This is a genomic window from Pseudoxanthomonas sp. F11, assembly GCF_037046485.1.
GTDB lineage: Bacteria > Pseudomonadota > Gammaproteobacteria > Xanthomonadales > Xanthomonadaceae > Pseudoxanthomonas_A.
The window spans coordinates 115343-173013 of record NZ_JBANLZ010000005.1 but is presented as its reverse complement, the minus strand read 5'-3'; the positions used below and the strand labels follow the sequence as shown (position 1 = coordinate 173013).

The window sequence follows — 57671 nt, the reverse complement described above, 5'->3', positions numbered from 1 at the left end:
CAGCACCGGGCGCAGGCGGATGGCCGCCGCCTCCTCGATGGCCTCGCGCTTGGACAGGCCACGCTCGACCTGCAGCTTGTTGGCGAACTCCACGATCAGGATGCCGTGCTTGGAGATCACGCCCACCAGCGTCACCAGGCCTACCTGGGTATAGATGTTGATGCTCATGCCCGGGAACGCTTCGATCTGCATGAATCCCAGGATGCCGCTGAGCAGTGCCAGCACGTTGAGCGTCAGCAGTGCGCCGCAGATGGCCATGGGGACCGTCAGCAGCATGATCAACGCATCGCGGAAGCTCTCGAACTGCGCCGACAGCACCAGGAAGATGACGATCAGCGCCAATGCCAGCGTCACCAGCATCGCCGCGCCCTCCTGCTTGAACTGGCGCGACTCGCCGGCGTAGTCCACCGAGTAACCCTGCGGCAATACCTCCTTCGCCGCCTGGTCGAGGATGGCGAGCGCCTCGCCCTTGCTCACGCCGGGGCGCGGCGCGAAGGTGATCGACACCGCGTTCAGCTGCTGGAAGCGCTTGAGCGATTGCGGCTGCGCGCTCTCCTTCAGGGTCACGATGGTGGACAGCGGAATCAGCTCGCCGTCGCGGGTCCGGGTGTAGTAGTTCTCCAGGTCGCTGGCATTGAGGCGGTCGCTGCGCTGCACCTGCGGGATCACCAGGTACGAGCGGTTCTGCATCGCGAAGCGGTTGGTGTAGCCGCCGGACAGCATGGCCGCCATGTCGGCCGCCAGCGTGCGCATGTCGATGCCCAGGCTGGCCGCCTTGTCGCGGTCGATGTTGACCTCGATGCGCGGCTTGTCGATCTTCAGGTCCTTGTCCAGGAAGATGAAGCGTTTGCTCTCCATCGCCTTCATCAGGATCTGGTCGGCCAGTTCGGCCAGCTGGCTCAGCTCGCCCACGCCGCCGATGACGAACTCGCCGCCACCGCCGTCGCCGCCGGCGCTCGGCAGCGAGGGGGGCACCAGCGCGAAGATGTTCAGGCCGCTGACCTGGCTCATCTTCGGCTGCAGCTCCTGCTGGAGCACCGCGTTCGTCGAACGGTCGCGCTCGCTCCACGGCTTCAGCACGAAGCCGGCCATCGCCATCGGGCTGGCGCCACCGCCGCTGCCGCCGAAGCCGCCGTTGAACAGGAAATAGTCCTGCACCTCGGGCACGCCCTTGGCGATCTGGGTGACCTCCTCGGTGTAGCGCTCCACATAGTCCAGGGTGGAGTAGGGGTCCGCGCTGGCGACCGAGAAGATGAAGCCTTCATCCTCCAGCGGCGCCGGCTCCTTGGGCGCGGTGATGTACAGGAACACGCACGACACCAGCACCAGCAGGCCGAACACGCCGACCACCGACTTCGTTTCCAGGGTGCCGTGCAGGCGCCGCTGGTAGCCGGCGTTGAGCTTGTCGAAACGCGTGTCCAGCCATTTCTCCAGCTTGCCCTTGCCGCCCTCGCTGTGGGGCTTGAGCATCTTGGCGCACATCATCGGGCTGAGCGTCAGCGCGATCACGCCGGACAGCAGCACCGAGCCCGCAAGGGTGAAGGCGAACTCGGTGAACAACACCCCGGTCAGGCCGCCCTGGAAGCCGATCGGCAGATAGACGGCCACCAGCGTGGTGGTCATCGCCACGACCGGCCAGGCCAGTTCCCGTGCGCCCTTGATCGCCGCATCGTAGGGCGACATGCCCTCCTCGATGTGGCGGTGGATGTTCTCCAGCACGATGATGGCATCGTCCACCACGATGCCGATCGCCAGCACCATCGCCAGCAGGGTCAGCAGGTTGATGGTGAAGCCCATCAGCAGCATCAGGAACAGCGAGCCGACCAGCGACAGCGGCACGGTCACCGCCGGGATCAGCACGCTGCGCAGCGATCCCAGGAACAGGAAGATCACCACGATCACGATGACCACCGCTTCCACGATGGTGCTGACCACCTCGTCGATGGCGTCCTGGATCTGTTCGGTGCTGTCGTACGGGATGGTGGCCTTGATGCCCTCCGGCAGCTGCGGGACGATCTCGTTGTCCCACAGCGTGCGCACGTTCTTGATGACGTCCAGCGAGTTCGCGTCCGGCGACACGAAGATGCCCATGAACGTGGCGGCCTCGCCGTTGATGCGCACCGAGGTGCCGTAGCTTTCCGAACCCAGCTGCACGTCCGCCACGTCGCCGAGCCGCACGATGGCGCCGTTCTGTTCGCGGATGATCAGCTGGCGGAACTCGTCGGCGTTGCGCAGGTCGGTACGGGCCGTCATGTCGATGGCGACCATCTGGCCTTTCGTGGAACCCACCGCTGCCAGCACGTTGTTTGACGACAGGGCGTTGGACACATCGCTGGCCGTCACCTGCAGGGCGGTCATGCGGTCGGGCTTCAGCCAGACGCGCATGGCGAACGTGCCGGCGCCGAGGATGTCGGCGCGCTGCACGCCCGACACCGTGACCAGTTTGGGCTGGACCACGCGGGTCAGGTAGTCGGTGATCTGGTTGTTGTCCAGCGTCTCGCTGGCGAAGGACACGTACATGGCCGCGATCTGCTGACCCTGCTGCAGGTCGATCACCGGGTCTTCCGACTCCGGTGGCAGCTGGCCGCGCATCTTGTTGACCTTGGCGGCGATCTGGGTGAGCGCCTCGTTCGGGTCCTGGTCCAGGCGGATGTAGGCCTGGATCTGGCTGACGCCGGCGGAGCTGGTCGAGCTGAGGTACTCGATGCCCTCGGCGCTCGCGACTTCCCGCTCCAGCGGCGTCGTGATGAAACCCTGGATCAGGTCCGCGTCGGCGCCGTAGTACACGGTGCTGATGTTGACCACCGCGTTGCGCAGTTCGGGGTACTGGCGCACGTTCAATTCGGTGAACGAGCGCAGGCCGAACAGCAGGATGAAGAGGCTGACGACGATCGCCAGCACCGGCTTGTTGATGAAGATGTCGGTGAATTTCATGCCGGGCTCCGTCAGCGGTTCTCGGGCTTCGGCTGTGCCTCGCTGACCGGCTGCACCTTGTTGTTGACGACCACCTCGGCATCATTGCGCAGCTTCAGCAGGCCGCTGGTGGCGACGCGTTCCCCCGGCTTGAGGCCTTCGGTGACGGCGATCAGGTCGCCCCGCGTGGCGCCGGTCTTCACGAAGCGCTGGCGCACCACCAGCTTCTTGCCGGTCAGGGGCTTGCCCTGCATATCCTTCTCGCCTTCGGCGCGCTGCACTTCCTGGATCACGTAGACGGCGTTGCCGTAGGGGTTGAAGCTGATGGCGGTCTGCGGCACCACCACCACCTTGCGGCTGTCGCCAGTATCGAAACCGACGTGCGCGAACGCGCCGGGGCGCAGGTTGTACTCGGGGTTGTCGAGCGTGGCCTGGACCTTGAAGTTGCGCGTGGCCGGGTCGACCTGCGGTTCGACCGCGGTCACCTTGCCTTCGAATACCTGGCCGGGCAGGGCGTCCACGGTTGCCCGGACGACCGTGCCGGGCAGCACCTGGCCGGCCTGGCGCTCAGGCAGGGTGAAATCCAGGTAGATCGGATCCAGCGCCTGCAGGCTGACGATGGCGTCCCCCGGGTTGATGAACTGGCCCAGGTTCACTTTGCGGATGCCGAGCACGCCGTCGAACGGCGCGCGGATGGTCTTCTGCGCGATCAGCGCGCGCTGAGCCTCCACCTGGGCCAGCGAAGTCGCCGCCACCGTGGCGCGCTCTTCGGCTTCGGCCTGGGAGACCAGCTTGTCGCGTGCGAGCGCCTGCCAGCGGTCACGCTGGACCGCCGCCAGCTTGGCCGAGGCTTCCAGCGATTTCAGCACGGCCAGTTCATTGGCGGTGTTGAGCTGGGCCAGCACGGTGCCGGCCTTGACCGGCTTGCCCACATCAATGGACAGGCTGCGCACCACACCACCGGCTTCGGTGGTGACGTCGGTGCCGTTGATGGCCACGAACGTGCCCACGGCCTGCTGCGCATCGACCCATTCCTCTTCCTTCGCCGTCCAGTCGGTCACCGTGGCGGCGGGTTGTGGCATGTTGTCGAAGAAGTCGTTCATGCCTTTGCCCATGATGTACTTGACGGCGAACACGCCGCCAATGATCACCGCCACCCCCACGAGCATCAGGATCATGCGCTTGGTCGTGGAGGGCGTTTTCCGTGCGTTGGGGTCTTTCCGTGTCATCGGGGGAGGTCTTCGGCAGTCAGGGGAGGTCGTCGGGGCGACGAACGGGCGGGGGCCGGTTCGACAGCGTGAAGCGCCGGATTATCACGATTTGAGACGCCGGCTAGAAGTGCGGATGGTTTACCCGGCCCGCGCCGCCTTCAGTTCATGTGAGGCGAGGGCGCCCCGCCCGACACGCGGACAGCGGGTCATTGCGGTCAAACGTCAGGCGAGGCGGTCCTGGATGCAAAAAAAGCCCCGGCAGCGCCGGGGCTCTCTCGGGGGCCGGGGACGGCATCAGCGGGAAGCCGGCTTGCCCTGTTCCTCCAGGTATTCCTTCGACGGCTCGTCCATCCGGTCGCCCAGCATCCGCCGGACCGATACGAAGAAGACCGGGATCAGCAGCAGGCCGAGGAACGTGGCGAAGAACATGCCGCCGATGACACCGGTGCCGATGGCATGGCGGGCATTGGCGCCCGCACCGGTCGAGATGGCCATCGGCAGCACGCCCATGATGAAGGCGAACGAGGTCATCAGGATGGGACGGAAGCGCAGGTGCGACGCCGAGATCACCGCCTCGCGCAGCGTCTTGCCCTGCTTGCGCTCCATGACCGCGAACTCCACGATCAGGATGGCGTTTTTCGCCGCCAGGCCGATGATGGTGATCAGGCCGATCTTGAAGAACAGGTCGTTCGACAGGCCACGCAGCATGGTGAACAGCACCGCGCCCAACGCGCCCAGCGGCACCACCAGCAATACGGCCACCGGGATGGACCAGCTCTCGTACAGCGCCGCCAGGCACAGGAACACCACCACGATCGAAAGCACCATCAGCAGGGTGGCGCTGTTGCCGGCCAGGATCTCCTGGTACGACATGCCGCTCCAGTCGTAGCCGAAGCCCTGCGGCAGCTGGTCGGTCACGATGTTCTCCATCGTCGTCATCGCCTGGCCGGACGAACTGCCCGGTGCCGCCGAACCATTGATGTTCACCGCGGAGTAGCCGTTGTAGCGGGACAGCGAGGGCGGCACCGACGCCCACGACGACTGCACCACGTTGGACAACGGGATCATGGCGCGACCGCCGCTGGCATCGGTCTGCTGGTTGCTGGGCGAATAGATTCTCGCCAGGGATTCCGCACCGGTGCGGTACGGCGCATCGGCACGCATGTTCACCCGCTTGATGCGCCCTTCATAGAAGAAGTCGTTCACGTATACCGGCGCCAGCATCAGCTGGATGCCGTTGTAGATGTCGCTCAACGACATGCCCATCGCCTGCGCCTGCACGCGGTCCACGTGCAGCTGCAGCTGCGGTGCGTTCTCCAGCGTGTTCGGTCGGACCGCCATCAGGCTCTTGTCCTGCGAGGCGGCCCCCAGCAACTGGTTGCGCGCGGACATCAGGGCGTCCTGGCCCAGGCCTGCGCGGTCCTGCAGCCACATGTCGAAGCCGCCGAACTGGCCCAGGCCCTGGATCGTCGGCAGGTTCACCACGAAGATCTGCGCACCTTTGATGCCGTAGAAGCGCTGGTTGGCCTGCTGGATGAACTCCGGCACGGTGATGTCGCGCTCGTCCCAGGGCTTGAGCCGGATGAACGCCATGCCCACGTTCTCGCCGCGGCCGAGGAAGCTGAAGCCGGCCACTTCCATCACGCCGTCGAAGCCGTCCATCTGCTGCAGCGTGCCGCGGACCTGGTTGAACACCTGCTTGGTCTTCTGCAGCGAGTTGCCGGGCGGCAACTGCACGATCGCCAGCGCGTACCCCTGGTCTTCTTCCGGCACGAAGCTGCTGGGCAGACGGGTGAACAGGAAGCCCGCCAGCACCGTCAACAGCGCGAACACCAGCATCCAGCGCGGCGCATGCTTGATGGCCGAGCCGATGTGGCCCACGTAGGTTTTCTCGATCTTGCCGTAGTACTTCTCGAAGGTACGGAAGACGATGTTCTTCTTCTCGTGGCTGTCGTGTTCGTGCTGCTTGAGGAAGGTCGCGCACAGCGCCGGGGTGAAGCCCAGCGCCAGGAACGCTGAGAACGCCATCGAAATGGCGATGGTCAGCGCGAACTGCTTGTAGATCTCGCCCGAGGCGCCGCCCTGCAGCGCGGACGGGATGAACACCGCCGCCAGCACCACCGTGATCGCGATCACCGCGCCGGTGATCTGGCCCATCGCCTTGATGGTCGCTTCGCGCGGCGGCAGCTTCTCTTCCGCCATGATGCGCTCGACGTTCTCGATCACCACGATCGCGTCGTCCACCACGATGCCGATGGCCAGCACCAGCGCGAACATCGTCAGCTGGTTGATGGTGAAGCCGATGACGCTCAGGCCCCAGAACGTGCCCAGCAGGGCGACCGGGATCACGAGGGTGGGGATGATGGTGGCGCGGAAGTTCTGCAGGAACACCAGCATCACCAGGAACACCAGGATCACCGCCTCGATCAGGGTCTTGACCACTTCCTCGATCGATATCTTCACGAAGGTGGTGGTGTCGTACGGCGAGAACCAGGTGACGCCCGGAGGGAAGCTGGGTTGCAGCTCGTCCATCTTGGCGCGCACGGCCTCGGCCACGTTCAGCGCGTTGGCGCCCGGCAGCAACTGGATGGCGAACGCGCCGACGGGCTTGCCGTTGAACTGGGTATCGAAGCCGAAGTTCTGCGCGCCGAACTCGACTCGTGCCACATCCTTCAGGCGGACGGTCGAGCCGTCGTTGTTGGCGCGCAGGATGATCTGCTCGAACTGCTCAGGGGAGGTGAAGCGGCCTTCGGCCGACACCGTCGCCGTGAATGCCTGGCCTTCGGGCGCAGGATCGGAACCGATCGAACCGGCGGCGAACTGCACGTTCTGCGCGCGCACGGCGGTCAGCACGTCCGTGGCCGACAGGTTGAAGCCCTGCAGCTTGCCCGGGTCCAGCCAAAGGTTCATGGCGTACTCGGACCCGAAGTGCTGGGTGCTGCCGACGCCCGGCACGCGTGCGATCTGGTCCAGCACGCGCGAGGCGACGATGTCGTTTAGGCGGTTGCGGTCGATGCTGGCGTTCTCGGACTGCAGGCCCACCACCATCAGGAAGCCCGCGTTGGCCTTGGCCACCACCACGCCCTGGGCGGTGACTTCGCTGGGAAGGCGCGGGGTCGCAAGCGACACCTTGTTCTGCACCTGCACCTGGGCGATATCCGCGTCGGTTCCGGTCTGGAAGGTCAGGGTGATCGAGGCCTGGCCCGACGAACTAGAGCTGGAACTGAAGTACAGCAGGTTGTCGATGCCGGTGAGCTGCTGCTCGATGACCTGGGTGACCGATCGCTCGGTGGTTTCGGCGCTGGCGCCAGGATAGGTCGCGCTGACCGTGACCTGCGGCGGCGCGATCGAGGGATAGGATTCGACGCCCAGGTTGAGGATCGAGATCACGCCGGCCAGCGAGATCAGGATCGACACGACCCAGGCGAAGATCGGATGGTTGATGAAGAACTTGGGCATGGGGGAGGGTCCTTCTTACTCGGCCTTGCCTTGCGCGGGCGCAGGTTTGGCCTGTGCCGCCTTGGCGGCCGCGGCCTGCTCGGCGGTCACGCCTTTGGCCGGCGCGCCTTCCTTGACCTTCTGCAGGCCCTCGACGATGACCTGGTCGCCGGCCGCAAGGCCTTCGGTGACCAGCCAGTCGGCCCCGACCGCCTGCTGCGTGACGACGTTCTTGCGCACCACGTTGCCGTCCTTGCCGACCACCATCGCGTAGGCGCTGACGGTATCGCGCTGGATCGCGCCCTGCGGGATCAGGAACGCGCCCTTCTGCTCGCCCAGCGTGGCGCGCAGGGTGACGAACGTCCCTGGCAGCAGGGTACGGTCGGCGTTCGGCACGGTGGCCCGCAACGAGACGCTGCCGGTCGCAGGGTCGACGACGGTGTCGGAGAAGTCGAGTGTGCCGGTCCGGTCCAGCGCCCGCCCGTTCGGCAGCACGATCTGTACCGTGCGCTGGCCCGCGCTGGCCAGTTCGACCTTGCCTTCGCCCTGGGCCTGCTGGATGGCCTGCAGCTCGCTGGCGCTCATCGAGAAGTTGGCGTACAGCGGATCGATCTGGTCGATCGTGGTCAGCAGCGTGGCGTCGCCCTGGCCGACCAGCGCGCCTTCGGTGACCTGCTGCTTGCCCGCGCGGCCGGCGATCGGCGCGGTGACGCTGGCATAGCCTAGGTTGATGCGGGCGGTCTCCACGTTGGCACGGGCCTGCTGCACGGCGGCCGCGGCGCTGCGTTCGGCGGCCTCGGCGTTGTCCAGGTCGGACCGGGAGACGAACTTCTGCGGCGCGAGCTGGCGGGCACGGTCCGCGGCAACCTTGGCGTTGGCATAGGTGGCCTGCGCCGAGGCCAGGTTCGCCTGTGCCGCGCTGAGCGACGCCTGCAGTGGCGCGGGGTCGATCAGGAACAGCACCTGGCCTTCCTTCACGTCGCTGCCTTCCTGGTATACGCGCTTCTGCACCACGCCGGCCACCCGGGCGCGCACGTCGGAACTGCGGTAGGGCGACAGGCGGCCTACCAGGTCACGCTGTAGCGGCACATCCTTTGGCGTGGCGGTCACCACCACCACCTCCGGCGGCGGCATCTGCGGCTGTTCGGGCTTGCTGCAGGCGGCGAGGACCGCCAGCAGGGCGCTGGCCAGGACGAGGGAACGGATGGGGGACGTCATGGGGAAGCTCCGTTTCTTGTTCTTGAAGACGTGGGAAGAGGGCGCACGGTGCGGATGCGACGACCAGGGGCCTGGTCGGATGAAGCCGGTGCGCCGTCGGGGGAGGGCGCGAACGCGCGCAGGAAGGTGTCTACGGCGAACGTGGACCACCGCTGGCGCGCCTGGCGGCCGGCACGGTGGGGCACGCCGAAGCGCTGCCGTTCGAAATCCGTTCCCACGATCATGCTGAGCAGCAGCTCCGCGGCGTAGTGAGGATCGTCCTGCCTGAGCCGGCCCTGGTCCATCGCGTGCTGCAGCCAGGTGGCCAGGCGCCGCAGGAGAGTATCGCAGGCGTCGCGGTACAGGTCGCGCGCTTCCTGCGGAAATTGGTGCGCTTCGGCGGCCAGCAGCTGGCTGGCGGCGACGACCGTGGGATCGGACAGGTGGCGCAGGTGCTCTTCCGCGAAGGCCAGCAAGGCTTCGCGCGGCGTCTCGGGCGTGGGGGACAACTGTGCGGTGGCCAGTTCCTGGTGCTCGGCGATCACGCTGCGCAGCAGTTCCTGCTTGCTACCGAAATGCGCATACAGGGTCTGCTTGGAGCAACCGGCGCGCGCCGCGACCGCCTCCATGCTGATCCGGAAGCCCTGTTCTGCCATGAGTTCGCGCACGGCCTGGTGGACACGGCTGCGACGTCGATCGTGCGTGGATGGGGTGGGTGGGGCATGCATGCGAATTGGACTATACCGTCCAGTTCAGAAATTTGACAGACTTGATTCCACGCCGTTTCCGTGCACAAGCACCGCCCTTCATCTTGCCGGAGCGACTGGGCCGGGGTGGTCTGACGCCATGCGCCACCGCATGGTCTGCGAACGCGCGAGTGTCCTGCGCAGTGTGTGCGCCGCAAACAAATCCACGGGATCTTTGCAAGCCGGCCTTATGTGGCCGCGCAACAAGTCTTGTCATGGCAGCGGGGGCTACAATGACCATTCGACTACCACTCGTTGAGCCACTCTCTGCATGAACGCTGTACGCAGCCCGAAGAAAGCCTCGAAAAAGACGTCCAAACCGGAAGCCTCCAAGGCCACCCAGACGGTGACCCCGAAGGCGACGCCCACCAAGAAGGTGGCCGCCCGACCGGTGCAGGCGGCGAAGGCCGCGAAGGGCAAGGCAGGGGTGGCCGCGACGGCCGAGGCGTTCACGCTGTCCCCCATCCTGGACGCGATCCGCAAGCGCATTTCCGGCGCCAGCGCCCAAGCGGAGGCGAGGACCTTCGCCGAAGCCTTCTACAAGCGCATGGAGGAGGACGAATACCCCCATCATGGCGCAGAGGGCTGGGCCGCCATCGCCACCGACATGCTGGCGTTCGCGCGCGTCCGCAAGCCGGGTACGGCGAACGTCCGGGTGTTCAACGCGTCCCAGAAATCACATGGCTGGGACTCGCCGCACACGGTGTTGCAGATCGTCAACGACGACATGCCCTTCCTGGTCGACTCGGTGAGCATGGCGCTGGCCGAGATGGGCGTGGGCGTGCACGTGCTGGGCCATCCCCTGGTGCGTTTCAGCCGCGACCGCGCCGGCAAGGTCACCGCCGTGGGCGAGGGCAAGCACGAGTCGCTGATGCTGCTGGAGATCGACCGCCTGCCGCCGGAGGAGATGGCGCAGGTCGAGAAGCGCATCCGCAGCGTGCTGGACGAAGTCCGTGCCATCGTGCGCGACTGGTCGGCCATGCGCGAAAAGATGCTGGCCCTGGCCGACGACATGGCCACCCGCCGCATGCCGGTGGACGACGATGGCCGCCGCGAGGCGCAGGAGTTCCTGCGCTGGGCCGCTGCGGACCACTTCACGTTCTTCGGCTACCGCGAGTACCGCGTGGAGAAGGGCACGGGCATCCTGGCGGCCGTCGAGGACAGCGGTCTGGGCCTGCTGCGCGAGGGCGACACCACGCCGCCGCGCAACATCAAGACGCTGGCCGCGCACTACCTGCCGCAGGGCGGCTCGGTGGACGCGCTGATCCTCACCAAGACCAACCGCCGTTCCACCGTGCACCGCCCGGGCAACATGGACTACATCGGCGTGCTCGAGTTCGACGCCAAGGGCAACCCGATCGCCGAGCAGCGTTTCATCGGCCTGTACACGTCCAGTGCCTACAACCGCCGTCCGTGGGAGATCCCGCTGGTGCGCGAGCGCCATGAGTATGTGATGCAGAAGTCCGGGCTGTCGCCCAGCGGCCACAGCGGCAAGGCGCTGCGCCACATTCTGGAGACCCTCCCGCGCGAGGAGCTGTTCCAGTCCAGCGACGAGGAGCTCTACCGCACGGCGATGGGCATCCTGGGCCTGCAGGAGCGCGTGCGCAGCAAGCTGTTCCTGCGCCGCGACCGTTACGGCCGCTTCTACTCGGCGTTGGTGTACATCCCGCGCGAGCGCTTCAATACCGATGTGCGCCTGCGCATCGAATCGCTGCTGAAGGATGCCATGCGCGGCGAGTACGTCGACAGCAGCGTGCTGTTGGGCGAATCGCCGCTGGCGCAGCTGCACATCACCATCCGTCCGAAGGCGGGCGAGCAGGTCGAGGTGGACACCTCGGCGCTGGAGGGCGACATCGCCCACCTGCTGCGCAACTGGCAGGACGACCTGCGCGAAACCCTGATCGCCCGCCACGGTGAATCCAAGGGCCTGCTGCTGGCCGGCGGCTACGGCCGTGCGTTGCCCGCGGGCTACATCGAAGTGGTGTCCCCGGAAGGCGCCGCGCGCGATGTCGAGCACCTGGCGGCGCTGACGGGCAAGGACGACCTGCGCCTGAGCCTGCACGAATCGCGCCGCAAGCGTCCGGGCCAGGGCCGCCTTCGCCTGAACCTGTACCGGCAGGAAACCGACATCCCCCTGTCCGACGCGTTGCCGCTGATGGAGAACATGGGCCTGCGCGTGATCTCGGAGCATCCGTTCCGGCTGGAGACCGCACAGGGTGCGCGCTACATTCAGGAGTTCGAGGTCGAGCCGGTCAACGGCGCATTCGACGTCGAGCGCCTGGCGCCTGCGTTCGAGGAGGCCTTCGCGCGCATCTGGCGCGGGGATGCGGAGAACGATGGCTTCAACAAGCTGGTGCTGGGCGCCGGGCTGGCCTGGCGCCAGGTCGCGCTGCTGCGCGGCTACTGCAAGTACCTGCTGCAGACCGGCGTGCCGTTCTCGCAGAGCTATGTGGAAGAAACGCTCAACCGCTATCCGCTGCTGGCCCGCCTGCTGGTGGAGCTGTTCGAGGCCCGCTTCGATCCGGCGACCGGCAGCGAGAGCAAGGCCCAGATCAAGGAGGGCCAGGACCGCTTCGCCGCGCAGCTGAAGGCGCTGGCCGGCGACGACGAGGCGGCCGCCAAGACGCTGGCGGCGCTGGTCGAGGCCCGGGGCGGCAAGCGCGAGCAGCAGATCGAAGCCGCGCACCGCGCATTGCTCAAGTTGATGGACCGCGTGTCCAGCCTGGACGACGACCGCATCCTGCGCGGGTTCATGGGCGCGATCGAAGCCACGCTGCGCACCAGCTTCTACCAGCGCGGCAAGGACGGCCAGCCGGCCCACACGATCAGTTTCAAGTTCGATTCGGCCAAGGTCCCCGACCTGCCCAAGCCGCGCCCGTACCGCGAGATCTTCGTGTACGGCCCGCGCGTGGAAGGCGTCCACCTGCGCTTCGGCCCGGTGGCCCGTGGCGGCCTGCGCTGGTCCGATCGCCGCGAGGATTTCCGCACCGAGGTGCTGGGCCTGGTGAAGGCCCAGATGGTGAAGAACACCGTCATCGTGCCGGTCGGCGCGAAGGGTGGCTTCTTCGTCAAGCGTCCGCCGGTGGGCGGCGACCGCGACGCCGTGCTGGCCGAAGGCATCGCCTGCTACAAGCTGTTCATCCAGGGCCTGCTGGACATCACCGACAACATCGTCGGCAACAAGATCGTGCCGCCCGTGGACGTGGTGCGCCACGACCAGGACGACCCGTACCTGGTGGTCGCGGCCGACAAGGGCACGGCCACGTTCTCCGACATCGCCAACGGCCTGGCCCTTGCGCACGGCTTCTGGATGGGCGACGCCTTCGCGTCCGGCGGGTCGGTGGGCTACGACCACAAGGGCATGGGCATCACCGCCCGCGGTGCCTGGGAATCGGTCAAGCGCCACTTCCGCGCGCTCGGCCGCGATTCGCAGACGCAGGACTTCACCTGCGTGGGGATCGGCGACATGTCCGGCGACGTGTTCGGCAACGGCATGCTGCTGTCGGAGCACATCCGCCTGGTCGCCGCGTTCGATCACCGCCACATCTTCCTGGATCCGAATCCGGATGCGGCCAAGTCGTTCAAGGAACGCGCGCGCATGTTCAAGGTGCCGCGCTCCAGCTGGGCCGACTACGACGCCAAGCTGATCTCCAAGGGCGGCGGCATCCATCCGCGCAGCGCGAAGTCCATCGACATCACGCCGGAAGTGCGCGCCGCGCTCGGCATCGCCGACGGTGTGAAGTCGATGACGCCCAACGAGCTGATGAGCGCCATCCTGAAGGCGCCCGTGGACCTGTTGTGGAACGGCGGCATCGGCACCTACGTCAAGGCCGCAAGCGAGACCCACGCCGACGTGGGCGACCGCGCCAATAATGGCCTGCGCGTGGACGGTCGCGACCTGCGCTGCAAGGTGGTGGGCGAGGGCGGCAACCTGGGCCTGACCCAGCTGGGTCGCATCGAAGCCGCGCAGCACGGCGTGCTGCTCAATACCGACTTCATCGACAACTCCGCCGGCGTGGACACCTCCGACCACGAGGTGAACATCAAGATCCTGCTCAACGGCGTGGTGCAGGCGAAGAAGCTGTCGATGGACGCGCGCAACAAGCTGCTGGCCGACATGACCGGTGAGGTCGCCGAGCTGGTGCTGTGGGACAACTACCGCCAGAACCAGGCCATCAGCCTGATGGAGCGCATGAGCGTGTCGCGCCTGGGGTCCAAGCAGCACTTCATCCAGACCCTGGAGTCGCAGGGCCTGCTGGATCGCCAGATCGAGTTCCTGCCGTCCGACGCCGAACTGGCCGAGCGCAAGGCGCGCGGACAGGGACTGACGCGGCCGGAGCTGTCGGTGCTGCTGTCGTACTCCAAGCTGGTCGCATTCCAGCAGTTGCTGGAATCGGACATCCCCGAGGACCCCTACCTGTCCAAGGAACTGCAGCGCTACTTCCCGCAGCCCTTGCAGAAGAAGTACGCCTCGGAAATGGAGAAGCACCGCCTGAAGCGCGAGATCATCGCCACGGCGGTCACCAACACCACCATCAACCGCATGGGCGCCACGTTCCTGCTGCGCATGCAGGAAGACACCGGCCGCTCGCCGGCGGAGGTCGCCAAGGCGTTCACCATCACCCGCGAGACGCTGGATGCGCGGGCGCTGTGGAACCAGATCGACGCGCTGGACGGGAAGGTGACGGAGTCGGTGCAGATCGACGCCCTGCAGGTCATCTGGCAGGTGCAGCGCAACTTCACCCGCTGGCTGCTGACCCGCCAGGGCCCCATCCCCGCCATCGCCACGGCGGTGGAGCGCTACCACGACGGTTTCAACGAGATCCGTGCGGCCGATGGCGTGCTGCCCGATTCGTTGCGTCCGGCGTACAACGCCAGCCTGCAGGACTGGAAGGACAAAGGCCTGCCGCCCGCGCTGGCTGGCCAGATCGCGGCGCTGCCTTACCTGGAGCCGTCCTGCGACATCATCGAACTGGCGCGCGCGCGCAAGCTCAAGCCGGTCGAGGTGTCGAAGGTCCACTACCGCCTGGGCGAGGCCCTGCATCTGCCTTGGCTGCAGGACCAGATCGAGGCCCTGAAGGTGGATGGCCGCTGGCATGCGGTGGCGCGTGGCGTGCTGCGAGACGAACTGGCCGCGCATCAGCGCACGCTGACCAACCAGGTGCTGTCGCTGCCCGGCGGCAACGCCGACGCCAGGGTCAGGGCCTGGCTGGGCCGCGACGATGCCGGCCTGCGCTTCACGCTGAACATGCTCAACGAGCTGGCGGCGCAGAAGACGCTGGACTATCCGACCGCGTCGGTGGCGGTGCAGCGCCTGGGGCAACTGGCCTCGCAGGGCTGAGCATCGCCTGCATGAGTCGACAAGGCGGCCTTCGGGCCGCCTTTTTTTTGTGGCCGCCCTTCATTTCAGCCACCCGGTGGGCCCTGGCGACGCGTCGTCAGAAAGCGCTCCCGGCGTTTTTTTATGTACGCTGTGCAGGCCCGACGATGGAGCCACGGATGACCACACCCCGCATCGCCTTCCTCGCCAGCCCCACGCCGGAGGCGCAGCAGGCGTTGGCCGTGCTGCAGGCCGTGCACGGCGCGCATGCGCCCGACCAGGCCGATGTCCTGTGCGCGCTCGGGGGCGACGGTTTCATGCTACAGACGCTGCACCGGCATGGCGCGCTGGGCAAGCCGGTGTTCGGGATGAAGCTGGGCACCGTCGGTTTCCTGATGAACCAGTACCGCCCTGACGGGCTGATCGAGCGCATCGCCGCGGCGGAACCAGCCAAGTTGCGCCCGCTGGAAATGACGGCGATGACCGAATCCGGTACATCGATCTCGTCGCTCGCGTACAACGAGGTGTCGCTGCTGCGCCAGACCCGCCAGGCTGCGCACATCCGAATCGACCTCAACGGTGAGACGCGGCTGGACGAACTGATCTGCGATGGTGTGCTGACCGCCACGCCGGCCGGCAGCACGGCATACAACTTCTCCGCCCATGGACCGATCCTTCCACTCGGGTCGAACACCATCGCGCTGACGCCGATCGCGCCGTTCCGCCCGCGCCGCTGGCGGGGCGCCATCCTCAAGGCCGACACCGAAGTCCGCTTCCGTGTGCTCGACCCGTACAAGCGACCGGTCAGTGCCACCGCCGATTCGCACGAGGTGCGCGATGTGGTGGAAGTGACCATCCGCGAATCGCGCGACCGACTGGTCACTCTGCTGTTCGATCGCGAACACAATCTCGAGGAGCGCATCCTCAGCGAGCAGTTCATGACCTGAGTCGCAATGTCTCCGGGACAGCGCGATTCCGCCGCACTGCGGCTTGCCGCCCTTTGCCGGCGCGTGTTATCCAGCGCCGCGTAGCGGTTCGGTTCGCATCCACCCGGGGAGGGGTTCCGATGCAGTTGACATGCACCTTGGCGATCTTCGCCTCTCTTTTTGCGGCCGATGCAGCCGCCTGCAACCTGTCTACCGGCACCGCGCCGTTCGCCATCGCCGCCGCTCCGTCGGCGGAGGCGGGCGTTGCCTTGCGCGCGCCGGCGCTGGAGATGGTCAGCCTGACACGCGGCATCAATGGCCGGGCATCCTGTGACGCCAGCGGTCTGCTGACATTGAGCGTGGAGTGGCCGCGGGGCACGGACTACAAACTGCGTGAGCTGGGCTTCGAGTTCCGCGTGGTAGGGGGCGAGGACAGGCTGTCCATCTTCCCGAAGGCCCCGGTGACCGGCCGCGTGGACGGGCGGCGAAGCGAGTTCGTCTTCCTCTGGCAGGACGGGCCACCGGCGCAGCAGCAGCCGATTGACCTGGTGGTGGAAGTGCGTGCGGTCACGCCGGACAACCGGCGCGGACCGCCGGCCCAGTTGCGCATCGCGGCGCCGCCGGGGAGCTAGCGTCTCACGCGGTGCGCGCGGATGACGGATACTGTGCGCATGGCCGACAACACTCCCCGCCTGCTTACCGTCGCCGTCACCTCGCGTGCGCTGTTCGACCTGGAAGAGAGCCACGCCCTGTACGAGCGCGAGGGCGTGCAGGCCTACAGCGACTACCAGCGCACGCACGAGGACGACGTGCTGGCGCCCGGCATCGCCTTCCCGGTGGTACGCAAACTGCTGGCACTGAACGCCGGCGCGCCGCCCGATACGCCGCGGGTGGAGGTGATCCTGCTGTCGCGCAACTCGGCCGATACCGGGCTGCGCATCTTCAATTCCATCCAGCACTACGGCCTGGGCATCGTGCGCGCCACGTTCACGGCCGGTGAACCCACCTGGCCTTACGTAAAACCGTTCGGCACCGACCTGTTCCTGTCGGCGAACCCGGAATCGGTGCGTCGCTCACTGGAACACGGCATCGCGGCGGCGACGATCCTGCCGGCCAGTGCGCCCCAGCAGCAACGCCACGAGCACCAGCTGCGCATCGCCTTCGACGGCGACGCGGTGATCTTCGGCGACGAGAGCGAACGCATCTCGCGCGAGCAGGGCGTGGAGGCGTTCGGCAAGCACGAACAGGCGCGCGCGCGCGAGCCGTTGTCCGGTGGTCCCTTCCGCAACTTCCTGTCGGCGCTGCACCAGTTGCAGCAGGTGTTCCCGGCCGATGAACGTTCGCCGATCCGTACCGCGCTGGTCACTGCGCGTTCCGCGCCGGCGCACGAGCGCGTGATCCGCACGCTGCGCGAGTGGGGCGTGCGGCTGGATGAAGCATTGTTCCTCGGCGGCCGCCACAAGGGGCCGTTTCTGGAAGCCTTCGGTGCGGACATCTTCTTCGACGACTCGCAGCACAACATCGAGAGCGCGCGCCGGCACGTCGCCGCGGGCCACGTACCGCACGGCATCGCCAATCCGTGACGACCGTCCCGGTGGGCCTGTCCGGGCGCCGCTGGACACCCCGATACGCATAGGCAGGAGCCGCTCCGCATCCGCGCGGAGTCCCGGGGGGGGGCGCCATGAGCCTGGAAGAACGCGAAGGTGGCCTGTGTCTGGTGTATCGCCGAAGGGAGTGCGGCGGCCAGCGGATCCTGGAGGAGAAGGTGTACGACCTGGGCCTGCCGGCAGCCGGCAGCCAGGTACTCGAACAGGGAGGTGAGGGACCCGATTTCTGGGCGTACGTGGGCCATGGGCGACGACTGTATTACGTCAGCTACTGGCTGCCCAACAAGATCCGGGTGATGCGCGTGCCACGAGAGGCGCGCGATGGGCTGGAGGTGCTGGCGCCCCATTACGCGCGCATCGGAGCGCGGCTGTACTGCAGGGGTGCCTGGGTGCCGGATGCCGCGGCGGACCGGCTTGAGGTGATTCCCGAAACCCGCTTTGCCCATGATGGCGAGCGCGTCTATGCCTTCACCGTCACCGAAGGGCTGGACGTGCTTGAGACCGCCTCGCCACCGTTCTACTTCCTGCCGCGTTGCGAATACTTCGCCGACCGCCGCTACTTCTACTGGCAGAGCACCTGGACGGGGAGGATCGAGCGCGTCAGTGGCCTTACGCGTGTGGAGGCATGCGAAACGAAAGCGGTCCTGCAGACCCTGCTCTGGCACCACACCGCCGCCCACGATGCACGCGAGCACGCCGCGCGCGCGCACGTGCTGGATCGCGTCCGCACGGTCGCCGAACTGTTTCGCCTGACGCTGCCGCGGGCTGGCGCGCAGTGGTCGGGTGCGCCGGTGGCGCACGCCTGATCGCGGGTGGCCTCAGAGCGGCAGGCGGATGTCGGTCAGCCGCCAGCGCAGCCCCTGGCGGGTCAGCACGAACACGACGGGATCTCCATCCTCGTCGTGCACGGTGGCAGTGAAGCGTGAGAGGGATTGGTAACGGTGCTCAGCCTGTTTCAAGGGATCGGCCGGCACCGCGGGCGCATAGGTGTCGCCTCCCACCGTTTCGCCGATGGCGCGCTTCCACGTCGCCCGCCCCTGCAGGACGGCCGCGATACCCATCGGCGTGACCAGCGTGTCCACGCCGCGGCCAAGCACCTGGTTGGCCAGGGACAGCGCGGCTGCGCCGACCAGGGTGGATGAGAGGTCCGGCCCGGCCTGACGCGCGAGATGATCCTCCACCTGTGCCCGCAGGTTGACGCGCAGCGCGGGAAAATCCACGTGCCGCTCCAGCCTGGCGGTGTCCTGCTCGGCCAGGGCGGTCCGGATGCCGTGCAGGGCCAGATAAGGGCCGGCCAGGACGTAGGCGGCCAACGCGACGATCGCGGCAAGCAGCAGGCCGATCACGAGCGACTTCTTCATGGGCAGGGCCTCAGGCTCAGAACTCCAGGTCCAGCGCGGCGCACAGGTAATCCACGAACGGCCCCAGCGCCTTGAGGTCGCCCGCCACGGTCTGCCGCAGGCGCGGCCCGGTCATCGTCGCATCGTCGAGCGAACGCCAGAACACGAAGTTGCGGTGCTTCAGATCCTCGATGAACTCGAAGTCGGTGGGAAATCCGCGCGGCGGACGCACCAGCTTCTCGCTTTCCTCAAACTCGAAGCGCCGACGGAAGGACGCATCGTGTGCGGCCTTCTTCCAGCTGCCCGGATTGTCCAGGATGAATTGCCTCACCCGGCGTTGCGTCTCGGGTTCCGGATGCCACAGGCCGGCACCGACGAAGCACTCCCCCGGCTGCAGATGCAAGTAGAAGGAGGGGGCCGGAACCTGCCGGTGGCGTTCGTGGTACAGGCGCGCGCCCTGCCACGACTTGTACGGCGATTTGTCGTTGGAGAAACGGGCGTCGCGATGGATGCGGAACAGCGAGCCGCCGACGGTCTTGGGGTCCGAGCGGAAGTGCAGGCTGACTGCCGCGAGGTCGGGCTGCAGGTCGGTCAGCAGCCGCAGGAACGGCTGGCGTACGTGGTCTTCGTACTGCGCCTTGTGGGCGTTGAACCAGGTCTTGTCGTTGTGGCGGGCCAGTCCGCGCAGGAACTTGAAGCTGGCATCCGAGAAGTAGGTGGCCATGTGCCGATTGTAGTCAGGCCGGCGTCAAATGACCGACAGGATGGTCCTCGATGCGGCTAGAGGCCCGCTTCCAGCTCCTGGCGCCACTGCTGCAGCTTGTCCAGCAGCGCCAGCCGCCCGGCATCGCCCCCGTGGCTGGCGCGCAGTGCCGACAGTTCGGCGTCGAAGCTCTCGAAGCTGTATTCCGACAGACCGCTGCCCGTCGCAAGGCGCGCGCGACGGTAGGCATCCCAGCGATCGCGCTCGTCCGCCGACAGCGTGCCGGGCCAGTTGCGTGCCCGGTACCGGAACAGCAGCTCCGGCAGGCGCGCATCGCGGAAGCCGAAATCGCGTTGTCCCAGCAACGCGGGGGGCGTCGTGCGCACGTCGGTGAAGCGCCGCTTGTCCGCATCGGCCAGGAAGCCGTCGTACAGCGAGGCGTCCACATCGCCGGGTGCGCTGGCGCGTTCGCCCGCGAACACCTGGCGCACCTTCTCCGCCAGGGCGGGGCCGGCCTGGCGCAGCGTCGCGGCGTGGCGCTCGCAGCGCGCCGGATCGATGCCCAGGCGGTCCATGTCCGCCGGACGCAGGTGCGACCATGCCACCAGGGCGGGGGATCGGTTCAGGTGCACTTCCTTCAGCGGCACGCGCTGTTCGCCCTCCGGCAGGTCGGCCGCCGGGGTATACAGCCGGTCGGCGATGTCGGCAGGCGTCATCGCCAGCAGCGGTGCCGGGTCGCTGTCCAGGTCGAACACCACCACGCGGTTGTCGATCCGCGGATGACGCGTCAACGGCAGCACTGGCGCCGCGCACAGCCGGCTGGCGGGGTAGCGCTGTGAAACATGCAGGACCGGCAGCATCGCGGTGGTATCCAGCAGGCGCGCGGCAAAGCGCTTGTCGCGCAGCTGCAGCGCGTAATCCCACAGGCGCGGCTGCGCCTGACGCATCAGTCGGGCCAGGCCGATGGTGGCGAAGACGTCCGACAACGCTTCGTGCGCGTCGCCGTCGCGGACGCGGTTGGCCAGCGCCAGGTGCTCGAGCCTGAACGAGGTGGCGCCGTCGTCCCGCCGCGGCCAGACGATCCCGTCGGGCCGCAGCGCGTGCATCAGCCGCATCACGTCCAGCAGATCCCAGCGCGAGTTGCCGCCGCGCCATTCGCGCTCGTAGGGTTCGTGGAAGTTCCGGAACAGCCCGTGGCGGACGAACTCGTCGTCGAAGCGCAGGCTGTTGTAGCCGAGGGTGCAGGTCTCGGGGCGGCCCATCTCGTCGGCGATGCGCGCGAAGGCCTCGGCTTCGTTCACGCCTTCATGCAGCGCCCGCTGAGGCGTGATGCCGGTGATCAGGGTGGCGATGGGCGAGGGCAGCAGGTCGTCCGCCGGCTGCACGAAGAAGCTGAGCGGCTCCTCCATCACGTCCAGCGCCGGCGTGGTGCGCACCGCGGCGAACTGGGCGATGCGACTGCGCCGCGGATCGGCGCCGAAGGTCTCCAGGTCGTAGAACAGGAAGCTTCCAGCCATCGCGGGCCTGCCTTCAGCGGTTCGTGGACATGGTGTGCTGCGCGACCCGCATGGAAATCGCTGCAAGAACGGCATGCCTGCCGAGAGCGATGCCTGTGCTCATCCCGGAATGTCCTCCAGCGGGGCCAGGGTGGCCACGACATCCGCGTCCACCGCGGCCCAGTCCAGCCCCTCCAGCGTCGCGCGCCCTTGCGTGTGGCGAACCAGCAGGTCGCGCTGCAGCTCGCTGCGGTGCCTGGCCAGGGAATACGGAATGCGCATGAAACTGACCATCGTGTAATGGGGGACGAAGCGGCCGGGGTGGCGCTGCTGCAGGGCCAGTTCCAATTCGCGCTGCAGCAGGAAACCCTGGTCGTCCACCTTGTCGCGCATCTCGACGTAGTTCTCCAGCGCCATCTGCTGGATGGCCAGCGCATCGGGCTTGCGCTCGGCTTCGAACGCAGCGAAGGCGGTGGCCAGGTCGTCGGTGGCCTGAAGGTGGCGTGCCAGGGCCACGCAGTCCTCGAACGCACAGTTCATGCCCTGGCCGTGGAACGGCACCATCGCGTGGGCCGCGTCCCCGAGCAGCACGGCCTGGCCGCCGAGATGCCACCGGTCCAGATACAGCGTGGCGAGCAGTCCGACCGGGTTGGTTTCCCAATCCTGTTCCAACTCCGGAATCAGTGGCACGGCGTCGGGAAAGTCGCGCAGGAACAGCGCCTTCGCCTCCGCCCCGGTACGCACGCTGGCGAAGCTGGGGTCGCCTTCGTTCGGCAGGAACAGGGTGACGGTGAAGGTGCGTTCGTCGTTGGGCAGGGCGATGCACATGTAGTGGCCGCGCGGCCAGATGTGCAGCGCATGGGGCTCCATCATGAAGCCGCCATCCGCGGCGGGCGGGATTTCCAGTTCCTTGTAGGCGTGGTCGAGAAACTCGGTCCGCTCGCCCAGGTCCTCGCGTGCCTGCATCGCCGCACGCAGCGAGGAGCCGGCGCCATCGGCGCCGACCAGCGCGGAGAAGGCGCATTCGATGCGACGGCCATCCCGATCATCGACGAAGCGCGCGACATGGGCATCGAAATCGACGCCTTCCAGCCGGTGGTGGAAATGCAGGCGTGCGCCGGCCTGTTCGGCCAGATCCAGCAGCGTGATGTTCAGATCGCCCCGATGGATGGACCAGATCACCTCGGAATCGTCGCGCCCGTAGCGTTGCAGCTGCTGACGGCCGTCCAGCGCGTGGACCATGCGTCCGCGCATCATCACGGCCTGGCGCATCACGGCGGTATCGGCATCGGCCATGCGCAGCGCATGGCGGCCACGTTCGGCCAGGGCCAGGTTGATGGAGCGGCCGCCCTCGTAGCCCTTCACGCGCGGGTCGCCGCGCTTTTCATGCACATCGACACGCCAACCCGCACGCGCCATCAGCGTGGCCAGCAGGGCGCCGGCCAGGCCAGCCCCGATGAGGGTGATGTGTCGCCGAGCGTCAGTGCCCACGATGTTTCCTCCGGGTCAGAAGCCCCGCCACGTCTCGACTTCCTCGACGAAGCGGTGGACATCCATGTAGCGGTTGTACAGCGGGGCAGGGGAAATGCGGATCACGTCCGGCTCGCGCCAGTCGCCGACCACGCCGACGGACATCAGGTAGTCGAACAGTTCGCGACCGCGGTCGCGCCCGCCCGCGACGCGCAGTGACAACTGCGCGCCACGCTGTGCCGGATCGGCGGGTGTGACGATCTGCAGTACATCGGCCAGGCGTGCGCGGATCAGCGCCTCCAGCAGGCCGGTCAGTTTGAGCGACTTGGCCCGCACCGCCTCCATGCCGCCGGCCTTGTCGAACAGTTCCAGCGACGCGCGAAGAGGCGCCAGCCCCAGGATCGGCGGGTTGCTCAGCTGCCAGCCTTCGGCCCCCGGCGTGGGCACGAAATCGGGCCCCATGCGGAAACGGGTGTTCTTTTCATGACCCCACCAACCCGCGAAACGCGGACGGTCCGTCTCCGCATGCCGCGCGTGCACGAAGCAGCCGGCGACGGCGCCCGGACCGGAGTTGAGGTACTTGTAATGGCACCACACCGCGAAATCCACCCCGCTGTCGTGCAGCCGCAACGGCAGGTTGCCCACCGCGTGGGCAAGGTCGACGCCGACCACGGCACCCTGCGCATGGCCGAGCCGCGCGATCTCCGCCAGATCGAACGCCTGGCCGGTGCGGTACTGGATGCCGGGCCACAGCACCAGCGCCAGGCGCGGGCCGTGTTCGGCGATGGCACGCTCGATGGCGGCCATCGAGAACGTGCCGTCCTGCTGGTCCGGCTCCACTTCGATCAGGTCCGTCGCCGGATCGAAGCCGTGGAAGCGGATCTGGGACTCCATCGCATGCCGGTCGGAGGGAAACGCACCGGCCTCCATCAGGATGGCCGGCCGCTCCGTGGTAGGCCGGTAGAAGCTCACCATCATCAGGTGAAGGTTGGCGGTCAGCGTGTTCATCGCGACCACCTCGACCGGCTGCGCGCCGACCAGTCGCGCCAGCGGCTCGCGTACCAGTTCGTGGTAGGTCATCCATTGCGCGCTGCCGGTGAAGTGGCCTTCGACAGCCTCGTTCGCCCACTTGTCCAGCACTTCGTTGATGTAGCTGCGGGCCCCCTTGGGTTGCAGACCCAGTGAGTTGCCGCAGAAATAGACCTGGTCGTTGTGCTTGTGGCGCGGGATCAGGAAGTCGTTGCGGAGCGGCCGCAGCGGGTCGGCGGCGTCGAGCGCGATGATGTGGGTGCGGGACAGCGGGTCGGTCATCGGGTTGGATAGGGTCGGTAAGTTGTAGGAGCGACGTCAGTCGCGACCGGAGAGTGTCGATAGCAATGGCATCGGATTGGCCGATTTCCCACGGAAAAAGTGAAAGTCGTCGCGATGTCCTGCCACACGGTCGCGACTGACGTCGCTCCTACAGGCAGCGCCATCATAGGAATCTCGACGCCGGCAGGCCCAGCCATTCCAGGGCCGTACCGTGATAGAGGCGTGCCTGCTGCGTGTCGTCGAGGCCGAGGGCCGCGATGCCCGCACCAGGCTCCTGTTCGCCCAGCGGGAACGGGTAATCGGTGCCCAGCATTACCCGCTCATGGCCGACGGTGTCCAGCAGGTAGCGCAGGGCACGCGGATCAGCGACCCAGGAGTCGAAATACACGCGACCCAGGTAGTCGCGCGGGTTGCGGGGGTTGTCGGTGGCCACCAGGTCCGGGCGCATGTTGAAGCCGTGCTCGATCCGGCCGATCGTGTAAGGAAAGCTGCCGCCACCATGGGCGAAACAGACCTTCAACCCCGGCAGGCGCTCCAGTACGCCGCCGAAGATCAGGCAGCAAGCCGCGCGCGACTGCTCCGCCGGCATGCCGACCAGCCACGGCAACCAGTACTTGGGCATCGACGCCGCGCCCATCATGTCCCAGGGATGCACCAGGATGGCCGCCCCCAGCTCGCTGGCCGCCTGGAAGAACTCGAACAGTTCGGGCGCATCCAGATTCCAGTCGTTGACGTGGCTGCCGATCTGCACGCCCTGCAGGCCCAGCTGGTCCATGCAGCGCTCCAGCTCCTGCACGGCCAGGCGCGGCGACTGCAGCGGCACCGTGCCGATGCCGGCATAGTGGCGCGGATAGTCGCGGCAGGCCGCGGCGGTGTGGTCGTTGAGCGCCTGGTGCAGCTCCAGCGCGTGGTGCGGTTTGGCCCAATAACTGAACATCACCGGCACGGTGCTGATGACCTGCACCTGCACGCCGAAGCGGGCGTAATCGGCGATGCGCTCTTCCGGATCCCAGGTCTTGGGCCAGATCTCGCGGAAGAACTTGCCGTCCTTGTAGATGCGGTGGCGACCATCATCGCCGTGATGGATTACCGGAAAACGCACGTCCCCGTACTTGGCGGCCAGGTCGGGCCAGTCGCGGGGCAGGAAGTGCGCATGGGTGTCGATCTTCAGCATCGTGGGATTGTAGGGGGGACGTGCGGGGAATTCGCGCTGCGGTGCCGAACGCGACCCGTCTCTGGAAGGGCGTTCGCCGTCATCGTTCCAGCGCGTCGGACACGCGCTCGCAGGCGGCGATCAGATCGTTGACCAGGCGTCGGTCGACGTCCACGTGGCCCTCGTATTCGGCCAGGTTGCGCAGGTCGTGCGCCTTGGCCAGGACGCGCCACACCTCGGGGCCCAGGCCCAGGGTATGCGGCAGCACCTGGAAGACGATGTAGCGGTGGCGGGCGCGGAAGCCTGCGCGGCGCAGCGCCGCCAGGCTCATCGCGTGCGCGGCGTTGTACGCCAGGTCAAAGCGGCTCTCCAGCGACAGCGCCTGGTTGTGGGCGTCGGCCAGGCGGGCCAGTCCCGAGCGTAGCAGGCCGGCGGTTTCCTTCTTGTCGGGCGGCTCCGGGCTGAGCGGGCCGCCGTGGGCGGCCAGCTTCTCAAGCGGCGAGGTCATCTTCGCCTCCGATCAGCCATTGCCGCGGCTGTTGCATTACCCGGCCGACGAAGCTGTTGCCGGCATCCAGGCGGCTGCGCAGTTCGTCGTGCGCGTACACGGTGGGATTGATCGGCCGGCCCAGCCGTTCCGCCACGGGATGCAGTGCCAGCATGATCTCGGCGTAAGCCAAGTCGTCCGCAATCACCATCAGGTCGATGTCGCTGCGGGCGGTGTCGCTGCCCTTGGCGATCGAGCCGTACAGGAACGCGGCATGGATGCGGTCGGACAGCGGTGCCAGCGCTTCGCGCAGCGGCTCGGCCAGACCGAAGGTCTTGCGGACGATGGAGACGAGTTCGTCGTGGATCGGGGCGTCGGGGTTGGCGCGATAGCGCTTCTGGTTGCCGACATGCTCGACGGTCAGCAGGCCGCTGCCGGCCAGACGGGCCAGCTCGCGCTGGACGGCGCCGCTGCCGGCACCCGTGGCCTGGATGAGTTCGTTGACCGCATAGCTGCGCCCTGACTCGCCGAACAGGCAGGCCAGGACGCGTTGCTGGGTGGTGGTGAACAGCGCCCCGGACAGGCTGGCGGCGGCATAACGCGCCGCGGCCTCGCTGACCTTCCCGGGACGGAGGGAGTCTTTCATGCCCATATCGGGCACGATAATGCCCAGATTGGGCAAGTGCAAGCTCAGGTGATGTCGGCCTGCGAGTCCGCCCGCATCTCGTAACGGCTCGGCCGGGGGTTCAGATGGCCGCAGGCCTTGCAGGTGCGCAGGTCGTCGTTGCGGTAGAACGCTTCGAACACGCGGAAGAAGTCCTGTTCGATGTCGTTGAGGTGGAAGTATTCCTCGTACACCTTGTGGTTGCAGCGCTCGCAGAACCAGAGCAGGCCATCGTCCTCGTGCGGCAGGCGTTTGCGTTCGATCACCAGTCCGACCGAGCCAGGCATGCGCTGCGGCGAATGCGGCACGCGCGGGGGCAGCAGGAAGATCTCGCCGGCGCGGAGCGGGATGTCGCGCGGGGCGCCATCCTCCTGGATGCGCAGCACCATCTCGCCCTCCAGCTGGTAGAACCACTCCGGGCCTTCTTCGTAATGGTAGTCCGTGCGCTGGTTGGGGCCGCCCACCACCATCACGATGAAATCCCCGTCGTAGATGCACTTGTTGCCGACGGGCGGCTTCAGCAGATGACGGTGCTCCTCGATCCAGGCCTGCAGGTTGAGCGGGTTCGGCAGCATGTCAGCGGCGCTCCGGCACGTGCGCGACGCACTTGAGTTCGATGGCGATGGGGGTGGGCAGGGCCGTGATGCCCAGCGTGGTACGGCATGGGGCCACCGCGGGATCGGGGAAATGGTCGGCCCAGACGCGGTTGTAGCCGCTGAAGTCGCCGTCCATGTCGGTCAGGTAGACAGTGACGTCCACCAGGTCATCCCAGCGGGCGCCGCTGGCCTCCAGCACGGACCGGACATTGGCGAACACCGCGCGCGTCTGCGCCTCGATGCCCGGAGGGATGGCGTCGGTGCCCGGATCACGCGGACCGATGCCCGAAAGGAACAGCAGGTCGCCGACCTGCCGCGCATGCGGGTAATGCCCGACCGGGCGGGGTGCGGCGGAGGTCTGCACGCCCTCACTCATCGCGTTTTCCCTTGGGCGGCACCGACGCGAGGGCGCGCTGGTAGGCGGGCTGCAGTTCGTCCTGCGCGGCCACATCCATGCCCAGTTCCCGCACGCGCCCGTCGAACAGGCTGTAGACCCAGCCGTGGACCGCCAGCGGCTGCCCGCGTGCCCATGCATCCTGCACGACGGTGGTCTGGCAGACGTTGAAGACCTGTTCAATCACGTTCAGTTCGCACAGGCGCGCGTGCCGCAGGGATTCGGTATCGACCTGCCCCAGCAGGTCCGCGTGCTTCATCGCCACATCGGCCACGTGGCGCAGCCAGTTGTCGGCCAGGCCCACGCGCAGGCCGGTCATGGCCGCATGCACGCCGCCGCAGCCGTAGTGGCCGACCAGCAGGATGTGCTCGACCTTGAGGATGTCGACGGCGAACTGGATCACCGACAGCGCGTTGAGGTCGCCATGCGACATCACGTTGGCGATGTTGCGATGGACGAAGACCTCGCCCGGGTCCAGCCCGAGGATCTGGTTGGCCGGCACGCGCGAATCGGAGCAGCCGATCCACAGATAGCGGGGGGACTGCTGCTGCGACAGCCGCTTGAAGAAGCCCGGGTCTTCCTGCTTGATGCGGTCGGCCCAGTCTCGGTTGTTCTGCAGGAGTTTCTCGAGTTCGGAAAGTTCGCTCATTCGGTGGGTTCTTCCTCAGCGTAATGCGATGCAGACGTTCTTGGGTTCGGTGAAGAACCGCATGGCGTCCAGGCCGCCCTCGCGGCCCAGGCCGGACGCGCCCATGCCGCCGAACGGCGTGCGCAGGTCGCGGGTCATCCAGGTGTTGATCCAGACGATGCCGGCGCGCAGTTGCGCGGCCAGGCGATGGGCGCGGTCCAGGTCGCGCGTCCAGACCGTCGCCGCCAGTCCATAGTCGCCGGCATTGGCCAGCGACAGCGCGTGCGCCTCGTCCTCGAAGGGCTGCAGCGTCACCACCGGGCCGAAGATCTCCTCGCGGTTGGTGGCCGCCTGCGGGCCCAGCCCTTCGATCACCGTGGGCGCGATGAACCAGCCGGGCCGGTCCAGCGCGTGCCCGCCGGTGAGCACGCGCCCGCCTTCGACGCGGGCACGGGCGATGCAGCCGAGCACCTTCTCGAAGTGCGCCTGCGACACCATCGCGCCCAGTCGGGTGGCGGGCTCGTCCAGCGGTCCGGCCTGCAGCGCGCTGGCGCGATCGATCAGAGCCTGGCGAAACTCGTCGTAGATCGCCTGCTGCACCAGCAGTCGCGAGCCGCACAGGCAGATCTGGCCGGCGTTCTGGAAGGCGGAGCGGAGCAGGGTGTCCAGGTGCGCGCGCCAGTCGCTGTTGGCGAACACCAGCGTGGCGTTCTTGCCGCCCAGTTCCAGCGAGACCTTCTTCAGCTGCGGCCCGGCCAGCCCGGCGATGCGCCGGCCCACCGCGGTGCTGCCGGTGAACGACACGGCCTTGACGGCCGGATGCAGCACCAGCGGTTCGCCCACGGCCGGCCCGCTGCCGTGCACGATGTTCAGGACGCCACGCGGCAGGCCGATCTCAGCCGCCATCGTGCCCAGCATCGTCGCGGTGGCGGGTGTGATCTCGGAAGGCTTGGCCACCACGGTGTTGCCGGCGGCCAGCGCGGGCGCGATCTTCCAGGTGAACAGGTAGAGCGGCAGGTTCCACGGCGATATCGCGGCCACCACGCCCAGCGGTGCGCGCAGCGTGTAATTGAGCCCGGCCTCGCCGTGGTGCGATTCGCTGGCGAACTGCGTGACCGCATGCGCGAAGAAGCGCAGGTTGGCGACCGCCCTGGGAATCTCGATGTCGCGCGCCAGCGCCAGCGGCTTGCCCGCATCGCGCGACTCCGCCGCCGCGAAAAGCGCCAGCCTGGCCTCCAGCGCGTCGGCCAGCCGTTCCAGCCAGCGGGCGCGGGCGCTGGGCGCCAGTGCAGCCCACGACGGAAAGGCCGCTTCTGCGGCCTCGACGGCCTGCAGCACCTCGGTCTCGCCGCCATCGGCGACCTCGGCGTAGACCTCGGCCGACGCCGGCTCGAAGACGGGACGCCAGGCGCCTGCGGGGCGCGGTTCGCCATCGATGAAGTGGCCGTAGCGTTCCATGCCCACTAGCTTAACCCGGCCAGCAAGCCCCTTTGGGGTCAGATGGACTGCATGCGGCCGCCATCGACGGCCAGGCTGACCCCGTTGATATAGCCTGCGGCAGGCGTGGCGAGGAAGGCGATCGCTGCCGCCACTTCATGGGCCTCCGCGAAACGGCCTGCGGGCACCGAGGCCAGCATCGCCGCACTGACGGCCGCTTCGTCCTTGCCGCTGGCCTGCACGCGGTCGCGCAGGATCTGCTCCAGGCGCCCGGTACGCGTGTAACCGGGCAGCACGTTGTTGACCGTGATGCCGTCGGCTCCCAGTTCCTTCGATAGCGTCTTGGCCCAACTGGCGACGGCGCCACGGATCGTGTTGGAGACGCCGAGGTTGGCGATGGGTTCCTTCACCGAGGTGGAGACCACGTTGATGATGCGGCCCCAGCCGGCGGCTCTCATGCCGGGCACCGTCAACTGCGCGAGCAACTGGTTGGCCAGCAGGTGGCGGTGGAAGGCGGCCAGGTAGTCGTCGGCAACGGCATCGATGGCGCGCCCGCCGGGTGGGCCGCCGGTATTGTTGACGAGGATGTGGATCGGGCGGGCCGCGGCAAGTGCCGACACCTTGGCCTGCAGTGGCCCGGCGTCGGCTACGTCCACGTCGATGCCGTCGTGGTGCTGATCACCAGGGGTACGGGGCAGGGCCGCCATCGCGTCCGCCAGGAGGTCGGCGCGACGCGCCAGCAGGGTGACGCTGGCGCCCAGCAGCGCCAGTTCATGGGCAGCGGCGCGGCCGATGCCTTCGGAGGCGCCGCAGACGAGGGCATGCCGGCCGGTGAGATTGAGGTCCATACGAGGCTCCAGGACGGAACTGAAGCGAGTGTAGCGTTGTGGCAGCGACGGGAGTCGCGATGACCTCCCTTCATCCAGGCGCGGGGCCGGGATACCGCTTCGCGAACTACGCCGCGCCCACGTCGCCTGCCCGACGGGCCAGGCGCTCGCGCATGAGGTCGGCGACCGCCACGTTGTCTTCACCGCCGAGCCGCTGCAGTGCGGCGGCGGCCCCCTCGACATTGGCGGCCGGATGGTTCTGGCTGAGCTTGAACTTCAGCTCGACGCGGTCGACCATGAAGCGGAATCCGATGATCCCGCGCAGCTGACGGACATGATCGTCGCGGTCGTGTTCGAAGCGCCAGTCGTTGCCGACCCGGGCCTCGTTCGCCTGGCTCAGGCGATCCACGATCGAAGCCAGCTGATCGGTGTCCTCGGTACTCTCCAGCCTGCCGTGCAGATGGGCGACGGCGTAATTCCAGGTCGGCACGCGGGCCGCCTCTTCCTTGTCCGCGTACCAGCCCGGCGACAGGTAGGCGTGCGGACCATGCACGATCACCAGTGCGGGCCCTGCATGGCGCGCCTGCGGATTCGGACGGGCCCAATGCCCTTCGATCACGATCCGGTCGCCGTCGCGCGCATACAGCACGGGCAGATGGCTGACAAAAGGCAGCCCATCGGCCACGGTGACCAGGGTGACGAAGGCGTCGCGCTCGATGAGCCGGTCGAGTCCGGTCAGGTCGGTTTCTGCAAACGCGCGCGGCGTGTACATCGCCGGGTCAGGCGCGGGCGCCGAGCGACTGCACCATCAGCGGCACCAGCGTGGCATCGTCGTCGCCCTGCGGCGGCTGTACCCCGCCCAGCGAGAAGCCGCGTGCCAGGGCGTCGTCCTCGTCCAGGCCGTCGAACGCCACGAACTCGGCATCGAACAACGCTGCGCGGGCGCTGTCCTCGCTGTCGTAGGGCAGGGTGTTGCCGTCGCTGTCCAGCACCTCGGCGGTCCCCGCTTCCAGTACGCGCAGGCGGGCCCAGATCAGCGTGCGGCCGAGCGAAGCCAGGTACCAGTCCTCACGGAGAAACGGGGTCATGCGAAGGCCTCCGCCCACAGCGCCAGCAGGCCGGCCATCGCCAGCCCGACGAAGATCACGCACAGCGAGATGCGTGCCGGTGTCGCCAGCCCAGACAAGGAGGTGTCGGGGATGCGGCGGTAGTCGCCCGACAGCAGCCAGCGCAGGGCGACAGGCTTGAGGAAAGCGCCTTCGCCCCATTGCGCGCCCAGGGCCGCATGGCGGTCGCGGACGTGTACCAGCGTCAATGGCCAGAAGATGACGAAGGCGCAGAAGCCTGCGATGGCCACGCCGACGAAGCAGAGCGCGAAGAACAGGAGCATCAGAACTCCGCGTTGCCGGGAGCGCGCGGGTAGGCGATCGCGTCGCGGATGTTGGACAGCCCGCAGACGTAGACCACCAGCCGCTCGAAGCCCAGGCCGAAGCCGGCGTGCGGCACGCCGCCATAGCGGCGGAAGTCGCGGTACCACTGGTAGTGCGCCGGATCCAGGCCGAACTGGGCCATGCGCGCATCCAGCACGTCCAGGCGCTCCTCGCGCTGGCTGCCGCCGATGATCTCGCCGATGCCCGGTGCCAGCACGTCCATCGCGGCGACGGTGCGGCCGTCATCGTTCAGGCGCATGTAGAAGGCCTTGATGTGCTCGGGGTAGTTCATCACCACCACCGGACGGCCGACGTGCTCTTCGGTCAGCCAGCGCTCGTGCTCGGTCTGCAGGTCCAGGCCCCATTCGACCGGGAAGTCGAACTTCTTGCCCGACTTCTGCAGCAGGTCGATCGCATCGGTGTAGTCGATCCGCTCGAATGGCGCGTTGATGAACGACTCCAGCCGGGTGATCGCATCCTTCTGCACGCGCTCGGCGATGAAGGCCATGTCGTCCGCGCGCTCCGACAGCACCGTGCGGAACAGGTACTTCAGGAAGTCCTCGGCCAGATCGGCGTCGGCTGTCAGGTCGGCGAATGCGATCTCGGGTTCGATCATCCAGAACTCGGCCAGGTGGCGCGTGGTGTTGCTGTTCTCCGCGCGGAAGGTCGGGCCGAAGGTATAGACCTTGCTGAGGCTGAGGCAGTAGGCCTCCACGTTCAGCTGGCCGGACACGGTCAGGAAGGTCTCCTTGCCGAAGAAGTCGCGCGAGAAGTCCACCTCCCCCTTGCCGTTGCGCGGCAGGTTGGCCAGGTCCAACGTGGAGACGCGGAACATCTGCCCGGCGCCCTCGGCGTCGGAGGTCGTGATGATCGGGGTGCTGATCCAGTAGAAGCCGCGCTCATGGAAGAAGCGGTGAACCGCCTGCGCCAGGCAGTGGCGGATGCGGGTGACCGCACCGAACAGGTTGGTGCGCGGACGCAGGTGGGCGAACTCGCGCAGGTACTCCAGCGAGTGTTGTTTGGGCTGCATGGGGTAGGTGAGCGGGTCCTCGACCCAGCCGACCACCTCGATCGAAGACGCCTGGATCTCGTAGCTCTGGCCCTGGCCCTGGGAGGCCACCAGCGTGCCGGTGGCGATGACCGAGCACCCGGTGGTCAGGTGCTTGATCTCGGATTCGTAGTTGGGCAGCGAGTCGGGCGCCACCACCTGGATGGGCGCGAAGCACGAACCGTCGCTGACGTTGACGAAGGACAGGCCCGCCTTTGAATCGCGCCGCGTGCGCACCCAGCCGCGCACCGTGACCTCGCCGCCGGCCGGGAGCTTGCCCGCCAGCGCATGTTCGACGCTCACCACCGTCATGGCTTGAATCCTTCGGTAACAGACATATTTATGGAACGCGGAGTTTAGCAAGAGCCGCACGGCCGACGGTGCGCCCGCGGCTATAATTCCCGGTGTCGCACAGGAGCAGCCCATGGCCATCACCCTTACCCCCGTCGCCCTCGAACGTGTGCAGCGTTTCGTCGCGCAGACGCCGGGCGCCCTGGGCCTGCGGTTCGGCGTGACCCGTACCGGCTGTTCCGGCTGGGGGCATGTGGCCGACCTGGCGCGCGATGAACGCGAGGGCGACACGGTGTTCGAGTTCGACGGAGTGAAGATCTACGTGGACGCGACCAGCCTGCCGCTGGTCGATGGCACGGAGATTGATTTCGCCAAGCAGGGCCTGTCCGAGACCTTCACCTTCCGCAACCCCAATGCGGCGGCCGAGTGTGGCTGCGGCGAGAGCTTCACCACGTCGGCGGACGCCGCCTGATCCATGTCCAGGGGCAGGACTTGCCCCTAAGTGACTGACCTGCCATACTTTCCGGCTACCGGTTGCCCGTCAGGCATCCGGATCCTTGCCCCACCGCGTCCGTTCCGGGCGTTCGGGGGGCTGTTCCGCCCGCGGGATACCCCGTCGGGCCCACATCCGAAAGGTGAAAACGATGCGTCACTATGAAGTCGTGTTCCTGGTCCATCCGGACCAGAGCGAGCAGGTGCCGGCCATGATCGAGCGCTACAAGGCGCTGATCGAAGGCGGCAACGGCAAGATCCACCGTCTGGAAGACTGGGGCCGCCGCCAGCTGGCGTACCCGATCCAGAACCTGGTGAAGGCGCACTACGTGCTGCTCAACATCGAGGCCGACCAGGCCGTGCTGAACGAGCTGGTCGAAAGCTTCCGTTTCAACGATGCGGTGCTGCGCAACCTGGTCATCAAGCGCGATGGCCCGGACACCGAGCAGTCCCTGATCATGAAGAACAAGGACGAGAAGGGCGACAAGCCCGAGCGTGGCGAGCGTCGTCGCCGTGACGACGAGGAAGGCGAGGCCGGCAACGCCGCTTCGACCGAATCCGACAACGCCGAAGCCGCCTGAGGAGACCACCTATGTCCAAGTTCTTCCGTCGCCGCAAGTTCTGCAAGTTCACCGCCGAAGGCGTGAAAGAGATCGACTACAAGGATCTCAACACCCTGCGCCAGTACCTGACCGAGAACGGCAAGATCGTGCCGAGCCGCGTCACCGGCACCAAGTCCCGTTACCAGCGTCAGCTGTCCACCGCGGTCAAGCGCGCCCGTTTCCTGGCGCTGATCCCGTACACGGACAACCACGACGTCTGAGGGCGAGGAGTGAGTGGCGGCTTCGCCGCGAGGAGTGAGTGATGAGGGTGTTCTTCCTCACTTTTCACTCCTCCGCACTCACTTCTGGCTTCAAATCCCGTCCATTCGGACAGCAACAGTTGCGGCCGCAAAGCGGCCGCTAACGAATCGGAGATACACGATGGAACTGATTCTTCTGCAGAAAGTGACCAACCTGGGCGTCCTGGGCGACAAGGTCAACGTCAAGCCGGGCTACGGCCGCAACTACCTTGTGCCGCAGGGCAAGGCCGTGCCGGCCACCGCCGCCAACGTGGCCGAGTTCGAAGCCAAGCGCGCCGAGTACGAAGCCAAGGCCAAGGCCGTGCATGACGAAGCCGAAGCCCGCGCTGCCAAGCTGGAAGGCGCCAGCGTCACGATCACCGCCAACGCCGCCACCGAAGGCAAGCTGTTCGGCTCGGTCGGCCCGCGTGACATCGCCGACGCCTTCACCGCCGCCGGCCTGCCGCTCGAGAAGAGCGAGGTCATCATGGGCGAAGGCGCGCTGCGCAACATCGGCGAGTACGACATCGTCGTGAAGCTGCACGCCGACGTGCAGACGACCGTGAAGGTCGTGGTGCAGGCCGAAGCCTGATCGATCCGCGCATCGCTGCATGATGCCGACAGACGGGCGCCGCAAGGCGCCCGTTTTGTTTGGTGGGTCCACCCGCGTCGCAGACGCTGAGATGCCCACCGGTTATCCACATACTTATCTGCAACACCCAGGGGCACGGACTGCCTACCATGTCCGGCCGTGCGGCCATCGCCCCGCATGCGCCGCAGGAGCCCGTAACGCCCATGTCCGCACGCACCGGTTTCCGCCAGGATCCCCACGACGCCCGCATCGAACAACTCCGCGTGCCGCCGCACTCCATCGAGGCGGAACAGGCGGTGCTGGGCGGCCTGATGCTGGCGCCGGAAGCCTACGACCGCATCAACGACAAGCTCACGGCCAACGATTTCTATCGCCGCGACCACCAGCTGATCTATCGCGCCATCGCGGAACTGGCCGAGAAGAACCGCCCGTTCGATGCGGTGACGCTGGGCGAATGGTTCGAGTCGCAGGGCCACATGGACCTGGTCGCCGGCGGCGCCTATCTGGTCGAACTGGCCAGCACCACGCCATCGGCCGCCAACATCGCTGCCTATGCCGAGATCGTCCGCGACAAGGCGGTGATGCGCCAGCTGATCGAAGTGGGCACCGAGATCGTCAACGACGCTTTCCAGCCCGAGGGCAAGGAAAGCGACGAGATGCTGGCGATCGCCGAGCAGAAGGTGTTCGCGATCGCCGAACAGGGCGCGCGCGGCCGCACCGACTTCGTGGCGATGAACGATGCGCTGAAGGACGCCTTCGAAGTACTGCGTGTGCGTTCGGAGAGCGGCGGCACCGTGACCGGCCTGCCGACCGGCTACACCGAATTCGACATGATGACCGCCGGCCTGCAGCCGACCGACCTGGTGATCCTGGCGGCCCGCCCAGCGATGGGCAAGACCACGTTCGCCCTGAACATCGCCGAGTACGCTGCCATCAAGTCGAAGAAGGCCGTAGCGGTGTTCTCGATGGAAATGTCGGCCGGCCAGCTGGCCATGCGCCTGATCTCCTCGGTGGGGCGCATCAACGCCACCCGTCTGCGTACCGGCCAGCTGGAGGACGAGGACTGGAGCCGCGTCACCAGTGCCATCCGCATCCTCAAGGACCAGGCCAAGGTCTTCATCGACGACACGCCCGGCCTGTCGCCCGACGTGCTGCGCTCCAAGGCGCGCCGGCTGAAGCGCGAGCACGACCTGGGCCTGATCGTGATCGATTACCTGCAGCTGATGTCGGTGCCGGGCAACAACGAGAACCGCGCCACCGAGATCTCCGAGATCTCGCGCTCGCTGAAAGGCCTGGCCAAGGAGCTCAACGTGCCGGTGATCGCGCTGTCGCAGCTCAACCGCTCGCTGGAGACGCGTACCGACAAGCGCCCGGTGATGGCCGACCTGCGCGAATCCGGCGCCATCGAGCAGGACGCGGACATGATCGTCTTCATCTACCGAGACGATTACTACAACAAGGAAACCTCGCCGGATAAAGGTCTGGCCGAGATCATCATCGGCAAGCAGCGTTCGGGCCCCACCGGTTCGTGCAAGTTGCGCTTCTTCGGCGAGTACACCCGCTTCGACAATCTGAGCCACGACAGCATCGGCGCCTTCGAGTAGGCCGCAGCCCTCAACGCCATGCGCGGGGCGTAGTACGCTGTGGGACGCGCGCGCCGCCCACCAGGGGATGCCGACAGGCAGGGGAGGCGGCATGGGCTGCGGCGTGGCGCGGCGCTGATAGGCCAGGGATGCCCACGGACTCGCCCCGGTCGGGCGACAACGGCGGAACACGACCGCCAGCGAGCTTGAGGCAGGTAAGCGGGTGGCCAGTCGGTCGGGCGAAGGCATGGGACGTTTGCATGGCGGGCGGGTCGTACTCGTCGGGCTGCTATGGCTTGCGCTGGCGCAGACGGCGGCCGCACTCGAGGTGCGCCGCCAGCTGGCGCAGTTCCACCACACGGCATGGCGGGTCCAGGATGGTGCGCCGGGCCAGATCACCGCGCTCGCGCAGACGACGGACGGGTATCTCTGGCTCGCCACGCAGATCGGGCTGTACCGCTTCGACGGCGTGCAGTTCGAGCGTTATGAGCCACCGGCCGGCGACGCACTGCCGGCCACCAGCGTCTCCGCACTGCATGCGTCGCCCGATGGTGGACTGTGGGTGGGCTTCCGCTACGGCGCGGTTTCCCATATCGACGGGGCGCGACTACGCCACTACGGCCAGGCCCAGGGCCTGCCCAGCGGCACCGTCTTCCGTTTCGCCCACGATGCGGATGGCCGCCTCTGGGCGGCCACGTTCACCGGCTTGGTCTACCTGCAGGGTGGGCGATGGCATGCGCTGGGCCCGGGCTGGCAGTATCCCGGCCGACAGGCGCGGACCGTGTTCGTCGATGCCGAAGGTACGTTGTGGGTCGCCAGTGAGCAGGGCGTCGCCTTCCTGCCGCGGGGCGCCACGGCGTTCCAGCGCGTGCCGGCGCGCGTGGGCCGGATCAGCCAGTTCGGCCAGGGGCCGGATGGCGCCATCTGGATCGCGGAGGCGGACGGCGCGGTGCGTGCGCTGCCCGTGCCTGGAAGACCGGCGCCCCGGCAGGCGTTGTCCTTGGCCTCCGCCGGGCTGCTGTTCGATCGGGATGGCGCCCTCTGGGCCACCACGTTGGGCGACGGTCTGTACCGCTGGACCGGCGAGGCGGCCGCAGCGTTCGAAGGCTTCCGTCAGCGCGAGGGACTGACGTCCGACTATGCGTTGCCGCTGCTGGAGGACAGGGAAGGCACCCTCTGGATAGGCAGCAGTCGTGGCCTGGACCGGTTCCGCCATGCGAACGTGGTGCTGGCCCGCCTGCCCGATGGCGCCCACGATTTCGCCATCGTCGCGGAGGAGGGCGCATCCGTACTGGTGGGCAGCCGCAACCGTCCCCTGCTGCGATTGCAGGGGAGCCACCAGGCCTCTCTGCCGCTTGCCCCGCCGTTGACGGCGGCGTACCGCGACCAGACCGGTGTGGTGTGGCTGGGTGGTCCGAAGGGGATCTGGACCCTGCGAGACGGTGCACTTGCCCCTGGCGTTCCCCTGCCGGTGGGCCGCTACTCGGGCGTGCAGGCCATCGCGCGGACGCCCGACGGCACGGTGTGGGTCTCACTGAACACGCCGGGCCTCCACCGCCTGCAGGGCGGCCGCTGGACCCATCTGCGCGATCTTCCCGGCACGCGTGAAGGGTCGTCGCCGTTGACCCTGCTTCCCGGGACCGACGGCCGCTTGTGGATGGGCTTCGCGCACAACCAGATCGCGGCGATGCGCGAGGGCCGGCTGCAGGTTTTCGGACTGCCCCAGGGCCTCGATGTGGGTAACGTGAGTGCGCTGCAGCAGGGGCGCGCGGGCCTGTGGATAGGAGGCGAGCGCGGGCTGGCGCGCATGCGCGGCGAACGTATCCAGACGCTGCGCGCGCGGGCCGACAGCCCCCTGCGCGGCATTTCCGGCATCGTGGAGACGGCGAACGGCGACGTGTGGCTGAACGGTGCGCGCGGGATCGTCAGGATTCCGGCCGCATCCCTCGATGCGGTATTCGCCGGCACGTCCGCCGCGACCTACGATCTGTTCGATTTCCTCGACGGGCTGCCGGGCATTCCCGCGCAGTTCCGCCCCATACCGACCGCACTGCAGGCCGGCGACGGCCGGCTTTGGTTCGCCACCACCAGTGGCGTGGTCACGATCGATCCGGACCGCATCCAGCGCAATCCGTTGTCGCCACCTGTCAGCATCCGATCGTTGTCTGTCGACGGCCGCCCATACTCTTTGGACGCGGGTGCGCTGCGCCTCCCCGCGGGAACGCGCAATCTGCAGATCGGCTACACCGCGCTGAGCCTGGCCATTCCGGAGCGGGTGCGCTTCCGCTACCGGCTGGAGGGATACGAGCAGGAATGGCAGGACGCCGGGACGCGCCGGGTGGCCTACTACACCAACCCGGGGCCCGGGAACTACGTGTTCCGCGTGCTGGCCACCAACAACGACGGCGTCTGGAACGAGGTCGGGGCGCGCATCGCGTTCTCGATCGCGCCACGCTACTACCAGACGCCCTGGTTCGTTGCAGCGTGCGCGATGGCGGCGGCCGCGCTGCTCTGGGGCGCCTACATGCTGCGCCTCAGACGGGTGTCGCGACAGATCCACGACCGCCTGCAGGAACGCCATCAGGAGCGCGAGCGCATCGCACGCGAACTGCACGATACGCTGCTGCAGAGCGTGCAGGGGCTGATCCTGCGCTTCCATGCCGTCGCCCGTTCGCTGGGGCCCGGTGCCCCCGCACGCGACGCGCTGGATGCGGTGCTGGAGCGCGCCGACGACGTGATGGTGGAGGCGCGCGACCGGGTGCTCGACCTGCGCGCCACCGCCCGCGGTGGCTGCCTCGCCGACCTGTTCGCGAGGATGGCCGCCGAACTGGAGGCCGGTCCCGCGCTGTCCATCCGTGTGTCGGAGGAAGGAAACCGGATGCCGATCGACCCCATCGTGCAGGATGAACTGCTGCAGATCGGACGCGAGGCGATGCTCAACGCATGCCGTCACGCGGGGGCCCGGCATATCGGCATCGTCATCGAGCAGAGCGCGGCGTACGTGGCGGTGAACGTGCACGACGATGGCCGCGGCATCGAATCCGACGTGCTGGACCGCGGCGGCCGCGAAGGGCACTGGGGCCTGGCCGGAATGCGCGAACGCGCCGCACGCATCGGCGCCAGGCTGGACATCGTGTCCGGCCCCGGCACGGGCACCCGCGTGGAGGTACACGTACCCGCCACCGTGGCGTATCGCCCGCGGACCGCCTGGTGGCGGCGCCGGCGCGAGCGGCATCGCGGGTAGACCGCGCCACGGATGTCGGGTCAATCCCGCATTCCGCAAGCGTCTGCGCGGCGGAGCGCACGCTCGCCGCTACAATCGCGCCATGCACGGATCCGATGCTTTCGAAGCCGCCGCTTCGTTCCGCCCTGAAGCCAATGACCGGCCCACGCGCATCCGCGTGGACCTGGACGCACTGAGCCACAATTTCCACGCACTGCAGGCGCATGCCGGCGTGCCCGTCATGGGCATCGTCAAGGCCAACGCCTACGGACATGGGCTGGTGCCGGTCGCGCGCCACCTGCAGGCGCAGGGCATCGGACAGCTGGGCGTGGCACTGGTGGAGGAGGGCATCGCCCTGCGGCGCGCGGGCGTGACGGTGCCGATCCTGGTGATGGGCGGCATCCACGCGCCGCAGGTCGGCCAGTTCCTGGCCTGCGACCTGGAAGTGACCGTATCCTCGATCGCCAAACTGCGCCAGGTGGAACAGGCGGCGGCCTCGCTGGGACGCCAGGCGGTGATCCATCTGAAGGTCGACACCGGCATGGAACGGATCGGCGTGCACAGCGAGAATGCCGCCCCTTTGATCGAGGCCGCCGTCGCATCGCGCTGGTGCACCGTGAAAGGCATCTACTCCCACCTCGCCTGTTCGGACGATCCGGCCTCGCCGATGACGCACGAACAACTGCACCGGTTCCTCGATGCGTGTCGGCACTTCGACCGCATCGGCGCCCCCATTCCGCTGCGTCACCTGGCCAATTCCGGGGGTGTGCTGCATTTCCCAGACACCTGCCTGGACATGGTCCGTCCGGGCATCGCGCTGTATGGCGTGATGCCGGACCCCGCCTCGCGGGCCACCGTGGCGTTGAAGCCGGCGTTGTCGCTGGTGTCGCAGGTGGTCTACTTCAAGGTGGTGAAGGCCGGTCGGACGGTCAGCTACGGGGCCACCTGGACAGCGCCGGAGGACACGCGCGTGGTCACCGTGCCGATCGGGTACGGCGACGGCTATCCGCGTTCGCTTTCGTCGCGCGGCGAAGTGCTGGTGCGCGGCAAGCGCCATCCCATCATCGGCCGGGTATGCATGGACCAGTTCATGGTCGACCTCGGCCCTGGCGGAACCGCCTACAACGAGGACGAGGTGGTGCTGATCGGCGCGCAAGGCGGCGACGCGATTTCCTGCGAAGCGGTCGCGCATGCGGCGGGCACCATTCCCTACGAGATCCTGACCGGACTCAACGCGCGCATCCCCCGTGAATACGTCGGCGGTGCATCCATCGGCGGGCCGGCTGCGTAATCGGCAACGACGTCCGAAAGCCGAGCCCATGCCCTACGCCCTTGTCTGGTTCCGCCACGATCTGCGCCTGGACGACAATCCGGCCCTGCGCGCGGCCGTGGACGAGGGGTTCACCCCCATTCCTGTCTACGTGCATGCGCCGCAGGAAGAAGGCGAATGGAGGCCCGGTGCCGCGTCACTTGCGTGGCTGCACCGGTCGCTGGCGGCGCTCGATGCGGACCTGCGGGCACGCGGGTCGCGCCTGCTGTTGCGCGAAGGGCCGAGCGCTTCGGCCTTGCAGGCGCTGGTGGAGCAGACCGGTGCGGCGGCGGTTTTCTGGAACCGCAAGTACGAACCCGCCACCCAACCGCGCGATGCCGCGCTGAAGAAGGCGCTGCGCGAACGCGGCCTTCGGGTGGACAGTTTCAATGGCTGCCTGCTGTTCGAACCCTGGGACCTCGCCACCCAGCAAGGTGGGCCGTACAAGGTGTTCACGCCGTTCTGGCGGTCGGCGCTCGCGCAGTGGCGCGCACCGGCGACGTGGGATGCGCCCGGCGCGCTGCCCACGTTCGACGCCGCGTTGGCGGGCGAATCGCTCGATGCCTGGCGCCTGGCACCGGCGCTGGGCTGGGATACCGGCTTCTGGAAGGTCTGGACGCCCGGCCAGGCCGGCGCGCGGGAGGCATTGGAGGTCTTCATCGAGGGCGCGCTCAACGGCTACCGCACGGACCGCGACCGTCCCGACCGAACGGGCACCTCCCGGCTGTCGCCGCACCTGCATTTCGGCGAAATCGCCCCCTGGCGGATCACGGCCGAACTGGAGCGCGTACGCACGGCCGCCAACAGCGCCGACATGGACGGCTACATCCGCGAGCTGGGCTGGCGCGAGTTCGCCTACCACCTGCTGCACCATTTTCCGCAGACCACCACGCAGAACCTCAACCCGCGCTTCGCGCATTTCGACTGGGCGAAGGTCGACCCCAAAGCCCTCGAGGCATGGCAGCGTGGCCGCACCGGCGTCCCCATCGTCGACGCCGGCCTGCGCGAGTTGTGGGCCACCGGCTACATGCACAACCGGGTGCGCATGATCGTGGCCAGCTACCTGACCAAGCACCTGCGCTACCACTGGCTGCAGGGAGCGCGCTGGTTCTGGGACACGCTGGTGGACGCCGACCTGGCCAACAACACGTTGGGATGGCAGTGGACCGCGGGCACCGGTGCCGATGCCGCGCCGTATTTCCGCGTGTTCAACCCGGTGACGCAGGCGGAGAAGTTCGACCCCAAAGGGACGTACATCGCGCACTGGGTGCCGGAACTGGCGGCCATGTCAGTCCCGCTGCGTTTCGCGCCGTGGGAGAAGCCCGATGTGATGTCACGCATCGCCCCCGACTACCCGCGGCGGCCCCTGGTTGACCTGGCGGAAGGGCGCGACGGCGCGCTGGCGGCCTATCGCAAGACGGGCGACTGAACTGCGTTGACGCCTTTCGGGGCCGCATGCTTCACTCGGTGCGGGAGAGGAGGGCAAGCATGGCCACGAAGAAGGCGCAGGCAAAGCCGCGTCGCGAGCCGATGTCGCGGGTGGATACCGCCTGGTTGCGGATGTGTCGTCCGACCAATCCGATGATGATCACCGGCGTGCTGATGTTCGACGAGCCGATGACGCTCGACCGGTTGAAGCAGGTCATCAGAAAGCGGTTCCTCGCCTATCCCCGTTTCCTGCAGAAGGCGGTGGATACGCCGGCCGGCGCGTCATGGGTGACCGATCCGGACTTCGACCTCGATTGGCACGTGCGCCTGTCCGCACTGCCGGGACGGCACGATCCCGCGTCCGAGAAGAAAGCGCTGGAGCGCTTCACCAGCCAGATGGCGTCCACGCCCTTGGACAAGACCAAGCCGCTGTGGCAATTCCATCTGATCGAACGCTACGGCACCGGCTCCGCCCTGGTGGCCCGCATCCACCACAGTTATGCCGACGGCATCGCGCTGGTACAGGTGCTGCTGTCGCTGACCGATACCAGCCGCAAGCCCGACGCCGGCAAGGACCTGCGATCGGCGTGGCTGAAGAAGGACGGGGCCGAGGTCGTCCGCCGCGTGGGGGCGATCGACCGCTACATGCAGATCGGCGGCAAGATGCTGGGCAAGGGCATGGAGATGATGCAGGACCCCACGCTGGCCACGATGCTGGCGAAGGAGGGCGGCGAGATCGGCCGCGAGCTGCTGCACGCCTTGTCCCTGTCGGACGACCCGCCCACGTTGCTGCGCGGCAAGCTGGGCGTCAGCAAGCGCGTGGCCTGGGCCGAGCCGCTGGATCTGGAAGACGTGAAGGCGGTCGGCCGCGCCTGCGACTGCACCGTCAACGACGTGCTGATGGCCGCGGCGGCTGGCGCGTTGCGCAACTACATGCTGGAGCGTGGCGAGCAGCTCGAAGGGGTGACTCTGCGGGCCACCGTGCCGGTGAACCTGCGGCCGCTGGAGCACGCGCGCAAGCTGGGCAACCACTTCGGCCTGGTGTTCCTGGACCTGCCGGTGGGCGAGGACAATCCGATCCGCCGCCTGGAGCGCGTGGCCGACTGCATGCGCGACCTCAAGAATTCTCGCCAAGCCATTGTCGCATTTGGACTTCTTGCCGCGCTTGGGATGGCGCCTTCAGCGGTGCAGGGCCTAGCGCTGGAGCTCTTCTCGCGCAAGGCGACCGCGGTGGCGACCAACGTGCCGGGCCCGCAACAGCCGCTCTACATGGGTGGCAGCCGCGTGCGCGAGATGATGTTCTGGGTCCCGCAGACCGGCTCCATCGGCATCGGCATATCCATCCTCAGCTACAACGGACGCGTGCATTTCGGCCTGATCGCCGATGCCAAACTGATCCCCGATCCGGATGCCGTCATCCGCCGCTTCGGTCCGGAGTTCGACAAGCTGCTGTACCTGGCGCTGATGGGCGATTGGGAGCGGACGCTGGATGCGCCCGGGGCGGTGGCGGTGATGGCGTGATCCCCGACGCTAACTGAATGAACAGGGCTCAAATCGCATGTTGTGAACATTTTGCTGGGTAGGCTTGCGGCCGTTCCGGTGCATTCCCCGCACCGCCCAGGAGGATGTATGAATGCGATGCTGAAGACCGGCGCCCTCGCGGCGCTCACCGTGACGCTGCTCGGTGGCTGCGCCAGCTATACCGGCCAGACCAACGATCCCAATGATCCCAATCGCACCCGTACCGGCGCCCTGATCGGTGCGGGTATCGGTGCCGTGGCCGGTCTGCTCAGCGGCAGCGACGCCACCGAGCGTCGCCAGCGCGCCCTGGTGGGTGCGGGCATCGGCGGGCTGGCGGGCGGTTCCATCGGCGCCTACCAGGATCGCCAGGAAGCCGAACTGCGTCGCCAGACCGCGGGCACCGGCATCGATGTCAGCCGCGATGGCGACGTCATCAAGCTCAACCTGCCGGACGGCGTCACCTTCGATTTCGGCAAGGCCGAACTGAAGCCGCAGTTCTATCCCGCGCTCAACAACGTGGCGTCGACCCTGCGCGAGTACAACCAGACCATCGTGGAAGTCAGCGGCCACACCGACAGCATCGGCAGCGATGCGGTGAACCAGCGCCTGTCGGAGCAGCGCGCCGCGTCGGTCGGCAACTACCTGATCGGCCAGGGCCTGCAGCGCGAGCGCTTCGAGATCGTCGGCATGGGCAAGCGCTATCCGGTCGCCAGCAACGATACCGAGACAGGCCGTGCGCTCAACCGTCGCGTGGAGATCCGGGTGCTGCCGGTGCGTTCGTAAGCACGCCGCACGTCGCAGTCCAGACGGGCCGCTCTGTGCGGCCCGTCTTCGTTCCGGACACCAACGACGCGCACGGAGGGCGCGGGAACACCGGCCGCAAGGATGCGCTCTTCAGCCCGCATCGTCTCTTCCTGTCAACCCGTTTCCTGCGCGGCCATCCGTTGCCACAATCCCGGTCCCACCCGGCGTATCGGGTTTTCCAGTACGGACGCAATGCAAGACCGCAATCCCCAGATCGCCCAGCACATCGCCGCCACCATCGCCGCCGAGATCGGCGCACAGACCGCGCAGGCCAAGGCCGCCATCGCGCTGCTCGACGAAGGCGCCACCGTGCCCTTCATCGCCCGCTACCGCAAGGAAGTCACCGGCGGCCTGGACGACACCCAGCTGCGCAACCTCGAAACGCGCCTGACTTATCTGCGCGAGCTGGAGGACCGCCGCGCGGCCGTGCTCGCCAGCATCGAGGAGCAGGGCAAGCTGACCGACGTACTGCGGGCCGAGATCGAAGCCGCCGACAGCAAGGCGCGGCTGGAAGACCTCTACCTGCCGTACAAGCCCAAGCGCCGCACGCGCGCGCAGATCGCCCGCGAAGCCGGTCTGGAACCGCTGGCCGATGGCCTGCTGGCCGATCCCACCCAGGTGCCGGAAACCGCCGCCGCCGCGTACATCGATGCCGAGAAGGGCGTGGCCGATGCCAAGGCCGCGCTCGATGGTGCACGCGCCATCCTGATGGAGCGCTGGGGCGAGAACGCCGCGCTGGTCGGCGAACTGCGCGAGTGGATGACCGACGTCGGCGTGATCCGCGCCAAGGTCGCCGACGGCAAGGAGAACGAAGGCGCCAAGTACCGCGACTATTTCGACCACGCCGAACCGCTGGCGAAGATTCCCTCGCACCGCCTGCTCGCGCTGTTCCGCGCGCGCCGCGAAGAGATCCTGCAGCTCGACCTCGACCCGGGCATGGATGCCGAGGCCGGCCATCTTTCCGCCGAAGGCCGCGTCGCCAAGCATGCCGGCGTCTCCGCGCAGGGCCGCGCCGCCGACAAGTGGCTGCTGGATGCCTGCCGCCTGACCTGGCGCGCCAAGCTGCACATGCACCTGCTGCTGGACCTGTTCAACCAGGCCCGCGAGAAGGCCGAGGCCGAGGCCATCGCCGTGTTCGGCGACAACCTGAAGGACCTGCTGCTGGCCGCACCGGCCGGGCCGAAGGCCGTGCTGGGCCTGGACCCGGGCCTGCGCACGGGGGTGAAGGTCGCCGTGGTCGACCGCACCGGCAAGCTGGTCGACACCGCCACCATCTATCCGCACGAACCCAAGCGCCAGTGGGACCAGTCGCTGCACGTGCTGCGCGCGTTGTGCGCGAAACATGCCGTGGAGCTGATCGCCATCGGCAACGGCACCGCCAGCCGCGAGACCGACAAGCTGGCCGGCGACCTGATCAAGCTCGCGCCCGAGCTTAAGATGCAGAAGATCGTGGTCAGCGAAGCCGGCGCCTCGGTGTATTCGGCCTCGGAATTCGCGGCCAAGGAGTTCCCCGACCTCGACGTGAGCATCCGCGGCGCCGTCTCCATCGCCCGCCGCCTGCAGGACCCGCTGGCGGAACTGGTGAAGATCGAACCCAAGGCGATCGGCGTGGGCCAGTACCAGCACGACGTGGACCAGTTCCGCCTGGCGCGCGCGCTGGATGCGCGGGTGGAGGACTGCGTGAACGCCGTCGGCGTCGACGTGAATACCGCCTCTGCCGCGCTGCTGACGCGCGTGTCCGGCCTCTCCTCGACGGTGGCCGAGAACATCGTGCGCTTCCGCGACGAACACGGCGCGTTCCGCACGCGAAAGGCGCTGCTGGGCGTGCCGCGCCTGGGCGAGAAGACCTTCGAGCAGTGCGCCGGGTTCCTGCGCATCGCCGATGGCGACGAACCGCTGGATGCTTCGTCCGTGCACCCGGAAGCCTATCCGGTGGTCGAGCGCATCCTGGCCGGCAGCGGCCGGCAGGTGAAGCAGATCGTCGGCGACACCGCCTTCCTGCGCAGCGTGAAGGCCGAGCAGTACACCGACGAGAAGTTCGGCGTACCGACCATCCGCGACATCCTGAAGGAACTGGAGAAGCCCGGCCGCGATCCGCGCCCCGAGTTCAAGGCCGCGCGCTTCGCCGACGGCGTGGAGGACATCAAGGACCTGCGCGAAGGGATGATCCTGGAAGGCGTGGTCAGCAACGTGGCCGCCTTCGGCGCCTTCGTCGACATCGGCGTGCACCAGGACGGCCTGATCCACATCTCCGCGCTGTCCGACCGCTATGTGAAGGACCCACGCGAGGTCGTGAAGGCCGGCGACATCGTCAAGGTGAAGGTGCTGGAAGTGGACGTGGCCCGCAAGCGCATCGCGCTGACGCGCCGCCTGGACGACGCGCCGGCACAGCAGGCGCCGCGCGATGCACGGACGAACGATCCGCGTCCGCCGCGCGGACCGGACCGCGGCCATCCGCGCGATCAGCGGCGCAGTCCAGCGCCGGCCAAGGCGAGTGCGCCGCCGGCCGACAACGCGCTGGCGGCGGCCTTCGCCCGGGCGAAAGGCCAGGGCTGATCCAGCGCCGCGCTCAAGGGAACACGTGGGAGCGACGTGAGTCGCGATCGCACTGCAAGGGAAGCGCTCAAGCGCTGGTTCGGGAACGCCCGCCCTCGGCAGGGCGTTCGCGACTCGGGCCGCGCTCCCACAGGGGCGCAGGGGATCAGCGGCCGGGAGCTCCGGTCGCCGTCGCGTAGGGGGCCAGGTAGCGGCTCAGTCCGCCGGCGCGCAGCTGGGTGACGGCGGCATTCCAGTCGATGGGCCTGTCCGCCTTGAGCGCGTCCAGCACCGCCACCACGGACAGCTCCACTTCCGGCAGGCCGCCCGCGCCCGGCGCGTTGCGGCGCTGCTCGATGGCCTCGAACAGCACCGCATTGGCCTCGGCGTAAGTCAACGGTGCGGTGCTGCCGTGCGCCGTGCGCCACGCCGGCGTCTCCAGCACGGCATTCACATGGGAGAGGATCAGCCAGGTCGCGCGGCCGATCAGCTTCAGGTTGCCCGGCTGCACGCTGGTCATCGTGTTGCCGACCACGCGCCCGCGCTTGGCCATCACGCCGGTGGAATGCGCGTTGAGCAGCATCTTCAGGGCGATGGTCTGGTTGAGTTCGAACGCATCGCGCTGCGGCACCGTCACCGCGATCACCGGTACCGGCCGGGGCAGGGCGGCCACATCGGCCAGCACGTCGCTGGCGATCGGGCGCGCCGAGACGGACACCAGCACCGGCTCCGCACCGGCGGCGGCAAAGGTCTGCAGCCATCGGCGGTTGGCATCGGCGTGCGCTTCGTCGCCCAGCAGGATCAGTGCGCCGGTGTCGCCGGCCTGCGGACCGCGGCGTTGCAGGTTGGCATCGGAGAACGACAGGTCGTACAGCGCCTGCTGTTCGTCGCCCGCGTTGGACAGGCCGCGCAGCGCCGCTTCGCGCAGGTAGGGGTCGTCGATGCCGTTCTCGAACGGCGGCAGGTACAGCGCCTTGTCCAGGCCGTGGAAAGGCCGGTGCAGCAGGGCCTGCCAGGCCTGCGCGCCATCGGCGGCCGGCGTCCATACCTGGATCCATGAGCGACGCTCGGCTGCGTCCACGGGGTCCAGCGGGGCGAGGCGGAAGGTCGGCGCGCGCTCGGTCACGTCGACGAACACCGGCATCAGCGCCCGCGTGGCCAGATAAGTGGCATGGCGACCGGCGGCATAACTGGCGGCTTCGCGGTCGGTCCACGCGGCCAGTTTCTGCGCGGCCGCGGCGGTCGTGCGCTGGATCGCGGCGAAGCCGCGCAGGCGCTCGGCGATGCCGGCATCGTTGAAGCCCAACGCGGCCAGTTCATCGCCGGTCAGCACCTCGCGCAGCAGTGCACGCGTCGCGTCTTCCAGCACCACGCCCAGCACGTACAAGCTGGTGGTGGTGGCCTGCATGCGGGTGGAGCCGGTAATCGCCTGCGGCCCGGTAGGCAACGGGATCTTGGTGATGCGCGCATCGTCCAGCACGCGACGGCTGCGTTCGAACGGGCGCAGCACCTCATCGGGATTGTTGTAGACGAACCACGTGCGGCGTGCATCCGCGCCGGCCTGGTCGGCCGCGGCCAGCGCCGTACCGATCACCGCGGAGGTCTCGCCACCTTCGGTGACGGCGAATACCAGGTCCTGCGGCCGGATGCCGTTGTCCTGCAATTGCAGGCGACCGATCTCGGGAATGTCCTCGAAGCCTTCCAGCGAGGCGATCAGCGCGCGGTCGCCGCCGGTGATCTCGCCGCGCACGCGTTCGCCCAGGCCCGGAAAGCGCGCCTCGATCTTCGCCATCACGGGGGCTGCCGCGGTACGCTGCCAGAACGGGCGCCACAGCCCGCTTTCGATGGTCTCGGCCAGGCGTCCGGTGGAGCCGGTGCCGTAGAAATACAGGCGGTGTCCGTCGCGCAGGGCGCGGGTGATCTCGCGGCTGGCGTGTTCCAGCGCCGCCAGGCGCGCGGGATCGTCGGCGACGCCCTGCAGCGCGGCCGAAATGTCCTCATCCACCGACAGCAGCGCGGCCAGCCCGTCGGCGGTGTCGGCGGCGATGCGCGTACTCAGGTCGAAGCTGCGCGGATGACGTTGCTCGGTCAGCAGGCTGTGCAGCTGGAACTGCTGCTTGTTCGCCACGAAGTCCCGGGACTGCGCCGACGGCGTGACACCCAACCGGTTCGGTACGGGCTGCGCGCCCAGGGGCAGGGCGGCACCGGCCATGACAAGGAAGGACATGCTGCGCATGATGCGTTTCGCCGTACGGGACATCGGGCTCCCCACTGACAACGGAAGAATGCGGCGCGTCCGGCAGCGTTTTCGCTTGCCCGACGCCGCACGCAGGCTGCTATCGTCATGACAACGATAGCAAAAGGTTGTGACACTATGCCCCGGTTCCCCCGTCCGCTGCATGCTGCACTGCGCCCCCTGGGTCTGGGGCTGCTGCTGTTGCTGGGTCTTGGCCTTGCGTCCCCCGGTGCGGCTGCCCCGGGCTGCGACTGCGCGGGCATGGCGCCGACGCTGGGCATCGAGGTGCTGATGGAGCAGCGCCTGGACCTGTTGCGCGGCAGGCGCGTGGGGCTGGTGACCAATGCCACCGGCCTGGACAGCCAGCTGCGCAGCGATGTCGACCGCTTCGCAGGGCATTCGGAATTCACACTGGTCGCGCTGTTCGGTCCCGAGCACGGCGTGCGCGGCGACGTGCAGGCCGGCGATCACGTCGCCTCCGCGCGCGATGCGGCCACCAGCCTGCCCGTGCACAGCCTGTACGGCGAACACCGCGAACCCACGCCCGCGATGCTCGATGGCATCGACGTGCTGGTGTTCGACATCCAGGACGTGGGCACCCGCTTCTACACCTATCCGTACACGCTGGCCGGGGTGATGCGCGCGGCGAAACGCGCCGGCATTCCCGTCGTGGTGGCCGACCGTCCCGATCCGCTGGGCGGCGTGCGGGTGGAAGGGCCGGTGCTGGACCCGGCGCTGGCCTCGTTCGTCGGGCAGTTCGCCATCCCCATCCGCCATGGCATGACATTGGGCGAACTGGCGACGCTGTTCAACACGGCGTTCGGCATCGGCGCCGACCTGCACGTGGTGGGCATGCAGGGTTGGCGGCGCGGCGACGAACCATTGCGCGGCGCGCTGCCGTGGGTGCCGCCGTCGCCGAACATGCCCACACCGGACACCGCGCTGGTCTATCCGGGCATGGGCCTGCTGGAAGGCACCAACGTGTCCGAAGGCCGCGGCACCACACGCCCGTTCGAGACCTTCGGCGCGCCGTGGGTGGATGCGCCCGCGCTGGCCGCGCGACTCAACGCGATGGGCCTGCCGGGCGTGCGCTTCCGGCCCACGTGGTTCACGCCGACGTTCTCCAAGCATGCCGGCCAGGCCTGCGCCGGCGTGCAGCTGCACGTGACCGACCGCGTCGCGTTCCGCCCGGTGCGCACCGGCCTGGCCGTGCTGAAGGCCTTGCACGACCAGCACCCGAAGGAGTTCGCCTTCCTGCCCGGTGAGCCGCCGTTCTTCGACCGGCTGGCGGGCGTGGGCGACCTGCGTGCCGCGATCGTACGCGGTGACACAGTCGAGACCATCGAGGCAGGCTGGCAGCCGGGATTGGCGAAGTTCGAGACCCTTCGCCGGCAGTACCTGCAATATCCGATGCCATAAACGCGCGGGCATTTCACACTGAAAGCCCCACGATGGAGCGCTGAGTGTGAGCGATGGGGCTCCGAGCGCCATCGATGACACTCCTGGCGCGATCTTTCTCACATGGAGAGCCATCGATGGCATTCCGAATGTGATCTATGGAGCTCAGAGCCCCGCGGATGGGGCTCGGAATGCGATCTCTCTCACATTGAACGCCATCGATGGGATCCGGAGCGTGATCGATGGCCTTCCGAGTGCGATCGACCGAGCACCGAGCCTTGCGCGCGGAGCTCGGAGCCCGATCTTTCGCCCATCGAGCCTGATTGATCGAGCTCGGCGCGTCATCCGGCTCATATTCAGGGCGGTCAGGCGCTCCGGCCTGGCGAAGCGGCCTGCTTCCCGGTCGTGGGAGCGACGTGAGTCGCGACGAGGCACCGGTACGCTTCATCGCGACTGACGTCGCTCCCACAGCTCCAAACAGGCGCCAGCGGGCTGGTTGTGGCCCGCATGGAACGGGCCGCGCCGTGGGATCAGGGCACGACAGGCTTCGTGGGAGCGACGTGAGTCGCGATGGGTATCGGTAGAGCCTTATCGCGACTGACGTCGCTCCCACACCCTCGCCGACGCCAATGGTCGGCAATTCGCGCGTCAGGTCGCGACAGGTTTCCGTTTGCGCGGTGCGCGCCTGGCGGGGCGCGGCGTGTCGGTGGCCGTGATCAGCGGCGCCACCGCCTGCTGGACCTGCTCCAGCGATGACAGCGTGTCGGCATAGGCGATGAAGTGCTGCAGGTAGCCCGGCGACGCGGCGCGCATCAGATGGAGGGCGCGATGCACCAGCATGCCGGAGTTGAGCGGACCGGCGTCGGCGGGCACATCGTGCAGCGACGCGCGCAACTGACTGTCGATGCGCACCTGCGCCCAGACCTCTCGCGCCTCGGTGAGCGCGGACGGCGCCACCGGCGACGGACCGGGCGCGGGGGCATCGCCGTGGCGCGCCTGCAGTGCGGCGACCAGGCCCCGCAGTCCGCTATCGCGTGCCGGCACGGGCGCGGCGGGCGTGGGCCTGCGTGCCAAGCCTTGGGCATAGGCGCGTATCAGTCCGGCGAGACGTGCTTCCAGCAGGCGGCGGGCTTCGCCCTCGTGCGTGCCGAGCCGCGCGGACAGCGCCTGCAGGATGTCGAAACGCACCGGATCCGCACGGTCCAGGCCCTGCGCGCGCCACGCCTGCACCTGCGCCAGCGGCGGCAGCGCGTCACCGTCCATCGTCACCGCGGCGCTTGGCGGGGCGGGGAATGGGCGCGATCTCGACGCGGCGGTTGCGCGCGCGGCCTTCCTCGCTGGTGTTGGCGCTCACCGGCTGCTCGGCGCCAAACGCGGCGGCGAACACCGAGGAGGACGGCACGCCTTCGGCGATCAGGGTGCGGGTGACGGTGAGGGCGCGCTGCGCGGACAGGTCCCAGTTGTCGTCGAACTGGCGGTTGCTGCCGCTGACCTGGCGGTCGTCGGTGAAGCCGCTGACCATCAGGATTTCCTCGCGCGTACGCAGGTAGCCGGCCAGCGGCGCGGCCAGGCTCTTCAGCAGGTCGCGACCCTCCGGCTGCAGCTGGTCGGAGTTCAGCGCGAACAGCACGTTGCCGCGGATGCCGATGCGGCCGTCCACCAGCGTCACCCGTCCCTCGGCCAGTGGCGCAGCCAGCGCGTCCTCCAGCGCCTTGCGCTGCTGCGCTTCCTGTTCGCGCCGGCGGGTTTCCTCGTCCAGGCGCTGGGCTAGCTGCGCCTGCACGGCGATCACGCCCACCAGCACCAGCACGAACGCGCCCAGCAGCACCGACATCAGGTCGCCGAAGCTGGCCCAGACGGGCGCGCCCAGGTCGGCGTCGTCTCCGGTTTCCACGCTCATGCGGCGTCGGCCCCAGCCAGGCGCTGCAGGTCGACGGTGATCTGGCGCTGTGCGGAGAGGCTCAGGTCGACCACTTCGCGCGCCTGCGCCACGTAGTAGGCCAGTTGCTCATCGCTGCGCACCAGCGAGCGCTCCAGCGCGCCTTCGATGGCCTGCAGGCGTTCCAGCAGCGCGTCGTTGGTCTGGCCGAAGCGTTCCACCACGCTGCCCAGCGCATCGCCCAGGCCGGCGACTTCGGTGGCGCCGGCGGCGACCTGCGCGGCGACGTGTTCCAGCTTGCCGGTCTCGGCCTGCACGTGGTCGGTGAAGCGGGTGCCCACGCGTTCCAGCAGGTCGGCGGACGTCGCCACCAGTGCATCGATGGCGGTGCGCTGCTCGGTGGAGGCGTGGTTCACCGCATCCAGCAGCGTCTGCAGCGTGCCCATCATCTGGGTGCGTTCTTCCAGCAGGGCGGTGTCGCGCACCATGCTGTCGGAGAGCTTCTGGCGCAGTTCGGCCACCACGTCGGCCGCGGCGCGCGGTGCTTCAGACGCCACCTGCACCAGCTGCGAGATCTCGGCGATGGTCTGCTGCGCATGGGTCTGCGCCTGCGCGGTGATGTCGTTCGCGCTGCGGGCCAGGGCGTCGCAGATGTCCTGCTGCAGGCGCGCGGCGTCGGCGGCAGTGCGCTCCCAGTCGCCCCGCAGTGTGGTGCTCATGGTGGTCAACTGCTCGGCCCAGGCGGCCAGGCGCGCAGCATCCTGCTCGGCCAGCGTGCGCTGCAGCGCGGCATGCGAGGCGTCGACCGCTTCGACCAGGGCGGTGGCCTGCGAGCGGAAGTCGGCGCCGGCCGCGGACAGGGCATCCGCGTGGCGCGTGGCGATGCCGTCGGCGGTGCTGGCCTGCTGGCGGAGCGCCTGCGTCCAGCCCTCCGCCAGCGTGGTCGCGGTGCGCTCAAGCTGGCCGGCCGCCGCATCGAGCCAGGCCTGCGAGCGCTGATCGAACTGGGTCGCCTGGCGCTGGGCGTGTTCTTCCAGGCGTGCGACCAGCGCGTCGTGGGCGTCCTGCTGGCGGGCGAGGGCGGCCTGCCATGCCGCGGCCGCCGCCGTGGTTGCGGTGCCGAAACCGGCCGTCAATGCCTCCAACTGCTGCTGCACGGCGGTGCCGACGGTCTGCTGCAGGGCGCCGGTCTCGCGCGCCACGCCTGCCAGCGTGGCCTCCACCAGCGGTTGCAGTGCCGCGCCGACCGCGCGTGCGCTGCTGTCCACGCCGGCCTGCATCGTGGCGACCAGCGTGGCGGCGAGCTCGGCCTGGGCCGCTTCGGTGCGGGCATGGAAGCTTTCCTGGCGCGCGGCCTGCTGCGCGGCGGCGTCGGTGGTCTGCCGTTCGATGCCGGCGACCATGGCCTGCAGGCGTTCCACCAGTTCCGGCATCAGCGCGGCCTGCTGCTGCAGCAGGCGGAAGGATTCCTCACGCTGGAATGACTGCGAATGCGCGTGCAGCGAGGTGGCGATCGCATCGTCCAGCCGCTGCGCGACCAGCACGCGCTCGCGCCGGCTGAGGGCGGACAGCAGGCCGAGGATGGCCGACGCGGCCACGCCCGCGATCGAGGTGCCGAAAGCGAAACCCAGCCCCTTGACCGGCGCGGCCAGCGAGCCGCGGATCGCGTCGATGTCGGTGGCGCCTTCCAGCGCCAGGCCGGTGCCGCGCAGGGTCACCATCATGCCCAGCAGGGTGCCCAGCATGCCGAGCAGCACCAGCAGGCCGACCAGGTACGGCGTGAGCGAAGGGGCGGGCAGGGCGACGCGTTCGCCTTCCACGCGCAGGCGCACGGCCTGGCGCAGGCTGGGGTGCAGCGGCGCCAGCCAGGCCTGCAGGCCATTGCCCGCGGGCGTGGTGTCGTCCAGCGCGTGGGCGAGCGATGCGGTGGCCTGGCGATAGCGCTGCAGTTCCACGGCACCGGCCACGTAGCACGCGCCGATCACCAGGGTGACCATCACGCCCAAGGTGTGCGTGCCGACGTAGCCGACGCCGATCCAGCCGACGATGGCCAGGCCGGCGAGGAAGAGGGCGGTGGAGAAGGGCTGTTTCATCAAAGGCATCCAGGCATCACGGGGTACGAAGCGCGGCGACCAGCGCGTCGATGGGGTGGAAACGCAGGTCGAGTTCGGCCAGCAGGGCGTCCTGCAGGTCGCGGCGGAACAGCGCCCGCCAGGCGCTGTCGGGGCTGCCGTCCGCGGCGGTGCGCAGGCGTTCGAAGTGCAGGCCGAGCAGGGTGGGGGTGTGGGCCAGCAGGGTCTGTTCGCGCGGGCTGAGGGTCATTTCCATCACGGCGTCCACCTCGGCCAGGCGGGCCAGGTCGCCGCCGCGCTGGGCCAAGGCATCGCGCAGGCGTCCGCGCAAGGGACCGGTGCCGGTGAGCATGGCGCGCTGGCGTTCCAGGCAGTAGCGACGGAAGGGTGCGAAGTCGTCGCCGTCCGCGTCGGCAGGCGCGCCACGCTGGATCGCGTCCGTCAGCGAGGTGCGTACCCGGTCGACGGCCGCGGCGTGCGCGTCGACGCCCGTCGCGGCGCCAGCCGCAGGCGCAACGGCGCCATCGAGCGCCCGCGACAGCGAGACCGCACGGTTCCAGTCGATCCATTGGCCCAGCCGCTCGGACAGCACCGGGCCGGCATCGGGCAGGTCGGCCCCGCCCAGGCGGGCGAGGAGACGGACGAAGGCGGGGGCCGCCGTGGGCGTCCGGTACTGCACAGTGGTCACACAGTGGCTCAAAAGAGCGGGGATTTTACAGGAAGGGGGTGGGCGGTGAGCCGTCTCACGAAACTGGCGAACGAAAGGCCGGCGCCCATTCTTGGCAAAGTACGCGGCGGCTTTTCGAGGATGCCGCGTTCCCCGGTCACCAGCATCGGCTCGGCTTTGAGCCGGCGGATCTCAGCCAAATCACTCTGCTCGGCTGCGGGGGTGGGCGATGTCGCTCGTTGCCGCCTTGTGTGACTTGTGCACCCACCCGTACAGCGTGCGCTCGGGAATGCCGATCAGGCCGGCGACATCCACCACGTCAGGCCTCTTGATGGTCTGCTCCACTGCCTCTGATCGGAACGCGTCCGTGTACTGCTTGCTGTTGCCCATGAACACCTCGGTCGTTGCCATAAGTAAGGCAACCGGATGTCTACGAAAGGCTGGCCGGTCCAGGGTCGGGCTTTGACTGGTTTACCCTGCCACTGACAACCAGGGTCCGCCAGCCGGCCAGTGTTGCGGGTAGTCGGCATCAGCGTTCGCCGCAGCGATGACTGGAAGCAGGAAATCTCGAAGCGACACCACGACGTCCTCCAGGCGCAGCGCTTCGAGTCTGTTCTTTCCCAGAAACGCCTGCCACTGCGTCTGCTTTTGCGCATCTTGCGCAAAACCATCCGTCAGGCCAAAGGGGATGTCCGGAGGCAACGTAGTTTTGCGTCGATCGAAGGTTGCCCGAATCGCGCCTCGCAGGGTGTCGCCGTCAAATTCGGTGTACCGCGACAAGATCCAAAGGTCGAAGTAATCCTTCATCCGGCTGTTGGCGATACCCAGCGAGGCCAAGGCCTCCAGCTTCTCTGCCACCACGGTGTAGCGTGGATAGACGCGCAGTTTCGGCGCCGAGAACTCCGATAGCATCACGGGGTACTGGACATCTTCCGGCCCCGGTGTGACGGCATCGCCGAAACCGATGTCGACCTGAATCGGGCAGCGCGCTCCATCGATCAGTCCGAGCAAGGTGACGCGCACGCCGGCGTAGTTGGCCTCCTTGCGGATCTCCGCCGCTTGAACGGTGTCCGGTCGAAACGTAACACCGTCGTCAGTCTCCATCGCGCAGACGTCCTTGAAGACGGCCTCCAGGTGTGGCAACTCGGCCGAACCAAAACCCAGAAAGTCCGCATCTCGCGTCGGCCGGTGCGGGATGTCGAACCACAAGTCGAACAGCAGCGCGCCTTTCAGTAGGAACTGGTCAGCATGGGGCGAAACGCTGAGTCGGTACAGCAGCCGCTCAAGGGCGTAGCGGGTCAAGACCAGATTGAAATCTTGTCGAGTCTCGCGGGCGCGGGTGAGCAGGCGGGTCCGCACCGAAGCGGCCGTGTTGCGCTGGTTCATGACAGGCTTTCCATGTAGGGGCGCATCACATTGGCCACTCGGCACAGCGATGCATAGCGCCAGAGTTCGTCCATACTCACGCGCTTGGCTCGCCAGGCTTCCTGCAGGGCTTCCATCGCGACATCGAGGCCGATCTTGTTGCGGAACTTGAAGCAGTCGGCCACGGTGCGGGCGACGTTGGTCACGCGCACGGTCACGCCATCGATCTGGTGCTCTTCAATCCCATCGGTCAGCGCGGCACCTGAGAAGCGCACGATGCGCAGCGGGGGATAATCCATCTTCGGTGCACGCGCCTTGTTGGGAATCGCCAGCCAGACCTCGAATGGCGATTGCGTGGTGAGGTCGTGCACCCGCAGTGCTGACAGCAAGCAGACGATGGCTTGCGGGTGTTTGCGGGCCACCTCGGCCAGCGTGCCATGCTCGGATACGCTGCGATCGTGACGGGCGTACAGACCGCGACCCACGCGGACGAGCAGGCCCTGCCGAACCAGCCGCGTGAGTGCGACACTGGGCAGACCCAGCGCATCGAGATCGCGCGGGCGTATCAGGCCGCGCTGGGCGGCGAGATCCAGAATGGTCTGATGCGAAGTGTCCATGCCACCATGATGTTGCATTACGTCGGTAGTTGTAAATATATACCGACAAAACACAACTACGGGGTTCCTTTGCTCCCCGATGCTGCAATCCAACCGCTTGATTCGTCCGCGCGTAACTATTTGATCTGTATAGCGCTGACTTATGGCCTTTGCGGACTTCGGGCCGGTTTCAGAGGGCGAGGTCGGAGCGAGGAATGGTCGGGAGAGAGTGGAATGTGGCCTGAAACCGGCCTATAGGGTGAGCGGCGAAGTCCGCAGGCTTTCGCAGGAATCCCCGCGAACACGCGGGAACCGGCGCGATCGGACAAGAAAAAACCCCAACCGAGAACGGTTGGGGTTTCATTATTGGTGGAGGTGGGCGGAATTGAACCGCCGTCCGAAGGCACTCCATCCCCGGTACTACATGCTTATCCCGCCGTTGAGTCTCGTCCTGCAGCAGCACGGTGGGCCAAGCGCACCGCAGAACCAGCCTGTTT

The 57671-nt window shown here is 67.9% G+C and carries 46 protein-coding genes, 1 other RNA gene and 1 pseudogene (2 of these 48 running past the window's edge); 17 read left to right on the top strand and 31 right to left on the bottom strand.

Annotated features, from left to right (window positions below):
- From V8246_RS15465 to V8246_RS15445, 5 genes are all read right to left on the bottom strand, one after another.
- On the bottom strand, positions 1-2934 hold the 5' portion of the coding sequence (locus V8246_RS15465; protein WP_336189999.1) for an efflux RND transporter permease subunit. 240 nt of this gene lie to the left of the window's left edge; 2934 of the gene's 3174 nt are visible here — the first part of the coding sequence; the start codon lies at positions 2932-2934; its stop codon lies off the left edge, out of view.
- 11 nt (positions 2935-2945) lie between these two features.
- Positions 2946-4091: an efflux RND transporter periplasmic adaptor subunit gene (locus tag V8246_RS15460; protein WP_336189998.1), complete on the bottom strand. Its 1146-nt coding sequence runs from the start codon at positions 4089-4091 to the stop codon at positions 2946-2948.
- A 327-nt stretch (positions 4092-4418) separates the two neighbouring features.
- Entirely contained in the window at positions 4419-7583 is a 3165-nt protein-coding gene (locus V8246_RS15455) for an efflux RND transporter permease subunit (RefSeq protein ID WP_336189997.1), read from the bottom strand.
- Between the two features lie 15 nt (positions 7584-7598).
- Positions 7599-8780, bottom strand: a complete 1182-nt coding sequence (locus tag V8246_RS15450) for an efflux RND transporter periplasmic adaptor subunit (protein WP_336189996.1) — start codon at positions 8778-8780, stop codon at positions 7599-7601.
- On the bottom strand, positions 8777-9487 hold the full coding sequence (locus V8246_RS15445) for a TetR/AcrR family transcriptional regulator (protein ID WP_336189995.1): 711 nt from the start codon (positions 9485-9487) through the stop codon (positions 8777-8779). Before V8246_RS15445 ends, V8246_RS15450 begins: the two co-directional genes overlap by 4 nt.
- 289 nt (positions 9488-9776) lie before the next feature.
- On the opposite strand from V8246_RS15445, the gene V8246_RS15440 reads away from it, so the two are divergent.
- The 5 genes from V8246_RS15440 (at position 9777) to V8246_RS15420 (ending at position 18164) form a co-directional block, all read left to right on the top strand.
- Entirely contained in the window at positions 9777-14846 is a 5070-nt protein-coding gene (locus tag V8246_RS15440; RefSeq protein ID WP_336189994.1) for an NAD-glutamate dehydrogenase domain-containing protein, read from the top strand.
- Positions 14847-15004: 158 nt separating this feature from the next.
- Complete coding sequence (locus tag V8246_RS15435) at positions 15005-15772, top strand: NAD kinase (RefSeq protein WP_336189993.1); 768 nt, start codon at positions 15005-15007, stop codon at positions 15770-15772.
- Positions 15773-15891: 119 nt separating this feature from the next.
- Positions 15892-16383 (top strand): hypothetical protein, encoded by a 492-nt coding sequence (locus V8246_RS15430; RefSeq protein WP_336189992.1) that lies wholly within the window; start codon positions 15892-15894, stop codon positions 16381-16383.
- Positions 16384-16422: 39 nt separating this feature from the next.
- Positions 16423-17334 (top strand): 5'-nucleotidase, encoded by a 912-nt coding sequence (locus V8246_RS15425; RefSeq protein ID WP_336189991.1) that lies wholly within the window; start codon positions 16423-16425, stop codon positions 17332-17334.
- Between the two features lie 98 nt (positions 17335-17432).
- Positions 17433-18164, top strand: coding sequence for a hypothetical protein (locus V8246_RS15420; protein ID WP_336189990.1), 732 nt, complete (start codon positions 17433-17435; stop codon positions 18162-18164).
- A 12-nt stretch (positions 18165-18176) separates the two neighbouring features.
- Here V8246_RS15420 and V8246_RS15415 read toward each other — a convergent pair whose 3' ends face one another.
- The 17 genes from V8246_RS15415 to asnS form a co-directional block, all read right to left on the bottom strand.
- Complete coding sequence (locus V8246_RS15415) at positions 18177-18719, bottom strand: DUF2939 domain-containing protein (protein WP_336189989.1); 543 nt, start codon at positions 18717-18719, stop codon at positions 18177-18179.
- Between the two features lie 16 nt (positions 18720-18735).
- A complete protein-coding gene (locus tag V8246_RS15410; RefSeq protein ID WP_336189988.1) occupies positions 18736-19422 on the bottom strand; it encodes a DUF2461 domain-containing protein in 687 nt (228 codons plus the stop codon).
- 56 nt (positions 19423-19478) lie between these two features.
- Entirely contained in the window at positions 19479-20918 is a 1440-nt protein-coding gene (gene sbcB / locus V8246_RS15405) for an exodeoxyribonuclease I (protein ID WP_336189987.1), read from the bottom strand.
- A gap of 99 nt (positions 20919-21017) precedes the next feature.
- Positions 21018-22388: an NAD(P)/FAD-dependent oxidoreductase gene (locus tag V8246_RS15400; protein ID WP_336189986.1), complete on the bottom strand. Its 1371-nt coding sequence runs from the start codon at positions 22386-22388 to the stop codon at positions 21018-21020.
- A 15-nt stretch (positions 22389-22403) separates the two neighbouring features.
- Positions 22404-23678 carry a kynureninase gene (gene kynU, locus V8246_RS15395; RefSeq protein WP_336189984.1) on the bottom strand — a complete coding sequence of 425 codons (1275 nt, stop codon included), beginning with the start codon at positions 23676-23678 and terminating at the stop codon, positions 22404-22406.
- Positions 23679-23841: 163 nt separating this feature from the next.
- Positions 23842-24852, bottom strand: coding sequence for an amidohydrolase family protein (locus tag V8246_RS15390; RefSeq protein ID WP_336189982.1), 1011 nt, complete (start codon positions 24850-24852; stop codon positions 23842-23844).
- Between the two features lie 79 nt (positions 24853-24931).
- Positions 24932-25339: a hypothetical protein gene (locus V8246_RS15385; protein ID WP_336189981.1), complete on the bottom strand. Its 408-nt coding sequence runs from the start codon at positions 25337-25339 to the stop codon at positions 24932-24934.
- Positions 25323-25964, bottom strand: coding sequence for a nucleotidyltransferase domain-containing protein (locus V8246_RS15380; protein WP_336189980.1), 642 nt, complete (start codon positions 25962-25964; stop codon positions 25323-25325). The genes V8246_RS15385 and V8246_RS15380 overlap by 17 nt, the downstream gene beginning before the upstream one ends.
- A gap of 44 nt (positions 25965-26008) precedes the next feature.
- Complete coding sequence (locus V8246_RS15375; protein ID WP_336189979.1) at positions 26009-26557, bottom strand: 3-hydroxyanthranilate 3,4-dioxygenase; 549 nt, start codon at positions 26555-26557, stop codon at positions 26009-26011.
- Position 26558: 1 nt separating this feature from the next.
- Positions 26559-26954, bottom strand: a complete 396-nt coding sequence (locus V8246_RS15370) for a RidA family protein (RefSeq protein ID WP_336189978.1) — start codon at positions 26952-26954, stop codon at positions 26559-26561.
- Complete coding sequence (can, locus tag V8246_RS15365; RefSeq protein WP_162108846.1) at positions 26947-27621, bottom strand: carbonate dehydratase; 675 nt, start codon at positions 27619-27621, stop codon at positions 26947-26949. Before can ends, V8246_RS15370 begins: the two co-directional genes overlap by 8 nt.
- A 15-nt stretch (positions 27622-27636) precedes the next feature.
- Positions 27637-29058 (bottom strand): aldehyde dehydrogenase, encoded by a 1422-nt coding sequence (locus tag V8246_RS15360; protein WP_336189977.1) that lies wholly within the window; start codon positions 29056-29058, stop codon positions 27637-27639.
- Between the two features lie 38 nt (positions 29059-29096).
- Positions 29097-29885, bottom strand: coding sequence for an SDR family oxidoreductase (locus tag V8246_RS15355; RefSeq protein WP_336189976.1), 789 nt, complete (start codon positions 29883-29885; stop codon positions 29097-29099).
- A 106-nt stretch (positions 29886-29991) separates the two neighbouring features.
- Positions 29992-30636: an FMN-binding negative transcriptional regulator gene (locus V8246_RS15350; RefSeq protein WP_336189975.1), complete on the bottom strand. Its 645-nt coding sequence runs from the start codon at positions 30634-30636 to the stop codon at positions 29992-29994.
- 7 nt (positions 30637-30643) lie between these two features.
- Positions 30644-30952: a hypothetical protein gene (locus V8246_RS15345; protein ID WP_336189974.1), complete on the bottom strand. Its 309-nt coding sequence runs from the start codon at positions 30950-30952 to the stop codon at positions 30644-30646.
- Complete coding sequence (locus tag V8246_RS15340; RefSeq protein WP_336189973.1) at positions 30949-31254, bottom strand: hypothetical protein; 306 nt, start codon at positions 31252-31254, stop codon at positions 30949-30951. Before V8246_RS15340 ends, V8246_RS15345 begins: the two co-directional genes overlap by 4 nt.
- A complete protein-coding gene (asnS, locus tag V8246_RS15335) occupies positions 31254-32654 on the bottom strand; it encodes an asparagine--tRNA ligase (RefSeq protein WP_336189972.1) in 1401 nt (466 codons plus the stop codon). Before asnS ends, V8246_RS15340 begins: the two co-directional genes overlap by 1 nt.
- A 112-nt stretch (positions 32655-32766) precedes the next feature.
- Between asnS and V8246_RS15330 the strand changes: the two genes are divergently transcribed.
- The 11 genes and pseudogenes from V8246_RS15330 to V8246_RS15280 all read left to right on the top strand — a co-directional run bounded on the left by V8246_RS15330 (position 32767) and on the right by V8246_RS15280 (position 46982).
- Entirely contained in the window at positions 32767-33105 is a 339-nt protein-coding gene (locus tag V8246_RS15330) for an iron-sulfur cluster assembly accessory protein (RefSeq protein ID WP_253459964.1), read from the top strand.
- Between the two features lie 172 nt (positions 33106-33277).
- Positions 33278-33706 (top strand): 30S ribosomal protein S6, encoded by a 429-nt coding sequence (gene rpsF, locus V8246_RS15325; RefSeq protein WP_185896030.1) that lies wholly within the window; start codon positions 33278-33280, stop codon positions 33704-33706.
- Positions 33707-33717: 11 nt separating this feature from the next.
- Complete coding sequence (gene rpsR / locus V8246_RS15320) at positions 33718-33948, top strand: 30S ribosomal protein S18 (protein ID WP_055942998.1); 231 nt, start codon at positions 33718-33720, stop codon at positions 33946-33948.
- 160 nt (positions 33949-34108) lie between these two features.
- Positions 34109-34558, top strand: coding sequence for a 50S ribosomal protein L9 (gene rplI / locus V8246_RS15315; protein ID WP_336189971.1), 450 nt, complete (start codon positions 34109-34111; stop codon positions 34556-34558).
- Positions 34559-34761: 203 nt separating this feature from the next.
- Positions 34762-36162 (top strand): replicative DNA helicase, encoded by a 1401-nt coding sequence (locus tag V8246_RS15310; protein ID WP_162108856.1) that lies wholly within the window; start codon positions 34762-34764, stop codon positions 36160-36162.
- A gap of 226 nt (positions 36163-36388) precedes the next feature.
- Positions 36389-39385 carry a two-component regulator propeller domain-containing protein gene (locus tag V8246_RS15305; RefSeq protein ID WP_336189970.1) on the top strand — a complete coding sequence of 999 codons (2997 nt, stop codon included), beginning with the start codon at positions 36389-36391 and terminating at the stop codon, positions 39383-39385.
- An 82-nt stretch (positions 39386-39467) separates the two neighbouring features.
- Entirely contained in the window at positions 39468-40655 is a 1188-nt protein-coding gene (gene alr / locus V8246_RS15300; RefSeq protein WP_336189968.1) for an alanine racemase, read from the top strand.
- A 28-nt stretch (positions 40656-40683) separates the two neighbouring features.
- Positions 40684-42102, top strand: coding sequence for a deoxyribodipyrimidine photo-lyase (locus tag V8246_RS15295; protein WP_336189967.1), 1419 nt, complete (start codon positions 40684-40686; stop codon positions 42100-42102).
- Positions 42103-42161: 59 nt separating this feature from the next.
- Positions 42162-43622, top strand: coding sequence for a wax ester/triacylglycerol synthase family O-acyltransferase (locus V8246_RS15290; RefSeq protein ID WP_336189966.1), 1461 nt, complete (start codon positions 42162-42164; stop codon positions 43620-43622).
- Between the two features lie 210 nt (positions 43623-43832).
- Positions 43833-44405, top strand: a pseudogene (locus tag V8246_RS15285) (OmpA family protein); the annotation flags it as partial.
- A gap of 213 nt (positions 44406-44618) precedes the next feature.
- Positions 44619-46982, top strand: a complete 2364-nt coding sequence (locus V8246_RS15280) for a Tex family protein (RefSeq protein WP_336189965.1) — start codon at positions 44619-44621, stop codon at positions 46980-46982.
- Between the two features lie 145 nt (positions 46983-47127).
- Here V8246_RS15280 and V8246_RS15275 read toward each other — a convergent pair whose 3' ends face one another.
- On the bottom strand, positions 47128-49188 hold the full coding sequence (locus tag V8246_RS15275; RefSeq protein WP_336189964.1) for a hypothetical protein: 2061 nt from the start codon (positions 49186-49188) through the stop codon (positions 47128-47130).
- A gap of 147 nt (positions 49189-49335) precedes the next feature.
- Between V8246_RS15275 and V8246_RS15270 the strand changes: the two genes are divergently transcribed.
- On the top strand, positions 49336-50616 hold the full coding sequence (locus V8246_RS15270; protein ID WP_336189962.1) for a DUF1343 domain-containing protein: 1281 nt from the start codon (positions 49336-49338) through the stop codon (positions 50614-50616).
- Between the two features lie 627 nt (positions 50617-51243).
- Here the strand turns inward: V8246_RS15270 and V8246_RS15265 are convergent.
- From V8246_RS15265 to ssrA, 8 genes are all read right to left on the bottom strand, one after another.
- On the bottom strand, positions 51244-51858 hold the full coding sequence (locus V8246_RS15265) for a DUF2894 domain-containing protein (RefSeq protein ID WP_336189961.1): 615 nt from the start codon (positions 51856-51858) through the stop codon (positions 51244-51246).
- On the bottom strand, positions 51848-52495 hold the full coding sequence (locus V8246_RS15260; protein WP_271249938.1) for an OmpA family protein: 648 nt from the start codon (positions 52493-52495) through the stop codon (positions 51848-51850). Before V8246_RS15260 ends, V8246_RS15265 begins: the two co-directional genes overlap by 11 nt.
- A complete protein-coding gene (locus V8246_RS15255) occupies positions 52492-54567 on the bottom strand; it encodes a DUF802 domain-containing protein (RefSeq protein ID WP_336189960.1) in 2076 nt (691 codons plus the stop codon). Before V8246_RS15255 ends, V8246_RS15260 begins: the two co-directional genes overlap by 4 nt.
- Positions 54568-54583: 16 nt before the next feature.
- Positions 54584-55234 (bottom strand): DUF3348 family protein, encoded by a 651-nt coding sequence (locus V8246_RS15250; protein ID WP_336189958.1) that lies wholly within the window; start codon positions 55232-55234, stop codon positions 54584-54586.
- A 180-nt stretch (positions 55235-55414) separates the two neighbouring features.
- The gene (locus V8246_RS15245) at positions 55415-55624 is read right to left on the bottom strand and encodes a transposase (RefSeq protein WP_336189957.1); all 210 of its coding nucleotides are present in this window, start codon (positions 55622-55624) and stop codon (positions 55415-55417) included.
- Positions 55625-55684: 60 nt separating this feature from the next.
- Positions 55685-56599, bottom strand: coding sequence for a nucleotidyl transferase AbiEii/AbiGii toxin family protein (locus tag V8246_RS15240; protein ID WP_336189956.1), 915 nt, complete (start codon positions 56597-56599; stop codon positions 55685-55687).
- Entirely contained in the window at positions 56596-57195 is a 600-nt protein-coding gene (locus V8246_RS15235) for a type IV toxin-antitoxin system AbiEi family antitoxin domain-containing protein (RefSeq protein ID WP_336189955.1), read from the bottom strand. The genes V8246_RS15240 and V8246_RS15235 overlap by 4 nt, the downstream gene beginning before the upstream one ends.
- Before the next feature lie 346 nt (positions 57196-57541).
- Positions 57542-57671: a transfer-messenger RNA gene (ssrA, locus tag V8246_RS15230) on the bottom strand (it continues 224 nt past the right edge of the window).

Coding starts and splice junctions, on each gene's coding strand:
- V8246_RS15375 (WP_336189979.1), bottom strand. CDS start 26,557: ATGCTGCCGAACCCGCTCAACCTGCAGGCCTGGATCGAGGAGCACCGT.
- V8246_RS15270 (WP_336189962.1), top strand. CDS start 49,336: ATGCCCCGGTTCCCCCGTCCGCTGCATGCTGCACTGCGCCCCCTGGGT.
- V8246_RS15445 (WP_336189995.1), bottom strand. CDS start 9,487: ATGCATGCCCCACCCACCCCATCCACGCACGATCGACGTCGCAGCCGT.
- V8246_RS15235 (WP_336189955.1), bottom strand. CDS start 57,195: ATGGACACTTCGCATCAGACCATTCTGGATCTCGCCGCCCAGCGCGGC.
- V8246_RS15410 (WP_336189988.1), bottom strand. CDS start 19,422: ATGGCCACCTACTTCTCGGATGCCAGCTTCAAGTTCCTGCGCGGACTG.
- alr (WP_336189968.1), top strand. CDS start 39,468: ATGCACGGATCCGATGCTTTCGAAGCCGCCGCTTCGTTCCGCCCTGAA.
- rplI (WP_336189971.1), top strand. CDS start 34,109: ATGGAACTGATTCTTCTGCAGAAAGTGACCAACCTGGGCGTCCTGGGC.
- V8246_RS15290 (WP_336189966.1), top strand. CDS start 42,162: ATGGCCACGAAGAAGGCGCAGGCAAAGCCGCGTCGCGAGCCGATGTCG.
- V8246_RS15380 (WP_336189980.1), bottom strand. CDS start 25,964: ATGAAAGACTCCCTCCGTCCCGGGAAGGTCAGCGAGGCCGCGGCGCGT.
- V8246_RS15305 (WP_336189970.1), top strand. CDS start 36,389: ATGGGACGTTTGCATGGCGGGCGGGTCGTACTCGTCGGGCTGCTATGG.
- V8246_RS15295 (WP_336189967.1), top strand. CDS start 40,684: ATGCCCTACGCCCTTGTCTGGTTCCGCCACGATCTGCGCCTGGACGAC.
- V8246_RS15275 (WP_336189964.1), bottom strand. CDS start 49,188: ATGTCCTTCCTTGTCATGGCCGGTGCCGCCCTGCCCCTGGGCGCGCAG.
- V8246_RS15440 (WP_336189994.1), top strand. CDS start 9,777: ATGAACGCTGTACGCAGCCCGAAGAAAGCCTCGAAAAAGACGTCCAAA.
- V8246_RS15455 (WP_336189997.1), bottom strand. CDS start 7,583: ATGCCCAAGTTCTTCATCAACCATCCGATCTTCGCCTGGGTCGTGTCG.
- V8246_RS15430 (WP_336189992.1), top strand. CDS start 15,892: ATGCAGTTGACATGCACCTTGGCGATCTTCGCCTCTCTTTTTGCGGCC.
- V8246_RS15420 (WP_336189990.1), top strand. CDS start 17,433: ATGAGCCTGGAAGAACGCGAAGGTGGCCTGTGTCTGGTGTATCGCCGA.
- V8246_RS15350 (WP_336189975.1), bottom strand. CDS start 30,636: ATGTACACGCCGCGCGCGTTTGCAGAAACCGACCTGACCGGACTCGAC.
- V8246_RS15415 (WP_336189989.1), bottom strand. CDS start 18,719: ATGAAGAAGTCGCTCGTGATCGGCCTGCTGCTTGCCGCGATCGTCGCG.
- V8246_RS15260 (WP_271249938.1), bottom strand. CDS start 52,495: ATGAGCGTGGAAACCGGAGACGACGCCGACCTGGGCGCGCCCGTCTGG.
- V8246_RS15345 (WP_336189974.1), bottom strand. CDS start 30,952: ATGACCCCGTTTCTCCGTGAGGACTGGTACCTGGCTTCGCTCGGCCGC.
- rpsR (WP_055942998.1), top strand. CDS start 33,718: ATGTCCAAGTTCTTCCGTCGCCGCAAGTTCTGCAAGTTCACCGCCGAA.
- V8246_RS15280 (WP_336189965.1), top strand. CDS start 44,619: ATGCAAGACCGCAATCCCCAGATCGCCCAGCACATCGCCGCCACCATC.
- V8246_RS15245 (WP_336189957.1), bottom strand. CDS start 55,624: ATGGCAACGACCGAGGTGTTCATGGGCAACAGCAAGCAGTACACGGAC.
- V8246_RS15385 (WP_336189981.1), bottom strand. CDS start 25,339: ATGACCTCGCCGCTTGAGAAGCTGGCCGCCCACGGCGGCCCGCTCAGC.
- V8246_RS15360 (WP_336189977.1), bottom strand. CDS start 29,058: ATGGAACGCTACGGCCACTTCATCGATGGCGAACCGCGCCCCGCAGGC.
- V8246_RS15265 (WP_336189961.1), bottom strand. CDS start 51,858: ATGGACGGTGACGCGCTGCCGCCGCTGGCGCAGGTGCAGGCGTGGCGC.
- V8246_RS15460 (WP_336189998.1), bottom strand. CDS start 4,091: ATGATCCTGATGCTCGTGGGGGTGGCGGTGATCATTGGCGGCGTGTTC.
- can (WP_162108846.1), bottom strand. CDS start 27,621: ATGAGCGAACTTTCCGAACTCGAGAAACTCCTGCAGAACAACCGAGAC.
- rpsF (WP_185896030.1), top strand. CDS start 33,278: ATGCGTCACTATGAAGTCGTGTTCCTGGTCCATCCGGACCAGAGCGAG.
- V8246_RS15240 (WP_336189956.1), bottom strand. CDS start 56,599: ATGAACCAGCGCAACACGGCCGCTTCGGTGCGGACCCGCCTGCTCACC.
- V8246_RS15330 (WP_253459964.1), top strand. CDS start 32,767: ATGGCCATCACCCTTACCCCCGTCGCCCTCGAACGTGTGCAGCGTTTC.
- V8246_RS15340 (WP_336189973.1), bottom strand. CDS start 31,254: ATGCTCCTGTTCTTCGCGCTCTGCTTCGTCGGCGTGGCCATCGCAGGC.
- kynU (WP_336189984.1), bottom strand. CDS start 23,678: ATGACCGACCCGCTGTCCCGCACCCACATCATCGCGCTCGACGCCGCC.
- V8246_RS15435 (WP_336189993.1), top strand. CDS start 15,005: ATGACCACACCCCGCATCGCCTTCCTCGCCAGCCCCACGCCGGAGGCG.
- V8246_RS15390 (WP_336189982.1), bottom strand. CDS start 24,852: ATGCTGAAGATCGACACCCATGCGCACTTCCTGCCCCGCGACTGGCCC.
- asnS (WP_336189972.1), bottom strand. CDS start 32,654: ATGACGGTGGTGAGCGTCGAACATGCGCTGGCGGGCAAGCTCCCGGCC.
- V8246_RS15255 (WP_336189960.1), bottom strand. CDS start 54,567: ATGAAACAGCCCTTCTCCACCGCCCTCTTCCTCGCCGGCCTGGCCATC.
- V8246_RS15450 (WP_336189996.1), bottom strand. CDS start 8,780: ATGACGTCCCCCATCCGTTCCCTCGTCCTGGCCAGCGCCCTGCTGGCG.
- V8246_RS15370 (WP_336189978.1), bottom strand. CDS start 26,954: ATGAGTGAGGGCGTGCAGACCTCCGCCGCACCCCGCCCGGTCGGGCAT.
- V8246_RS15425 (WP_336189991.1), top strand. CDS start 16,423: ATGGCCGACAACACTCCCCGCCTGCTTACCGTCGCCGTCACCTCGCGT.
- sbcB (WP_336189987.1), bottom strand. CDS start 20,918: ATGGCTGGAAGCTTCCTGTTCTACGACCTGGAGACCTTCGGCGCCGAT.
- V8246_RS15355 (WP_336189976.1), bottom strand. CDS start 29,885: ATGGACCTCAATCTCACCGGCCGGCATGCCCTCGTCTGCGGCGCCTCC.
- V8246_RS15310 (WP_162108856.1), top strand. CDS start 34,762: ATGTCCGCACGCACCGGTTTCCGCCAGGATCCCCACGACGCCCGCATC.